We start from the raw sequence: 55,125 nt of genomic DNA on the forward strand, positions 1-55,125 counted from the left end.
TACCGATTACACCTTCGCGGTATGGAATCAGGCCGGTGAACTGGTGCCGGTGGCCAAAGCCTACTCGGGCCTGGATGACCAGCAGATTCTGGCACTGGACCGCTGGATCCGCAGCCACACCGTGGCCCGTTTCGGCCCGGTACGCCAGGTCGAGCCGCTGCAGGTGTTCGAGCTGGCCTTTGAAGGCGTGAACCGCTCGGGCCGGCACAAGGCCGGGGTGGCGGTGCGCTTTCCACGCATCCTGCGCTGGCGCAGCGACAAGCCGGCCGCCGAGGCTGACCGGCTGGAAGCGCTGCAGGCGCTGGCGCCATGAGCCGCAGCCCGCGCAGCACCCGCGATGCGCCACTGCGCGACTGGTTCGCCCGCCGTGGCTGGACGCCGGCACCGTTCCAGCGCGAGGCCTGGGCGCGCTGGCTGCGCGGCGAATCCGGCTTGATCGTCACCCCCACCGGCAGCGGCAAGACCCTGGCCGCGATCGGTGGGCCATTGATCGCCGGGCTGGCTGCAGCGCCGGCACCGAAGCCGCGCCGGGGGCAGGCGAAAAAGCCGCGCCTGCGGGTGCTGTGGATTACCCCGCTGCGCGCGCTGGCCACCGATACGGCCGCCTCGCTGCAGCAGACCCTGGAGGAACTGGGCCTGGCCTGGACGGTGGCCCTGCGCACAGGTGATGCCGGCAGCCGCGACCGTCGCCTGGCCCGCCATGGTCTGGCTGAAGTGCTGGTCACCACGCCCGAATCGCTGGCCCTGCAGTTGACCTATGCCGACAGCCAGGCCGTGTTCGCCGGGCTGGAAGCGGTGATCGTGGATGAGTGGCACGAGCTGCTGGGCAACAAGCGTGGCGTGCTGCTGCAGCTGGGGTTGGCTCGCCTGCGCCGCTGGCATCCGGGCCTGCGTATCTGGGGCCTGTCGGCCACCCTGGGCAACCTGGAGCAGGCGCTGGCGGTATTGCTGCCGCATGGCCCGCCAGCGGCCATCGTACGCAATGCGCCGCCGCGGCCGATGACCCTGGAAACCCTGCTGCCCGATGGCGCGCGACGCTTCCCCTGGGCCGGCAACCTGGGCCTGGGCCAGCTGCCGCAGGTGGCCCAGCGCATTGCCGCGGCCGGCACCAGCCTGCTGTTCACCAACACCCGTGCCCAGGCCGAGCTCTGGCACCGTGCGCTGGCGGCGGTGTGGCTGGATGACCCGGCCACCCTGGCACTGCACCACGGCTCGCTCGATAGCGGGCTGCGCGCGCGGGTGGAGCAGGGTCTGCGCGAGGGCAGCGTGCGCTGTGTGGTCACCACTTCCTCGCTGGACCTGGGGGTGGACTTTCCGGCGGTGGACCAGGTGCTGCAGCTGGGCAGCCCGAAGGGCCTGGCCCGCCTGCTGCAGCGCTCCGGTCGTGCCCGGCATCGCCCGGGCCAGCCCGGGCATGTGGTCGGGGTGCCCACCCACGGCCTGGAAGTGCTCGAATACGCGGCGGCCCGGCGCGCCCTGGCGGCAGGGCAGATCGAAGCGCGCACGCCACCGGTCAATTGCCTGGATGTGCTGGCCCAGCATCTGGTCAGCATGGCCCTGGCCGGTGGTTTCGAGCCTGCGGCGATGCTGGCCGAAGTGCGGGGCACCCATGCCTTTGCCGGGCTGGCCGACGCCGATTGGCACGCGGTGCTGGATTACATCGTGCAGGGCGGGGCGGCCTTGTCGCACTACCCGGATTTTCACCGCGTGGTCGTGACTGACGGCCGGTATCGCGTCACTGACCGCCGCGTGGCCCTGCGCCAGCGCCTGAGCGTGGGCACCATCAGCAGCGATGGCGCGGTGCTGGTCAAGGTGCTGCGCGGTGGCAGCCTGGGTTCGGTGGAGGAAGCCTTTGCCGGCCGCCTCAAGCCGGGCGATCTGTTCCAGTTTGCCGGCCGCACCCTGGAGCTGGTGCGCCTGCACGAGATGACCGCTTGGGTGCGCGCGGCCAAACCGGGCAAGGGCGTGGTACCGCGCTGGCAGGGCGGGCAGCTGTCGTTGTCCACCGCGCTGGGCGCGCAGATGCAGGCCCTGGTTGCCGGCGTGGCCGACCGCTCGCCCGAGGCCATCGCATCGCAACCGTTGCTCGATACACAAGCCCGGCTGTCGGCACGCCCGCCTGCCGATGCGTTGCTGGTGGAACAGCACCGGACCCGCGATGGTCATCACCTGTGCCTGTTCCCATTTGCCGGGCGCGCCGCCCACGAGGGCCTGGCCAGCCTGCTGGCCTGGCGCATGGCCAGCAGGCAGCCATTGACCGTGTCCTTCAGCGTGAATGATTACGGCCTGATGTTGAGCACACCCAGCGCGCTTGCCATCGAAGCGCGGCAACTGCGCGACTGGCTTTGCCCGCGGTCCTTGCGCGAAGACTTGCTGGCGGCGGTCAACCTGGGCGAGCTGGCCCGGCGTCAGTTCCGCTCCATCGCGCGCATCGCCGGCCTGCTGCCACCCAACCTGCCAGGCCGGCAACCGCGCGGCCTGCGCCAGTTGCAGGCCTCCGCCGGGCTGCTGCACGACGTGCTGCGCGAGCATGATCCCGGCCACGTGCTGCTGCGCCAGGCCGATGCCGAGGTGCTGCAGGCGCTGCAGGCCGATGCACTGGAGTCGTTGTTGCAGCGCCTGAGCGTGGCCACGTTGACCTGGCAGGCACCGCGCAAACTCACCCCGCTGGCGTTCGCGTTGTGGGCCGAACGCCTGCGTGGCCAGCTCAGCAGTGAAAGCTGGAAGACCCGGGTCGGGCGGGCAGCCAGGCAGCTGGAGGCGGGCACATGATCGAGCAGATGGACTTCACGCTGGGCCCTGCACGGTTGCAGCTGCTGGCCGACCGTGCGCTGTACTGGCCACAGCAGCAGATGCTGTTGCTGGCCGACCTGCATCTGGGCAAGGGGGATGTGTTCCGCCGCCATGGCATTGCCGTGCCCCGCGGCGGCACCGGCCAGGATTTGCTGCGCGTGGATGCCCTGCTGGCGCAGACCGGTGCACGCCGGCTGATGCTGCTGGGGGATGTGGTGCACGGGCCGATCCACGCCGCGCACTGGCTGGAGCAATGGCAGCAATGGCGCCAGCGCCATCGCGCGCTGTGTGTGCAGGCGGTGCGTGGCAACCATGACCGCGCACTGGACCGCGCCGGTCTGGGGGTCGAGCTGCTTGGTGAGGGCATCGACGAAGCAGGCCTGTGGCTGTGCCATGAGCCGGTGGGCGATGGCCGGGCTGCCATCTGTGGGCATGTGCATCCGGTGGTGCGGCTGCCCGGCCTGGCCCGCCAGCTGCCGGCCTTCCACTACCAGCACGGGCAGTTGATCGTGCCGGCCTTCGGTGCGTTCACCGGCGGCTGGCGGGTGCGTCCGCATGCCGCGGCAGTGCTGGTGGTGTGCAACGGCGAGCACCTGCTGCGCCTGTGAGCGGTGCCGGCGTTATCCTATGCGCCCCCCGTCCTGCCCGGATCGATGTGATCCGCGTCATGCCATGACCACCGTCTTGTTGAGCCTGGGCAGCAATGTCCAGCCGGCCGTCCATCTGGCTGCCGCCATTGCCGCCCTGCGTGGGCAGTTCACCGTCACGGCCGTGTCGCCGGCTTACCGCACCCCGGCGGTGGGTTTTGACGGGCCGGCCTTCCTCAACAACGCACTGGCCATGCAAAGCGATTGGTCGCTGGCCCGTATCGAGGACTGGCTGCATGCGCTGGAAGACGCGCACGGGCGTGACCGCAGCGGGCCGAAGTTTTCCGACCGCACCCTGGATGTGGATGTGGTGTTTCTCGGCGATACCGTGATCGAGGAAAACGGCAAGTTGCGCATCCCGCGCCCGGAGCTCAAGCACGCCTTCGTGCTGCAGCCGCTGGCCGACATCGCTGCCGATTTCATCGACCCGGTCAGCGGCAAGACCCTGGCGGCCCTGTGGCAGGCCCATCCGCAGTACGGGCAGGACGTGGAGATCGTCGAGCTGCCGCTGGCCTGATCAGGTCAGCCTGCGCCCACCGTCCAGGCCCAGGGTCTGGCCGGTGAGGTAGCTGGCGTCCTCGATCAGCCAGCGCACCGCCTCGGCCACTTCCTCCACCGTGCCCAGGCGGGCCAGCGGGGTGCGTTGCATCAGGGCGATACGCGCGGCTTCGGGCTTGCCTTCTTCCGGCCACAGGATGGCGCCGGGAGCCACCGCATTGACCCGCACCCGGGGTGCCAGCTCCAGTGCCAGCGAGGCGGTGATCATCGCCAGTGCCGCCTTGGCCGCGCAGTAGGCGGCGTGCTCGCGCTTGGGTGTGGCCGCATGCAGGTCGGTCAGGTTGACGATGGCGCCGCCGGCGCGCTGCAGTGCCGGCGCCGCGGCCTGGGCCAGCAGCAGGGGGGCCCGCGCATTGACCGCCATCAACTGGTCGAACGCGCTCGCATCGATCTGCCCCAGCGGGGTGGGGAAGAAGTTGGAGGCGTTGTTGACCAGCGCATCGAGCCGGCCGAAATGGGCCAGGGTGTCCTCCACCAGCTGTGCCGGCGCCTGTGGGTCGGCCAGGTCGGCCTGCAGGCTGAGCACACTGCCCGGGCGTGCCATCTCCATGGCAAAGGCGGCGGTGTGCAGGGCATCGGCGGACTGGTGCGCATGCACCGCCACCGACCAGCCGGCCGCATGCAGGGTCTGGGCGATCTGCGCGCCAATCCGGCGGGCAGCACCGGTGATCAACACCACGCGGGCGGATTCGGTCATCGGAGGGTGTTCCTGGCTCGGCTATCCTGTAGGCCATTGTCCCTGTAATTGCCTTCGCCATGCACGCCTCCCTGCCGTTCCCGCCCGATGATGCCCTGCGCCACAGCCAGCAGCTGACCCAGCTGCTCACCCAGGAAATCACCGCCCAGGGCGGGGCGATTCCGTTCTCGCGCTTCATGGAGCTGGTGCTCTACGCCCCGGGTTGGGGTTACTACAGCGCCGGCTCGAGCAAGATCGGCGCGGCCGGTGACTTCACCACCGCCCCGGAAATGGGCAGCCTGTTTGCCGCCACCGTGGCCCGTGCCATCGCCCCGGTGATCGGCCAGATCGGCGCGCATGCGCAGGTGATGGAGCTGGGCGGTGGCACCGGTTCGTTCGCGGTGGAGGCGCTGCGCGCGCTGGCCGCGCTGGATGCATTGCCGGCGCGCTACGCCATCCTGGAACCCAGTGCCGACCTGCGCCAGCGCCAGGCGCAGCGGGTGGCCGCCCAGCTGCCGGCCGAGGTCGCCGCACTGGTGGAGTGGATCGATGGCCCGATCAACGAGGACTGGGACGGCATCGTGTTCGCCAACGAGGTGATCGATGCGCTGCCGACCCCGCGCTTTGTCATCGCCGATGGCCTGGTCTGGGAAGAAACCGTGCGCGTGGGCGCCGATGGCCGTTTCATCGCCGACAAGGCCCCGGCCGATGTGCTGCTGGAACGCGCCGTGCGACATATCGAACGTGACCTTGGTCAGGAGTTGCCCGAGGGATTCCGCTCCGAGGCACTGATGCAGCTGCCGTACTGGGTGCAGGCGGTGGCCGGTGGCCTCAAGCGCGGGGCCATGCTGTTTGTCGATTACGGCTATGTGCGCCGCGAGTACTACCTGGATGACCGCGACCAGGGCACGATCCGCGCCTTCTACCGCCACCAGGTCCACAACGATGTGTTCGCCTGGCCGGGCCTGCAGGACATCACCGCCTCGGTGGACTTCACCGCGATGGCCGAGGCCGGCACCGGCGCCGGTTTCGAACTGGCCGGTTACACCAACCAGGCCAGCTTCCTGCTCGGCAACGGCATCGACCAGGTGCTGGGCGCGGCCGAGAGCCGCACCGACGAGGTCGGCCAGGTGGCCCTGCGCGAGCAGCTCAAGCGCCTGACCCTGCCCAGCGAAATGGGCGAGCGTTTCGGCGTGATCGGTTTCCAGCGTGATGTCGATTTCGAGCCGGCCTTTGCCCTGGGCGACCTGACGTGGCGCCTGTAAGCGCGCGCAAACCGGTTGCCGCGTTCAACGCCTGGCTGGGCCTGTGGCTGCTGGCACTGCTGGTGGTCTGGGTCGGTTGCCTGATCCCGCCACCGCCGCTGCCGTCACTGCCCTCCGGCGTGGACAAGTGGCAGCACGCGCTGGCCTATTTCCTGCTCGCCGGCAGCGCGGTGCAGCTGTGGCAGGGCCGGCGTGCACTGCTCACGCTGGGTATCGGCCTGCTGCTGATGGGCATCGCCATTGAGCTGGCCCAAGCGGCCATGAGTGCCCAGCGCCAGGCCGATGCGGCCGACGTGCTGGCCAATCTGGCCGGGCTGCTGGCAGGCCTGGCCTTGGCCGCCACGCGTCTGGGCAATGTGCTGGTGCGCCACTTTCCTGCCCGCCGCTGACGGCGGCGCGCACTGCGTCAGCCCAGCGCCAGTGCCGCGCCGCTCAAGGCCAGCTGGCCGTGTTCGATCACCCGCACCGGGCGCTGCGCCAGCCACGGGGCCAGCACGCCGCGCTGGACAAAGGCCTGGTTGAAGCCGTGTGCGTCCAGCCCGGCGGCCAGTTGCGGCACGATGCCGCCGGCCAGCCACACGCTGTCGGCATTGACGGCCATGGCCATATCCGCGGCAAACCCGCCCAGCCATTGGCAGAACAGACGCAGTGCTTCGCCGGCCAGAGGGTCGCTGCCGGGCAGGGCCGCGGCACTGACGGCCTCGGGCCCGTCATGTGCCGGTGGGTGGCCTTCCAGGGTGCACAGGGCACGGTAGACCGCCAGCAGGCCGGGGCCGGAGACGGCCTGTTCCACACTGACATGGCCATCGCGTGCGACTGCACGCAGCTGCTCGATCACCGCGGCCTGGCGTGCATTGCCGGCGGCCAGGGCGATCTGCCCGGCTTCCCCGGCAAGCACCCGGACACGGTTGCCGGCCAGCACCGTGGCACAGCCCAGCCCGGTGCCCGGGCCGATCACCAGACGGACATCACCTGCCGCTGCCTGCGCCGGCCCGTGCACCAGCGTGCCGGCGTCCGCGCCCAGCGGGCTGCAACCCAGGGCCAGGGCCTGGAAATCATTGATCACCGTGGTTGGCACGCCCAGCTGCTGCTGCAGGGCCGGCGCGCTCACCGCCCAGCGCAGGTTGGCGCTGCGGGCGTTGCCCTGGGCATCGATCTGGCCGGCCACGCCCAGGCACAAGGCGCTGGCCTGGCCGGCGTCGGGCACGCACTGGGCCAGGGCGGTGCGCAGGTCCGGGTGGCTGGCCACGGCGGTGCGGCAGTGGCTGGCCAGCTGGCCGTGGCGGTCGGCCCAGGCAAAACGGGCATGGGTGCCGCCGATATCGGCAACCAGCAGGCGGTGGGACGGGGCAGGAGGGGGCAGCGCAGCAGACACGGACAACACCGGCAGTACAGTGGCGCCACCTTAGCAAAGCGCAGGCTGTGCAGGGCAGCACGGGCAGGCGCACAATGGCCTTCCCTTGCCTGTGTGATGCCGTTGTTGCCGTGACCACCACCGTTTTGCGCCATGGCCGCGTGCTGGCCGGCGCACAGTTCCGTGATGACCTGACCGTGGTCATCGAACAAGGCCGCATTGTTGCGCTGGAGCGCGACCCGGATCCGGAAGCGCCGGTGCGTGCCGGCCAGGTTGACCTGGCCGGTGGCTGGCTGCTGCCCGGCTTCATCGATGCCCAGGTCAACGGCGGTGGCGGTGTGTTGTTCAACAACGCACCGACCGTGGAAGGCATTGCCGCCATCGCCGCTGCCCATCGCCGCTTCGGTACCACCGGCCTGCTGCCGACCCTGATCAGTGACCAGCCGGCAGTGATGGCGCGTGCCATTGATGCGGTGCGCCGCGCCATCGAGCAGGGTGTGCCGGGGGTGCTGGGCATCCATCTGGAAGGCCCCTACATCGCCCCGGCGCGCAAGGGCACCCATGATGCGGCCACCTTCCGCGTGCCCGGCGCCGACGAGCTGGCCCTGGCCAGTTCGCTGGACAACGGGGTGACCCTGCTCACCCTGGCCCCGGAGCGGGTGCCGCTGGAGAGCATCCGCACCCTGGCCGACCGTGGCGTGGTGGTGGCAGCCGGGCATACGGCGGCTACCTATGAAGAGATCCGTGCCGGGCTGGATGCCGGGGTGCGTGCCTTCACCCATCTGTACAACGCGATGTCGCCGCTGACCGGGCGCGAGCCGGGCACGGTCGGTGCGGCACTGGATGATGCGCACAGCTGGGTCGGCATCATTGCCGACGGCGTGCATGTACACCCGGCCAGCCTGCGCCTTGCGCTGGCGGCCAAGCCGGCCGGCAAGGTGTTCCTGGTCACTGATGCGATGCCGCCGGTCGGCGCGCAAGACCCCAGCTATGTGCTGTACGGGGAAACCATCACCGCCGTGGACGGGGTGGTGCGCAATGCCGCCGGTGCCCTGGCCGGCTCGGCGCTGGACATGGCCAGCGCCGTGCGCAACGCGGTGTCCTGGCTGGGCGTGGACCTGGCCGAGGCCGCGCGCATGGCCTCCACCTACCCGGCGCAGCTGCTGGGCCTGGATGAGTTCCGTGGCCATATCGCGGAAGGCTGCATTGCCGACCTGGTGCTGCTCGATACCCATCTGCAGGTGCAGCGCACCTGGATTGCCGGGCTCTGATCCACAGGCCCGGCCCGCACTTGGAGCAAACAACGTGAGCAATGAACGCGTGAACATCGGCAAGGCGGCCCCGGCGTTGTACCAGGCCGTGGTCGAGCTGGACCGTCTGGCCGGCCAGGCCCTGGCCGCCGCCGGTATCGCCGAGGGCTTTTCCCATCTGCTGCGCCTGCGTGCCTCGCAGATCAACGGCTGCGCCTTCTGCATCCGCCTGCATGCGCGCGATGCGCTTGGAAGCGGTGAGGCGGCCGACCGTCTGGCGGTGCTGCCGGCCTGGCGTGAGACGGTGTATTTCACTGCGCAGGAGCGGGCCGCGCTGGCCCTGGTCGAGGCGGTGACCATGGTTGCCGAGGGCCAGGTCGAGGAAGCGGTGTACGCCGAGGCGGCCGCGCAACTGTCGGCCGCGCAGATTGCGGCAGTGGAATGGCTGGCCGTGGTGATCAACAGCTGGAACCGTATCGCCATCTGCAGCCGGTATCCGGTAGGCCCCTGAGCCCGTGCCTGGGCTACGGCCCGCGAAGGCCGGATGCCAGCCAACAAGGCCACGCCGATCGGGGCGTGGCCTTGTTGTTTTTACCCGGTTAGCGGGTCGCCGCTGCGCGTGCGGCCGCAATGGCGGCGATGCGTGCGTTTTCCAGCGCCTGGCCGATGGCAGGACCCTTCAGCCCCTCCGTGGCGATGTCGCGTGCATTGATCGCCAGCGCCGCCTGGTGCAGGGCCACCAGCAGCGGCCCCTGCGGGTAATCGCTGTCGGCCATGCCGCCCCGGCCGCGTTTGTCGGCCTCGCAAGCCAGGGCGATCTGGGCAATGCGCTCGGGCCGGCGGAAACCATCGCAGCGCTGCAGCAGGGTCAGCACGGTGGCATCGCGCAGTTCGGCCAGGCGGTGCACGTTGAGGTGCTCGCGGCACACCGCCTCGGCCAGCTGGCGGTAGTCGGCCGGCACCTTCAGCCGTTCGCACAGCGCGGCCAGCGGCTTGAGGCCACGTTGTTCGTGCTGGATATGGCGTGGCAGTTCACCGGCCGGGGTCAGTGCCTTGCCCAGGTCATGGGTGAGGGCGGCAAAGCCGATCAGGCTGTCGCCCGGGGCCAGCTGCGCGGCCATGTCGCTGACCAGTTCCTGATGCAGGCCGGTATCGATTTCCGGGTGGTACTCGGCCCGCTGCGGCACGCCGTACAGCGCATCCACCTCGGGCAGGAAAGTGCGCAGCGCAGCGGCATCGCGCAGGGTGCGCAGGAAGGCCGATGGCTGCTGGCTGGCCAGCACCTTGCGCAGCTCCTGCCAGACCCGTTCCGGCACCAGCGCATCCAGCTCGCCGGAATCGGCGATCTGGCGCATCAGGGCCAGGGTTTCCGGCGCCACGGTAAAGCCCAGCGGGGCGAAGCGGGCCATGAAGCGCGCTGCGCGCAGCACCCGCAGCGGATCTTCGACAAAGGCCGGGCCGACATGGCGCAGCACCCGCTTGGCGATGTCGTCCGCGCCGCCATACGGGTCAACCAGTTCGCCGCTGGCCGGGTCACGGGCAATCGCGTTGATGGTGAAATCGCGCCGGACCAGGTCTTCTTCCAGGGTCACCGAGGGGTCGGCATCGACCACAAAGCCACGGTAGCCGCGCCCGCTCTTGCGCTCGGTACGCGCCAGCGCATGTTCCTCACCGGTTTGCGGGTGCAGGAACACCGGGAAATCCTTGCCCACCGCGCGAAAGCCCTGGGCTTCCATCTGCGCCTGGGTGGCGCCGACCACCACCCAGTCATTGTCACCGGGCGCCAGGCCCAGCAGTGCATCGCGGACCGCGCCGCCCACCAGATAGATTTTCATGCCGGCCATGATGCCAGAGCCTGCGCCACCGGCCCCGGCATCATGGCGGCGGGTTTACAGGTCGATACCGAAACCGGCGCCGACGTTCTTTTCGCCACCGCCAAAGGCACCGCCGAGGGAGAACGTGGCCCGGCCGATGCGCTTGCCATAGCCGATGGACATGGCGCTCTCACCTTCCTGGCTGCCCACACCCACGGCCAGACGGCCACGGCCAGCGGCCGTGGGCAGGCTGTGGATGCTCATCTGGCTCATGGCTGTGGCCATTGCGCCGATCTGGCTGATGCGGCGGTCGGTGGCCTGCTGGCGGCGGTCCATTTGCTGCCTGAACTGCTGGAAGTCATCGTTCAGCACCTGGATCTGCTGATCGGTATAGGCATTGGCCTGCTGCAAGGTCTGGGCGGCCAGTTCGCTGCCCTGCCGGGTCATGTTCTGCTCGACCTGTTCGATTTGCGCGCGGGTGAGCTGGTCGCCGGCATCGGCATGGGCGATGGCCTGTTGCAGGTCCACACCGGAAGCGCCGGCATTGCCATCAGGACCCTTGTCACCGACCGGGCCTTGATCACCGATCGTTCCTTTGTCTCCTGCCGGGCCCTTGTCACCATCCGGGCCCTTGTCACCATCCGGGCCCTTGTCACCATCCGGGCCCTTGGCCCCTGCCAGCGGCGCACTGGCGCAGCCGAATACGCCGTTGGCATCGGTGATCAGCCCGTTGCTGCAGCTGGCCAGGTTGCTGACCTGGACATTGCCTATCACATGCAGCGCCGAGGCGGGATCCCAGGTGCCGATGCCGACCGAATTGTTCTTCAGGGTCAGGGTATTGCTGGCATTGCCCGGCGCGATGCGGAATGGCAGGCGCTCGCTGCCACTCTGGTCACGGATGAAGAAATTGGTTTCATTGCCCCCCATGTCCCAGGTGTAGGGCACATAACCGCCGCCAGTGACCTGCTCGAAGCGGATGGTCGGGGTGTTGTTGGTGACCATGTGCAGGGTCTTCTGGGGGGTGTCGGTGCCGATGCCGGCATTGCCGGAAGGCGGGAAGAGGTTGTCTCCCAGCGCCAGCGGCTGCACACCGCTGATCAACGTCACCGGCGCAGCTGCCGCCGCTGTGCTGCCGGCCTGCTCGCTGCAGGCTGCCGGTGGCAGGCCTTGGTCAGCGGCCGCCGCGTCCTGGCAGCTTTCCGTGCCGGCAGGGGAGGTGGTCGTGACCGGTTCGTTGCTGGCCTGGCTGTTGCCGGCCAGTGCCAGCAGCAGGGCCAAGGTGAGACGGCTGTGCAATGGCAGCATGGGTATGGCCCTTCATCAAGTGCCGTTGCCCGCTGCAACGGCTTTGGTGGCGATCCTACACAGCCAACGTAAGAGCGTCAGCCACTCGTGGGGCAGGCAAACCGGCGGCTGGCCTGGCCCAGCCGGCCGGCGATGCGGTCGCCCAGCGAGACCGCCTTGCCGTTCAAGCGCCAGTCGTAGATCACGCTGAAGGCCAGCACCCGGGCCACGTAGTCGCGGGTTTCCTTGTAGCTGATGGTCTCGATCCAGATGTCCGGGTCGAACTCGCCGCGCTGGGCCAGCCAGCGCCCGGTCGGGGTCGGGCCGGCGTTGTAGGCGGCCAGCACCACGTAGGGCTTGTTGCCGTACTTTTCCTTGAGCTCGCGCAGGTAGGCGGTGCCGATGGTGATGTTGATGGACGGGTCGTACAGGCTGTTGGCCCCGCTGTAGCCGGCCAGGCCCAGACGGTTGGCCACGGCCTGGCCGGTGGAGGGGATCACCTGCATCAGGCCCAGCGCATTGGCCGGGGAGCGGGCGTTGGAATTGAAGGTGCTCTCGGCACGGATCTCGGCGGCCACCCAGGCCGGGTCCAGGCCGTTGGCGGCGGCATGGCGGCGGATGTCGGCATCGTGGTGCAGCGGGAAGCGCAGCGAGTAAAGACGCATTTCCTGCTCGCCCTTCAGGGCGAACACGGCGCGGTCATACCAGCCCGCCGCACTGGCCAGGGCCACTGCGTGCTGGCGCTGCTCGTCATTGAAGCCGGACAGGGCATGGGCCCATTCGCGTGCGGCCCAGCCGGGGCGGTCCAGCTGCTGCAGCATCAAGGCGCGTTGCAGGGCCGGGTTGCCGGCCACCTGGGTGCGCTGCGGGCTGCGCGCATCCAGCTCCAGCGGGCACAGGGCATAGGGCTTGCCGAGGCGGTCGGCAGCCAGATAACCGTGGAAGGTGGGCGAAACCGCAGCGCGTTGCAGCCACACCTGGGCGGCGCTTTGCTGGCCGGTCTTTTCCAGCATGCGGGCGGTGAACCATTGCCAGCGTGCATCGTTGCGCTGGGTCTCGGGCATGCGCTGCAGCGCGGCCAGGGCGGCAGCCCAATCGCTGCGGGCCATGGCCTCGCGTACCTGCCACTCGTGCAGGCGCTCATCCCACGCAGCGGCCGGCACCGCGGCCAGGCGCTGGGCGCTGCCCGGCAGGTAGGAGGCCACCGTCCACAGCGCGATCTGGTACTTGACCTGGCCAAGCTGCCCGGCGCTGAGCTGCAGGGCATTGTGGATGGCCGGCAGCAACTGCTCGGCACTGTCCGGGTTCTTCTTGGCCAGCGCGGCGAGGCCGGCGGCGGCGGCGGCGCGGCTGCGTTCGTTGCGCGGCCACTGGCTGGCGCTGCCATCGGCGCCGTCCACATAGGCCGCATAGGCCGTGGCCTGGGCCAGCTGGTCGGCCGGCAGGCCACGTGCGGCGCGGCGCATGATCGCGCTCTGGCCGGCGGCCAGGGCCGCATCGAAACGCTGCCAGCGCAGGGCGTCGCTCATGGCCAGCTGGTCGATCACTGCATCGCAGCGGTCAGGCAGTGATTTGCCGGCCTCGGCCCAGAGCTGGCTGACCTGCTGCTGCCATTGCCCGTCCTTGCGCCCGCTGGCCGCCTGCGCCTGCAGGTGGGCGCAGCGCAGGGCGGTGTCCTGGCGCGGCTGCCAGGCCTGCAGGAAGCTGGGCCAGTCCGCCCGCTTGGCCAGCTGTGCCAGCCAGGCATCACGGAAGGTTTCGCCGGCCGGGGTGCCGTTGTTGCGGGCCAGAAAGCCTTGTGCGGTGGCCACCGGCAGGCTGTCGATGCGTTGGCGCAGGGCGGCCATTTCCACCCAGGCAAACAGCGGGTGGCCGGCCGGCAGGGCCGGGCTGACCTGGCCGCGCTCGGCAGCGTCCAGTGCAGCGCGGGCGGCCGCATCAGCGGTGGGGAGGGACTGGGCACTGGCCAACGGGGGCAGGGCGGCGAACAGGAGCAGGGCGAGGGCGCGTTTCATGGCCGCCAGCATACCCAGCGCAGATGAACATGACGCGTACTGGGGCTGCACATATTGTTGTTGCATTGGGCCGGTACGGCTTGGTGGTCGCCGGCCTGTCGCGGCAAGCCGCGGGCAACAAAAAAGGGCCCCTTGCGGGGCCCTTTGCGTGCAGCGGTGGTTGTGCGGGGCAGGCCCGGTCAATCCAGGATGCTGCGCGGCACTTCCAGTTCCATGGCCACGGCCAGGTGGTCTGAATAGGCCGCGGCCACCGCTTCGGTCTGCACCACGGCCAGGCTGTCACTGACCAGGATGTGGTCGATCTGCTTGGTCGGCCCCCAGCTGGGAAAGCTGGGCACCAGGCAGCCGGGCGGCTGCAGCCGGGTCTTGCGGTACAGGCTCTGCATCTCCGGGCGGTCGGCATCGCAGTTGAAATCGCCCATCAGCACCGCATTGGGGTGGTCGGAGAGCACCTCGGCGATGAAGTCCAGCTGGGCCATGCGCGAACCGGCCCCCAACGACAGATGGGCCACGGCCACGGTCAGGCCGGCATCGCCATTGCCGAAGCGGGCCAGCAGCAGGCCGCGGCCACCGAGGCGGCCGGGCAGCACGTGGTCCTGCACTTCCACCGGTTGCAGGCGGCTGAGCAGGCCATTGGCGCTGGAGGCCACGCCGGCCACCTTGCGGTTGGGCTGGTGGCTCCAGTAGTTGAAGCCGGCGCGCTGGGCCAGGTAATGGGTCTGGTTGGTGAAGCCCGACCGCAGTGAACCCGGATCGGCCTCGTTGAGGCCGACGATGTCATGCCCGGCCACCATCTGCGCGATGGTGTCCAGGCTCTGGCGCTTGCCTCCCACCGGCAGGGCGTGGGACCAGCTGCGGGTGACGTAGTCGCTGTAGCTGCGCGTGCTCGAGCCGGCCTGGATGTTGGCGGTGAGCACGCGCAGGCGGCGCGTGGTGCTGGAAGCGGTCATGCGCGTTGCCGGCTGTGGATCAGCCACCCAGGGCGGCGCGTTCGTGCGCGATCAGGTGGTCGGCAATGCGCAGCATGTCCTCAAAGCTCTTGCCCTTGACCAGGTACTTGCCATGCACGACCAGCGACGGGGTGCCGGTGATCTGGCTGCGCTGGGCGAACTGGCGGGCACGGGCGACCTGGGCGTTGACGCCGAAGCTGGTCATTGCGGTCTTGAACTGGGCCGCATCCAGGCCCAGCTCGCCGTACACGGCGGCGATGTCATCGGCGCTCTGGCCGCGCAGCTTGCGCTCGACCTGGACGGCGGCATACATCGGCTCGTGCACCTTGTCGAAGGCACCCAGGGTCTGCGAGGCATAGAAGCCGCGGGCAAATTCATCACCCGGGCCACCGAAGGCGGCCGGCATGTAGATGAAGTTCACGTCGGCCGGCAGGCGGGCCTTCCACGGGGCCAGGATGGACTGGAAGCGGAAGCAGGCCGGGCAGGTGTAGGCAAAGATCTCCACCACCTCGACCTTGCCGGCGACCGGCGAGAACGGCACGCCGCCGCTGATGGTCAGGAAGTCCTCGCCTTCCACCGGGGCCGGGCCCTGCGGGGCCACCGGCGCCGGGGCCGGGGTGGTGGTGGCAGCGGCATCGGCGGCCGGGGCGGCGTCGGTGGCCGGGGCGGCACCTTCGGCCTGGGCAGCGTCTTGGGCCGCGGCCGGAGCATCGGCGGCCGGGGCAGCTTCGGTGGTGGTGGCCGGGGTCACGTCGGCGGTACCGTCTTGGGCCTTGCAGGCCACCATCAGCGGCAGCAGGGCGGCCAGGATCAGGGCGTAGCGCATCTTCATCGAACAACTCTCCAGCTTGCGTATTGGAAATCGGGGCCGGGGTCCGGCACGGCTGCATTATGCGTCGGCCGGCCCCGCTGCTGCACTTACTTGCTGGCGCCGGCGCGGCGTTCGCGTGCGATCAGTGCATCGGCATTGCGCAGCATCTGCTCGAAGCTGTTGCCCAGCACCTTGTACTTGCCGTTGATGATCAAGGTCGGCGTGCCTGCGACCTCGGCATCCATGGCGAACTGGCGCGCACGGGCCATTTCCTGCTGGTTCTTCTCGCTGCGCAGGGCCGCCTCGAAGGCCGCCGGGGTCACCCCGTAGGCCTGGTAGAACGCGCCCAGGGCGGCCGGGGTGATGCCCGAGGCCGGCAGGCTGCGCTTGACGTGGATGGCATCAAACACCGCCTGGTGGCTGGCCGCACTCACCCCCAGCTGGCGGGCAGCGAAATAGGCCCGGGCCCACGGATCCCAGAAACCGCCGAAGGCGGCCGGCACCGGGGTGAACACCACGTCGGCCGGCAGCTGCCGGGCCCACGGGTGCAGGGTGGTCTCGAAACGGGCGCAGTGGCCGCAGGTGTAGCCGAACACCTCCACCACCTCGATCTTGCCCGGCTGCGGGGCATAGGGGCCGACAGCGGTGCGCTCATAGTGCACGCCTTCCTGCAGGGCCGGGGTGGCCGGGGCGGCGAAGGCGGCAGCACAGGCCAGGGTGAGACAGGCCAGCAACAGACGGGCGAGGGCTTTCATTGTTTCTCCGGGCGGTAAATGGCGACGCCGGCCCAGTGGCCGGCGTCGGTGGGAACGCAAACGCTAACCCCATCAGGGCGCGGCTGCCACCTTGGCATCATCACGGGCCGGGTGCAGGCCCTGCAGATAGCTGGACAGTGACTGGATTTCGGCATCGCTGAGCTGCCTGGCCACCTGGTGCATGATCTGGAACTGGCTGTCATCGGCCAGGGTGTGCTCACCACTGCGGTACTGCTGCAGGCGCTGGGCGATGTAGCTGGCGTGCTGACCGGCCACATGCGGCCAGCCCGGGCCCGGGTTGCCGGCGCCGGTGCCGCCGTGGCAGGCAATGCAGGCCGGGATGCCGCGCTGCGCATCACCGCCACGGTACAGCTGCTGGCCGGTGGCATAGAACGGCTGCCCGGCCAGCGGGCCTTCGCTGATCGGGGTGTCATCGGCCAGGCCGGCGCTGGCCTTCTGGCTGGCATACCAGGCGCCGATGTCGCGCATGTCCTGGGCGCTGAGGTCGGTGACGAAGGGCAGCATGGCCACGGCCATGCCGCCACGCTGGCCGCTGGCGATCAGGCCCATCTGCTCGGCGATGTAGCGCTCGTTCTGGCCGGCAATGGACGGGTACATGTCCATGCCCGAGTTGCCGTCGATGCCGTGGCAGGCCACGCAGGCGGCGGCCTTGGCCTGGCCGGCCTGGGGATCACCCCAGGTGGTGTTGGCCATGCTGGGGGCATCCAGCGAGGCCACTTCGACCTGTTCGTGGTCGGGCAGGGCCGAGACGCTGGTCTGGGCAATGGCCACGGCCAGCAGGGCAGGTACGGCAAGAACAGCGGTTACGGCAAGTACACGAGCGTGGCGCATGCTATTGGCTCCGTGTGGACCGGGCAGTCTGGATGTCCACCGCCCCCGGTGGGTGGATTGGCCGATTATCGGCACGGCTGGCGGCGGGGGTCAACGCAGCAGTGCAGCATGGATGCCTGGCGGGCTTGTCATGGTTCGCAGCAGGCTCAGGCGCAACGTGCGATCCTATGCCCATGTCACAGCTTCTTGAAAGGGCCAGCTACGCGCTGTCGGCCCACAATGCCCGCCAGTTGCCGGCCGATATCGGCAGCGAAGTCGCCTTCGCTGGCCGTTCCAACGCCGGCAAGTCCTCTGCGCTCAATGCGCTGACCCGCCGCAATGCGCTGGCCCGTGTCTCCAAGACCCCGGGCCGCACCCAGCAGCTGGTGTTCTTCCAGGTCACCCCGGAAGCCCACCTGGTCGACCTGCCCGGCTATGGCTATGCCAAGGTGCCGCAGGACCTGCAGGCGCACTGGCAGGCCTTCATCGACAGCTACTTCCGCACCCGCGATGCGCTCAAGGGCCTGGTGGTGGTGATGGACATCCGTCACCCGCTCAAGGAGTACGACCGCCAGATGCTCTCCTATGCGGTGCAGCGCGGGCTGCCGGCCCATGCGCTGTTGACCAAGGCCGACAAGCTGGGCCGTGGCCAGCAGATGCAGACCCTGGCCAAGGTCAAGAAGGAGCTGGCCAGTGCTTTCGGTGACTCGGTCAGCGTGCAGTGCTTCTCCGGCGAGTCCAAGCAGGGTGTGGACGAGGCCCGCCTGGTGATCGGTGGCTGGCTGGGTCTGAACCCGCCGGCCGAAGAAACGGCCGGCTGAGCGCGTTGCTGCGGGTATCGCTGCGCTGTTGAATACGCCCCGGCCCTGGCCGGGGCGTTGTACTTTCAGGCTGCGCCGGCCAGCGGAAACAGCCGGCCGATCGCGCTGCTGGCCACCAGGGCCAGTGCGCCCCAGAAGCTGACCCGCAGTGCGCCGCGCCAGACCGAGGCACCGCCCATGTGCGCAGCCCAGCCGCCGGTCAGGGCCAGGCCGGCGATGGTGACCGCACTGGTCACGCTGCTGACCTGGTGGATCGGCAGCAGCACCACCGCCAGCAACGGAATCACCGCTCCCACCGCGAAGGCGCCGGCCGAGGCCAGTGCCGCCTGCAGCGGACGGGCGCGCAGCGAATCGGTGATGCCCAGCTCGTCACGGGCGTGGCTGCCCAGCGCATCGTGCGCGGTCAGCTGGCGTGCCACCTGCATCGCCAGTGCCGGGTCCAGCCCGCGCTGCTGGTAGATCCCGGCCAGCTCGCTCAGTTCCGCTTCCGGGGTGCGTTCCAGTGCGCGCCGTTCCATCGCCAGGTCGGCCTGTTCGGTATCGGCCTGGGACTGCACCGAGACATATTCGCCGGCGGCCATCGACATCGCGCCGGCTACCGTGCCGGCCAGGCCGCTGGCCAGCAGGGCGCTGGAGCTGGCCCCGGCTGCGGCCACACCGACCACCAACCCGGCGATGGAAACGATGCCGTCATTGGCGCCCAGTACCGCGGCGCGCAGCCAGCCGGCGCGGTGGCTGCGGTGGTGTTCATCAGTATGGTCGAGCATCGTGTTTGTCCGCGCTGGGTGTTGATCAATGGGATACAGAAAATCACCGGCATCATCATAGTGATTGATGCCGCAGGGTATAGTGCGCTCCGCCATCATCCGTGTCCTGCGAGTTTCCCTTGTCCAGCCCTGTCTCCACCGCCGATACGCCGATTACCGACCGCCGCCAGTTGATTGAAAGCCTGTCGGCCGGTGAAAAGCCGGTATCGGCCTGGCGCATCGGCACCGAGCACGAGAAATTCGGTTTCCGCCATGATGACCTGCGCCCGCCCACCTACGAGGGCGAGCGCGGTATCGGTGCGCTGCTGCAGGGCTTGACCCGTTTTGGCTGGAGCGAGGTGCGCGAGCACGGCACCCTGATCGCGCTGACCCGCGACAACGCCTCGGTGTCGCTGGAGCCGGCCGGCCAGCTGGAGCTGTCCGGTGCGCCGCTGGAAGACATCCACGCCACCGCGCGCGAGATCGACGTCCATCTGGCCGAGGTGGCCCAGGTCGCCGGGCCGATGCAGCTGGGTTTTGTCGGCACCGGTTTCCAGCCGCTGTGGACGCGCGAGCAGATGCCGTGGATGCCCAAGGGCCGCTACAAGATCATGCGTCGTTACATGCCCCTGGTCGGCAACCTAGGCCTGGACATGATGACCCGCACCTGCACGGTGCAGGTCAACCTGGATTTCAGCGACGAGGCTGACATGGTGCGCAAGTTCCGTGTCGCCCTGGCGCTGCAGCCGGTGGCCACCGCGCTGTTTGCCGATTCGCCGTTCACCGAAGGTGCGCCGAACGGCTTTGAGAGCTGGCGCTCCAACATCTGGACCGATACCGACGCCGATCGCACCGGCATGCTCGACTTCGTCTTCGAGGACGGTTTCGGTTACGAGCGTTACGTGGATTACCTGCTCGATGTGCCGATGTACTTTGTCTACCGCAACGGTGAGTACATCGATGTGGCGGGCAAGAGCTTCCGTGATTTCATCGACGGCAAGCTGGAGGCACTGCCGGGCGAGCGCGCCACCGTGGGCGACTGGAACGACCACATGACCACCGCATTCCCGGAAGTGCGTTTGAAGAAGTACCTGGAAATGCGCGGGGCCGACAGTGGTGACGTGCCGCGCCTGCGCGCGCTGCCGGCATTGTGGGTGGGCCTGCTGTATGACCAGCAGGCGCTGCAGGAAGCCTGGGACCTGGTCAAGGATTTCAGCCGCGCCGAGCGCCATGCCCTGCGCGATGGCGTGCCGCGCCATGGCCTGGCCCTGCCGTTCCGCGAGGGCAGCGTGGCCAGCCTGGCCCGGCAGGTGCTGGCCATTGCCCGTGGCGGCCTGCAGCGCCGTGCCCGTATCGATATCGATGGCAACGACGAGAGCGCCTACCTGGATGTGCTGGACGTGATCGCCCGCAGTGGCCGCAGCGCCGCGGCCGAGAAGCTGGCCCGTTTCCATGGGCAGTGGAACGGCTCGGTCAAGCCGCTGTTCGAGCAGTACGCCTACTGAGCAGGCGGCATGGCTACGCCTGGGATGATGGCAGACGGGCGATGACCTTGATTTCGAATATGAAACCGGACAGCCATGTGACCCCAACGGCGGTCAGGCTTGGATATGGGGCCTGACCCCAATATGACGGCAGCACCTTCCACACCTTCTCCAGCAGGTTGGGAGGGTCAACCAGATAAAGGTTCACGTCGATGACGTCCAAGAAGCTGCAGCCAGCGGCATCCAGTACCTGCAGGAGGTTGTCGAAGGCCAGTCTTATCTGCGCCTCCGGATCCGGCTCCGGGCTGCCATCCGGGTGCGATCCAACCTGCCCGGACACGAAAAGGAGTTCTCCGTGGCGGATTGCCGCTGAGTAACAGTTGGCTTCGTACAAAGCCTGCCGATGGGCAGGGAAAATCGCATCGCGTTGCATCATCATGGTGGGCGTTAGTAGCGCCTTGCAGGCCGGTCTGCACACTGTAGGCATCCGGGTTGCCGGGATAAACGCAGCTGCAGCAACATCTGATGTCAGTCCGGCTGGACAATCCGCAGGAGGTGGGCATGGATCGTTTTGAGGCAATGCGTGCCTTGTTGTGCGTGATCGATACAGGAAGCTTCACCAAGGCAGCCGATCATCTGGGGATGTCACGCGCCAATGTCAGCGCCTTGATACAGCAATTGGAATCCCATCTTCGGGTACGTCTATTGCACCGCACCACCCGCCGGTTGAGCTTGACAGTGGAGGGGCAGGCCTACTGCTTGCAGGCGCGAGGGGTGTTGCATGCGCTGGAGATGGCTGAGTCCAGCGTCAACATGGCCATAGGCAGCGAACGTGGCCGTCTGCGCGTGGATGTCCCCAGCCCATTTGCCACTGCACTGTTGTTGCCCGCCCTGGCCGACTTCCAACTGAAGCATCCGCAGATCGAAATCGCTCTGGGAGTCAGCGACCGCGCCGTCGATCTGGCTCTCGCCCAAGTGGATTGTGTTGTGCGCAGTGATGCTTGTCTTTCTCCTGATCTGGTGGCCAGGATACTGGCTGTCCTGCCGATGGGCCTGTATGCCGCGCCGGCCTATCTTGATCGTTGTGGCCAGCCTGGCGATCCGCAATCGCTTGCCAAGCCGCCGCATTGGCAGGTGTGTTTTGGTTTCGGAGCAGATGCCGTGCCATGGCAACTGACACGTGGCCGGGAGGCCGTCACGGTCAATGTGCGCTCCCGCTTGAGCGTGGATGATGGCAATGCATGTCTGGAGGCTGCACGGGCGGGCTTGGGCATTGCGTTGATGCCTTGTTACATGACGGCCGATTCGGTAGCCGCCGGTACCTTGGTGCCGGTGTTGGTCGATTGGCAGCCGACACCGATGCAACTGTATCTGGCTTGGTCCGGGCAGCGCCCGGTCAATGCGCGCCTGCGTGCATTCATTGATTGGATGATGAGCTGCCCGGGACTTGGCACTGCTGCCGGAGGCAATGCTGCGTTGACTGGTGCTCTGCGATAACCTTGGTTGGTTCCCAACAGTGAGCGCTCGTTATGCAGGCAGATGGTCAGGATATGGTGCTGTACACCAACCCGATGTCGCGCGGGCGCATCGTGCGCTGGATGCTGGAGGAAACCGGCCAGCCCTACCGGGTCGAGCTGATGGACTACGGGCAGGCGATGAAGAGCGAGCAGTACCTGGCCATCAACCCGATGGGCAAGGTGCCGGCCCTGCGCCACCGGGGCGTGGTGGTGACCGAGACGGCGGCCATCTGCGCCTATCTGGCTGATGCCTTTGCTGGCCAGGGTTTGGCCCCGGCCCTGGATGACCCGCGTCGCGGCAGCTATCTGCGCTTGATGTTCCTGGCCGCCGGCCCGCTGGAATCGGCGATCACGATCAAGGCGCTGGGGGTGGATGTGCCGGCCGAAAAATCCGGTTTTGTCGGTTACGGCAGCCATGCCACGGTGATGTCGGTGATCGCCCAGGAGGCGGCACAGGCTGCGCCGTGGCTGCTCGGTGAGCAGTTCAGCGCGGCCGATGTGTACTTGGGCAGCCAGATCCTGTTCGGGCTGAAGTTCAAGAGCGTGGAGCCGCATCCTGCCTTTGTGGCCTATGCCCAGCGCCTGATGGCACGCCCGGCCTGGCAGCGTGCCGCCGCGGCCGATGATGCCTTGATTGCCGGCAACGGCTGAGGCCTCCGGACAGGTTTGCCGCGTGCTGTTGCTGGACGGTGTACGCGAGTGCTTGCCGGCTCCGGCGCCCGGGCGCTCAGTTGCGGGTGTAGTGCAGCAGGCGGCCACGGAACGGGGCGGTGTCCTCATCGCTCATCGCACAACGGGTGGTTTCCAGGTCAAAACCCTGTTCGGCCATGATCCGGCTCAAACGCGCGCTGTTGCCGCGTCCCGGGTCGGTGAACACCACTTCGGCGCGCGGGTTGGCATGACGGGCGATCACCTCGCCCATCAGTGCCGCGTGGGTCTGCTCGTAGAGCACGTCGCTGGCAATGATCAGGTCAAAGCGCCCCAGCGTGGGCAGGGGCTGGTCCCAGCGCAGCTGGCGGTAATGCACCGCCGGCAGCGCGTTCAAGGCTGCGTTGTAGGCCAGGAACGGTTCGGCCAGTGGGTGGATGTCCGAAGCGATGATGTCGCCGCCGCGTTGCATCAGCACCAGGCTGGCCAGGCCAATGCCACACCCCAGCTCGAGAATGCGTTTGCCCTGGATGTCGAAGCTGGACATGGATTGGGCCAGCAGGCGACCGGCAGGCCAGAGCTGGCCGAACAGGCTCCATTGCGCCGAGGAAATGCCCAGGCGCGCGCTGTGGCCGTCCGGATCAAAGAATTGTTGTTTGTCACTGAGGATGCGCAACTGATAGGGGTGACCACCGACAGTGATCGTTTCGTTGCGTGTGGAATAGCCGGGCATGCTGCACTCCCGTCGGGCGACCGCCGCTGCAACAGGCGGGTAACGCATGGAGGGTGCGAAGTGGGCAACTGCCGTGGCAGCGACGCAGGGCGCGCGAAACAGGCAGTGCCTGTGGCCTGCATCATAGCACCCCGGCCTTGCCGGCACTTGGCCGCGGCCGGGGCAGTAGCAGCCTGAGTTGCGTGAACGCGGCTTTCATTCCGTGCCGGCTGTGCCCTTCACAAGGCGCTGCACTTGCCGTGGCGCTGGCTTTGAATATACTCCCCCCCAGTACATAGAACGGGTGGGCGCGATGCCACATTCGCCACAGGAAAAGAAGAAGGTGTTGGCCCGGGTCAAGCGCATCCGCGGCCAGTGCGATGCGCTGGAGCGGGCGCTGGAGGCCGGGGCCGACTGCGGCCCGGTGCTGCAGCAGATCGCCGCCATCCGTGGCGCGGTCAACGGCCTGATGAGCGAAGTGATGGAAGCCCATCTGCGCGAGGAATTCGGCCAGCCGGCCGCTTCTGAGGCACAACGCGCCGCGCGCGTGGCCGAGATGTCCGGGCTGATCCGTTCGTATTTGAAATAACCCTGTCCCTGCCATCGCGTCGTGCGCGGTGGCTGTTGTCCTTTTTGAGGAGAGTTGCCATGAAATCACGTGCCGCCGTTGCCTTTGCCGCCGGCGAACCGCTGCAGATCGTCGAGATCGACGTCGCCCCGCCCAAGGCCGGCGAGGTGCTGGTCAAGATCACCCACACCGGTGTCTGCCATACCGATGCCTTCACCCTGAGCGGTGAGGACCCGGAAGGCCTGTTCCCGGTGGTGCTGGGTCACGAGGGCGCCGGCATCGTGGTGGAGGTGGGCGAGGGTGTGACCAGCGTCAAGCCGGGCGACCACGTGATTCCGCTGTACACCGCCGAGTGCGGCAAGTGCGAGTTCTGCACCAGTGGCAAGACCAACCTGTGCGTGGCCGTGCGCGCCACCCAGGGCAAGGGCGTGATGCCCGACGGCACCAGCCGTTTCAGCTACAACGGCCAGCCGATCTACCACTACATGGGCTGCTCGACCTTCTCCGAATACACCGTGGTGGCCGATGTGTCGCTGGCCGTGGTCAACCCGGACGCCAACCCGGAACACGTGTGCCTGCTGGGCTGTGGCGTGACCACCGGCATCGGCGCGGTGCACAACACCGCCAAGGTGGCCGAAGGGGACTCGGTGGCCGTGTTCGGCCTGGGCGGTATCGGCCTGGCCGTGATCCAGGGTGCCCGCCAGGCCAAGGCCGGGCGCATCATCGCCATCGACACCAACCCGTCCAAGTTCGATCTGGCCAAGGAATTTGGTGCCACCGACTGCATCAACCCGAAGGACTTCGACAAGCCGATCCAGCAGGTGGTGGTGGAGATGACCGGCTGGGGCGTGGACCACAGCTTTGAATGCATCGGCAATACCGAGGTGATGCGTGCGGCGCTGGAATGCGCCCACCGCGGCTGGGGCCAGAGCGTGATCATCGGCGTGGCCGGCGCTGGCAAGGAAATCTCCACCCGTCCGTTCCAGCTGGTCACCGGGCGCAAGTGGATGGGCACCGCCTTTGGCGGGGTGAAGGGCCGCAGCCAGCTGCCGGGCATGGTCGAGGACGCGATGGCCGGCAAGATCGAGCTGGCCCCGTTTGTGACCCACACCATGGGCCTGGACGCGATCAACGAGGCCTTCGAGCTGATGCACGAAGGCAAGTCGATCCGCAGCGTTGTGCATTACTGAGGAATGACCATGAGCAACAAATCCGCATTGCAGGCCGCGCTGGAAAGCGTGGAAATGGGCCCGGAAGCGCAGGAGGCCATCGCCAACCTGCAGCCGCAGGACCTGGAGCAGATCGACAGCCTGCTGCTGGGCGCGCTGGATGGCAGCTGGAAGCAGGCCGGCCTGATCGCCGCCGGGATCATGCTCTCGGCACCGGACGAATTTGAGGAGCTGCCCGAAGCGTTCTATGTGCAGCGCATGGGCGTGCTGGCCCAGTCCGGGCGGGTCGAGCTGAAGGGCGAGCTGGCATCGCTGAAGACCTGCCAGATCCGCCTGCCGGCCTGAGGGAGGCCTTTGATGCGCATTGAACGGATCGAACGCCGTGCCTGCTTCGGCGGCTGGCAGGATGTTTACCGGCATGACTCGGCGGTGCTTGGCTGCAGCATGAAGGTGGCCGTGTACCTGCCGCCACAGGCACAGGCCGAAGGCGCGCGCCTGCCGGTGCTGTACTGGCTGTCCGGGCTGACCTGCAGCGAGCAGAACTTCATCACCAAGGCCGGCGCCCAGCGCTATGCCGCCGAGCACGGGGTGATCATCGTGGCCCCGGATACCAGCCCGCGCGGTGAGGGCGTGGCCGATGCCGAAGGCTACGACCTGGGCCAGGGCGCGGGCTTTTATGTCAACGCCACCGAGCAGCCGTGGGCGGCGCAGTACCGCATGTACGACTACATCGTCGACGAGCTGCCGGCGCTGATCCAGGCCCACTTCCCGGCCAGCGACAAGCGCGGTATCTGCGGTCATTCAATGGGCGGCCACGGTGCGCTGAGCATCGCTCTGCGCAACCCGGGCCGCTATGCCAGTGTGTCGGCGTTCTCGCCGATCGTGGCGCCGTCGCAGGTGCCGTGGGGGCAGAAGGCCTTCACTGCCTACCTGGGCCAGGACCGTGCCGCCTGGCGCGCGTATGACAGCGTGGAGCTGGTGCTGGCCGGTGCGGGCAAGGGCCTGCACCTGCTGGTGGACCAGGGCCAGGAGGATGAGTTCCTGGCGGGCCAGCTCAAGCCGGAACTGCTGCAGGCCGCCTGCGGCGCAGCCGGCCATGCGCTGACCCTGCGTCTGCAACCCGGGTATGACCACAGCTACTACTTCATCGCCAGTTTCATCGGTGAGCATGTGGCCTGGCATGCCGCCGCGTTGCAGGCCTGATCCAGGCATGGCGCAGGCATGAAAAAGCCGGCCTTGGGGCCGGCTTTTTTCATGTGTGCAATGCCCGGCTCAGCTCAGACGCACGTCACGCAGTTCCCAGTGCGAGCCGGCCAGCAGGTGCAGGCGGTGCTTGATCACCGTGCTGGGCAGGGCGGTGGTGATGCGCAGCAGGATGCGCAGGTCGTTCTGCTCGCCAGCGACCTGGGCCTGGCTGTCGGTGGCGCCGAGCAACGGGTCCACGTCATCCGGTTCGTCCTGCAGGTTGCACCAGGCCTGGAACAGGGTTTCGTTGCGCAGGGCCTGTTCCAGCTGGCTGGCGAACTCGGCCGCGCCATGGGCACTGAAGGACAGGGCCGGGTCGCTGCCGCGGGCCTGGGCGGGATCGGGGAGGGCGATGGTGTAGGTAACGGCCATGCGTGTCTCGTGGTGGATGGCTGGCAGCGATGATGCGCCAGCGGTGTGTGGTTGTCAGTGAAAGACCGGGGCCTTGTCATCGGCAAAGGCCAGGGTCAGCGCGCCCTTGCCGACATTGATCATCCCGGTCAGGCTCATCACCGATTCGAGCAGCTCCACGCCGTGCGTCTGGCAGTCGGCCTGCAGGGCGGCATAGCCGGGCAGGCGCCGCAGTTCGTCCAGTTCACCGCCATAGCTCACGCACAGGATGGGGCTGAGCAGGCCGGCGCTGACCCGGCTGCGGGCAAAGGCAAACAGGCGTTCACAGGCCGGCTCGAAGCCCTTGATCTTGGCCGACGGCGCGGTATCGCCGGCGCGCGAGTGGATCACCGGCTTGATGTCCAGCGCGCTGCCCAGGGCAGCAGAGAACAGGCTGACACTGCGATCGCCCTTGTGCCGGGCGCGCGCGCGCATGTAGTACAGGTCGCGCGGCACCATGTAGCCATGCACGTGGGGGATCAGCTGCTCCAGGCGTTCGCGGATCTGCTGCAGGCCCAGGCCCTGGTCGCGCAGGCGTACGGCTTCGGCCGCACTGACCGCCTGGGCCGAGAACAGGTTCTGCGAATCGAGAACGCGCAGGGCAAAGGGTGAATTGTGACCGGCAGCATTACGCGCCGGTTTGTAATCGTTGAGAATGGCGAAGCTGGCCTGCATGGCATTGGCATGGACCATGCTGCGGGTGCTGGAGATGGTCAGGCAGAACACATGGTCATAGTCGATGACCAGTTTCTCCAGAAACAGATCACGGATCTGCTGGACGCTGAAGGGGATGGTTTCCGCCTCGGCAGCGCGCTCGGCCACATGCGAGTTGAGGAAGGCCAGGGTGGCCTGCTCGTCGCGATGGTCGGCCAGGACCGCATCCCCGATGCGTGCTGTGATCGGCAGCAGGGTGATGCGATGGCGCTGGATGTAATCGGCGGGCAGATCGCAGCCCGAGTCCACGACGATGCCGATGCGCATGAAGTTCCCCCTCTGCTCAGCTATTTCAGTGTGACGTGAATATCACAAAACCGTGAGCGGGGTTGTTGCGGCGCGCCATCGGGCGTGCCTGAAAAGGCCGCCAACCGCAGCGGTTGACGGCCTTGTCGATCAGCGGCTGCTGGCCGGGCGCGGCTGATAGGCGCGCGGCAGGCTGCCGGCCGGTGCGAGGTAGCGGTCACGCAGTTCGGTCTGGCGCGAGCGCAGTGCATGCTCCACCCCGCCCAGCCACAGGCGCTCGGCCACCTGGGCCACGTCCAGCGGGTCACCATCCCACAGCACCAGGTCGGCGCGCTGGCCCACCGCGATGCTGCCCAGCTGGCCGTCCACGCCCAGCGCCCGTGCCGGCACGCTGGTCAGCCCGGCCAGTGCGGTTTCCCACGGCAGGCCATGGGCCACGGCATTGCCGGCGCTCTGGCGCAGCTTGCGCGCATTGTGGGCGCCATCGCCGGCCTGCATGAAGGACACCGCGACCCCGTCACGGGCCAGGATCGCCGCGTTGTCGGCGCGTGCGCCGAGCTGGTCGAAGCTGGAGGGCAGGTTGACCAGGGTGTCCACGAATACCGGCACCTTCGCTTCGGCCAGGCGGCTGGACAGCTTCCACGCTTCGCTGCCGCCGACAATGCCGATGCTCAGCTTCTCGCGCCCGGCCCAGTCCAGGGCCTGGGCGATGTCGGCGGCGCGGTTGGCGCGGATCATGATCCGGCCGTGGCCGGCGAGGAAGCCGGACAGGGCCTTGCGCCCGGCCGGGGTGAGCAGGGCATGCGGCGAGGTGGGCGGGATGTTGCCGCGGGCCTCGTCGATCATCTGCGCCAGCAGCATCCATTGCGCCGCCCGCGACTGCCCGGACTGGCCGGCGACATTGCCGCCGATGCTGACGTACAGCTGGCGCCCGGCCAGCGGGGTGCTGTAGCCATCCAGGTTGATCACCCCGCCCTGGCCGGCCACGAAGCTGGCGCCCGGGTTGGGGGCCAGGGCCGAAAAGCCGATGCCTTCGGCGCGGGCCACCGGCAGCAGGATCGAATCGGGGTTGTAGGCCAGGGTCACATCGAATTCGGGGCGGGTGGGCTGCGGACCCAGCTGCAGGCGGGTATCGGCGGTGTCATCCACGCCGGAAACCTCCTCGGCACCCAGTTCGCTGATGCCGCCGAACAGGGTCGGGGTGAGCGGCTTGCCCGCGGCATCGACCACCACCACGCCGGCGGGGGCGGACAGGTTGCTGCCGATGGCGGTAATGCGCCCGGCCTGGACCAGCACGTCGGTGTTGTGCAGGGTGCCCTGGGCGCCGGCGGTGTGCACGGTGGCGCCACGCACCAGCAGGTTCTGGGCAGCGGCCGGCAGGGCGGCAAGCAGGCTCAGGGCCAGCAGCGCAGGGGTGAGGGTGTGCTTGCTCATCGGCTGGCCTCCTGGCCCAGGCTGAAGTCGGAGACCGGTTGCAGGCGGCGGTCGGCGCGGTCATAGACCCGGGCACCGTCGATGAACACCTGTTCGGCCAGGGCATAGGAAGAGAACGGGGTGCCGTTCCAGATCACCACGTCGGCCATCTTGCCTTCGGCCAGGGTGCCGGTCTGTTCGGCGATGCCCAGCGAGCGTGCGGCATTGCCGCTGAGCCAGGTCATGGCCCGTTCCGGTGCGATCTCGATGCCGGCGCGGCGCGCATTGGCGATCACCTTGGCCGCTTCCTGGTTCAAGCGCTGGATGCCTTCATCCGAATCGGAGTGGACGATGGCGCAGCTGTTTTCCGGGCGGTCGACCAGGGCGATGTTCTCCTGGATGCCGTCATAGGCCTCCATCTTGAAGCCCCACCAGTCGGCCCACAGCGCGGCGCACACGTTTTCCTCGGCCAGACGGTCAGCCAGCTTGTAGGCCTCCACGCCGTGGTGGAAGGTGCCGATGCGGAAGCCGAATTCCTCGGCCAGGTCGAGCATGTTGTTCATTTCATCGGCGCGGTAACAGTGGATGTGGGCGATGATCTCGCCTTCCAGCACCCCGCCCAGGGTTTCCAGCTTGAGGTCGCGCTTGGGCGCGTTGGCTTCACCGCGCTTGCCGTCAGCGCTGTTCTTGCGCACGTATTCGGCCGCATCGATGAAGGCGGCGCGGTGGCCGGCCATGTTGCCCATGCGGGTGGCCGGGCCGCCCTTGCCGCCGTACACGCGCTTGGGGTTTTCGCCGCAGGCCATCTTGACCCCGTACGGTGCACCGGGGAACTTCATCGCCTGCATGGTGGTGGCCGGGACGTTCTTCAGGGTGACCGAGCGGCCGCCGACCAGGTTGGCCGAACCGGGCAGGATCTGCAGGCTGGTCACGCCACCGGCCAGGGCCGCGGCAAAGCCCGGGTCCTGCGGCCAGACCGAGTGCTCGGCCCAGACGTGGGCGGTGACCGGGTTGGTCATCTCGTTGCCGTCGCTGTGTGCCTGCACACCGGGGCTGGGATACACGCCCAGGTGCGAGTGCACATCGATGATGCCCGGGGTGACCCATTTGCCGCTGCCGTCGATGCGCTGGGCATCGGCCGGGGCCTGCAGGCCCACGCCGACGCCGGCAATGCGGCCATCGACCATCAGCACGTCGGCGTTGTCCAGGCGTGCTCCGGCCCCATCAAGCACGGTGGCACCGGTGATCAGGACCGGCTGCGAGGGCAGGGGCTGGTAGGTACTGGGAAAGGCAACGGCCTGATCGCGTGCGGCATGCACACTCAAGGGCATCAGTGCCATGGTCAAGGCTGCAGTGAGTGCTGCAGTGCGTGCGGTTTTTTGCATCAGTTCGGTCCCCGGTTGGCGCAATCTCCTGCACGCTAGCGGCCGGGGCAGGGTTTGGCCATGGCGGAAAGTCATGCCGGCTGTGACCTGCGGCGCGCGCTTGCGCTGCCAAGGCATACTGGCAGCGGGGTGGTCCGGGCGCCGGGATGGGCCAGCGGGCTGGGTAAATCACAGTAAACGAAGGTCAAACAGCGGGTGGAATCACCAACCGGGCGCCAGCATCAGTAGGCGGCTGCTGTGTGATCGGCTACGCTGGGATATCGGTACTGGGTCACAGCACCGGTGCGGACACAGGCAAGATGCCCTGTCCGGATCAGGATCGGGCGAGGACGGGGAATGATGGAGCAGGCCAGGGCAGTGGTGGAATTCTGGAAGCAGGCCGGGCCGGAGCGCTGGTTTGCCCGCGACCCTGTCTTCGATGCCCGCTTCGGCGAGCTGTTCCTGGACCAGCACCTGGCGGCCTCGCGGCGCGAGTACGAAGAATGGCTGTGCAGTGCCGACGGCGTGCTGGGCCTGATGCTGTTGCTGGACCAGTTCCCGCGCAATGTGTTCCGTGGCAGTGCCCACAGCTATGCCACCGATGCCCTGGCCCGGCATTACGCCATGCGCGCGATCGAGGAAGGCATGGACCTGCGCCTGGAGGCGCAGTTGCGGCCGTTTGTCTATCTGCCGTTCGAGCATTCCGAAGACCCGGTGGACCAGGAGCGGTCGGTGGCCATGTTCCAGGCCCTGGGCGATCCGTCCTCGCTGGAATACGCGCTGATCCACCGCGATGTGATCCAGCGCTTCGGCCGCTTCCCGCACCGCAATGCCGCGCTGGGCCGCATTCCCACCGTGGCCGAGCTGGAATATCTGGCCAACGGCGGCTTTTCGGCCTGAGCACGCGCCCGGATCCAACAAAAAACGCCGGCCAGTGGCCGGCGTTTTTTCATGCCTTGCAGCGTTGATCAGTACTTGTTGATCGAGCTGTCGACCTGGTCGGCCCAGGCATTGATGCCACCGGCCACATTGGCCACCTTGGCAAAGCCCAGGGTGCGGAAATGCTCGGCCGCCTGGTGGCTGCGGCCGCCGCTGCGGCACAGGAAGGCGATCGGGGTGTCCTTGGGCAGGGCTTCCAGACGGGCGCGGTTTTCTTCATCGAAGGTGTCGAACGGGACCTTGACCGAAGCCACGGCGCGCTCGTCTGCCGGGCGCACGTCGATCAGCAGGGTGCCGTTGGCCACACGCTGGGCCGCTTCGCGCGGTTCGATCTGCTCCACCGGACGCGGTGCGTTGGGGTTGTCGATGGCCAGGCCGCGGCCGCGCATGTCGTCCACCCAGTCAATGGTGATGCCTTCGGCGCGACGGGCGCTGGCAGCGTCGAACTGCACGCGCAGGCCGTTGGATTCGGCGGCAATGGCAGCGGCATCGAACGGCACCAGCTGGAAGTCCGGCTGGAAGTTGGCATCGATGGACAGCTGCAGGGCGGCGCCTTCGTTTTCTTCCAGCGCACCCTTGAGCATTTCCACCGCAGCCGGGGTCACGGTGATGGCCGGCGGGGTGCGGTCCGGGGCGGCCAGGCCGAGCAGCTGGCTCAGCTCGCCGCTGGCGGCCATCTGCTGGATGATGTCGTTGCCGCCGATCAGCTCGCCGTCCACATACAGCTGCGGAATGGTCGGCCAGTCGCCGTAGAGCTTGATGCCTTCGCGGATTTCGTTGTCGGCCAGCACGTTGACGTGGGCAAATTCCACGCCCAGGTCGCTCAGGGTGCCGACGGACTTGGCCGAGAAACCGCACTGCGGCATGGTCGGCTGGCCCTTCATGAACAGCACGACGCGGTTGGCCTGGAGGATGGATTCAATGCGCGCACGCAGGGCGGGATCGAGAGACATCGTTGTGGGTTCAAGCGTATGAGGAGAGGCCCATTCTACGCGGCATGCGATCATGGGGCATGAGCATGGATGAAACCCTGTATTGCCCTGCTGCGCCGCGCTGGCTCCCGTGGGCCGCGCTGTTGCTGGCCGCCGCCGTGGTGGCCCTGGTCTGGTGGCAGCTGGGCACTGGCTGGGGGCTGGCGGCGCTGCTGCTGGTCCCGGGCCTGTTCGTGCTGCCGGTGTTTTTGCCCAACAGCGGGTTTTATGCCCCGGTGCTGTCGCGCTGGGCAGGCGCCGGGCAGCGCATCTGGCTGACCATCGATGACGGCCCCTCGGCCGATACCCCGGCCCTGCTGGCCCTGCTGGGCCGGCACCAGGCCCGTGCCACGTTCTTCCTGGTCGGTGAGCGGGCCGCAGCCCGGCCGGAGCTGGTGCGGGCGATCGTGGCCGCCGGGCATTCGATCGGCAACCACAGCCATTCCCATCCGCAGGCCTGGTGGTGGGCACTGGGGCCGGCGGCGCTGTCCTCGCAGATCGGCCAGTGCCAGCAGCAGCTGGCCGCGATTACCGGGAGTGCGCCGCGCTGGTACCGCTCGGTGGTCGGGCATACCAATCCGTTCGTGGCTGCGGTGCTGCGCCGGCACGGCCTGCGCCGGGTGGGCTGGAGTGCGCGCGGCTATGACGGGGTGGCTGCCGAGGTGCCGACGGTGCTGGCCAGGATCACCCCGCAACTGGCTCCCGGCGCGATCGTGCTGCTGCACGAAGGTGGCCGGCCAGGGCAGGCCGAAGCCGTGCTGGACGGGGTGCTGCAGGCGGCAGCGCAGCGCGGGCTGCGCGCCGATATCCCGGGCTGATCAGCGCCGGGCCACGACCAGCCAGTTGTTGAACGGGGTATTGCCGTACAGCGGCTGCAACTGCACCTGCAGGCCGGCGGCCTGCAGGGTCTGGCGCAGGCCATCGGCGGTGGGGTAGTGCAGCGGCCGCTCCTGCATCCAGCCGATGCGGTGGGCCCAGCTGTCCGCACGCAGGCTGGTCCGCCCACGGCCACTGTCCTCGGCCAGGGTGGAACGGATCACCAGCACCCCATCGTCGCCCAGCATGCCGGCGGCATCGTTGAGCAGGGCCTGCTGGGTGGGCGCATCCAGATACTGCAGCACGTCCAGGATGGTCACGCTGCCCCGGTGCTGCGGCCAGCCCAGGGCCAGGTCGTGCACATCCAGCGTTACATCATTCAAGCCGCTGCGGGCGGCAATCTGCCGGCCACGGCCGATCTTGGCCGCATCGATGTCCAGCCCGCGATAGGGTTGCTCCAGCCCGGCCGCACGCAGGGCATGGGCGAACAGGCCCAGGCCGCAGCCCAGGTCCAACACCGGCGCATGGCTGCCACGCAGGGCCGCAATCACCCCGGGGTACAGCGGGTCGCTGCCCAGCTTGATCCGGGTGTACCAGTAATCCCACCAGTTGCCCCACGGCTGGCGCGGAGCAAAGGCGCCGGCGATGCGGCGGGCCTGGTGGGCAGGAAACGGGGCGTGGTCGTTACGGTGTTCGGGTGCAGGCATCAGGCAACGGCATTGCGCTTGGTCAGGGGGACGACCTTGCCGGCCTGCTCGGCGCGGCGCGCCAGCAGGCGGTCGATACGGGCGAAGACATCGGTGATGGTGGCCGCGTCGGGCAGCAGGGTGACCCGGAAATGGTTGTGATAGGGCACGTTGAAGCTGGAGCCGGGCACCACCAGCACGCCTTCCTCTTCCATCAGCTGCAGGGCGAAGTGGTGGTCATCAAAGCCCAGGGCCGCATCGCCGATCACGGCCGGGAAGGCATACAGGGCCCCGGCCGGGGCCACCAACTGCAGGTGCTCGGAGGCATTGCAGGCAGCGATCACCGCCTTGCGGGTCTCGTACAGGCGGCCACCGGGCGCGCACAGCGGGCTGATCGTGTCCGGGCCGTTGACCGCCGCGTCGATGGCCAGCTGGCCGGGCACATTGGCGCACAGGCGCAGCGCGCTGAGCAGGTCCATGGCCGCGCGCAGCTCGGCCACGCGGGCGCCGTCACCGGAGAGCAGGCCCCAGCCCACGCGCCAGCCGCAGGCGCGGTGCACCTTGCTCAGGCCGGAGAAGGTCAGGCAGGGGTGGTCGCCGGCCAGCGGCGCGACCGGCTCGAACACCGCCCCGTCATACAGGATCTGGTCATAGATCTCGTCCACCAGCAGCAACAGGTTGTGCTTGCGGGCGATGGCCACGATGCGCTCGAGCAGCTCGCGCGGGTAGCTGGCGCCGGAAGGATTGTTCGGGTTGATCAGGACAATGGCACGGGTACGGCTGGAGATCAGGGTCTCCATCTCGTTGGGATCCGGGGCAAAGCCATCTTCCGGGCGGCAGCGGTAGTACACCGGGCGGCCGTCGTTGAGGATGGTGGCTGCCGACCACAGCGGGTAGTCCGGCGAGGGCACCAGCACTTCGTCGCCCGGGTTGAGCAGGGCACGCAGGGCCATGTCGATCAGCTCGGAAACGCCATTGCCCACGAACACCCGGTCGGCATGCGCATCGGGCATGCCGCGGCGCGCATAGGCCGCAGCGATGGCCTCGCGTGCGGCCGGCAGGCCCTGCTGGTGGGTGTAGGGGTCGGTGCGGTCCATGTCATCGGCGATGGCATGCTGCAGATGGGCCGGGGCACGGAAACCGAAACTGCCCGGGTTGCCGATGTTGAGCTTGATCAGCTTGCGTCCCTGGGCCTCGAGCTCACCCGCTCGACGCGCCAGTTCACCACGGATCTCGTAACGCACTTCGGACAGGCGCTGGCGGGTGGGCAGGCTGGGCGGGACAGGGACGCTCATTGCAGGCTCGGGGCCGAAAGGGTGGGGATTTCGATGGTAGCCCAGTTCCCGCCCATGCGGCGTTGCCGCAACGGTTGGCAGGTCTGGCGCGGCCCGGCCGGCAAGCGGCCACGGGCGCGCGCTGGCGGGGCCCGGCTACAATGACGGCGATGACTGACCGTACCGACCTCACCGCGCTGCGCCATATCGGCTGGCCGTATGCCGACCTCACCGCCAGCGGCGCGTGGGCCACCCTGATTGCCCGGCATGCCGGCGCGCACCCGGCCCGGGTGGTCGAACAGCACCGCACCGGCTATGGCGTGGCCACCGAGCCCGGTGAGATCCGCCGGGTGGAATCGCTGCCGGAATGGCAGCGTCCGCGTTTCCCCAGCCACGAGCGCCCGGCGGTCGGGGACTGGGTGCTGGTGGAGGGCGAGAAGATTGTTGCCCTGCTGCCGCGACGCACCTCGATCAAGCGCGGTGCGGCCGGCGAGCATTACCACCAGCAGGTGATCGCGGCCAACGTGGATACCGTGTTCGTGGTCTGCGGCCTGGACGCGGACTTCAACCCGCGCCGGATCGAGCGTTACCTGCTGCTGGTGGGCAGCGGTGGTGCGCAGCCGGTGGTGGTGCTGACCAAGGCCGATACCACCGAATTTGCCGACCAGGCGCTGGAAGTACTGGAAGAACTGGCGGCCCAGCAGGTCCCGCTGTTCAAGGTCAATGCCCTGGATGCCGACAGCGTGGCCCAGCTGCATCCCTGGCTGCAGGCCGGGCATACCGCGGTGCTGGTGGGTTCGTCCGGGGTCGGCAAGTCGACCCTGACCAATACCCTGCTCGGCCATGAGCGCATGCGTACCGGGGCGGTGCGTGCCAGCGATTCGCGCGGCCGCCACACCACCACCCACCGTGCCCTGCTGGCCCTGCCGTCCGGAGCCTGCCTGATCGACACCCCGGGCATGCGCGAACTCAAGCCCACCGGCGAGGAAGTGCTGGATACCGCCGGCTTTGCCGATGTCGAGGAGCTGACCACCCAGTGCCGCTTCCGTGACTGTGCCCATGCCGGTGAACCAGGCTGCGCGGTGGGGGCGGCGTTGGAGGCCGGTTCGCTGGATCCGGAACGCCTGCGCAACTACCTCAAGCTGTCGGCCGAAGTGGCCGAGGCCGCGGCCAAGCTGGCCCAGCGCCAGGCCGAGAATGCCGAGCAGGCTCGTCGCGGTGGCCGTGGTGGCAAGCCCGGCGGCAAGGGCAAACCCGCTGGCGGACGCCCGGGCAGCCGGCGCTAGGCGGCCGGGCCGGCGTCGTGCTGGCGCAGCGCTGCAACGGCCTGGCTGAAACAGGCCAGAAAACGCTGCGCTGCCGCTGACAGCGGGCGGTCTTCCAGATGCACGCAGCACACCGCAAAGCTCAGCGCGGGCTGCAGCGGATGGGCCTGCAGCTGGGCGCTGCGGTGGCCGCGCGCGGTGAATTCATCCACCACGCAGGGCCCGGCGCCGTGGGCGGTCAGGGCCGCGCCAATGGCATAGGTCTGGCTGGTCACTGCGGTGTCCAGGCTCAGGCCTTCGCGTTCCAGTGCGGCATCAAACAATTCCCCCAGCGGGCCGGAACTGGTCAGGCCGACCATGGGCCGGCCGGGCAGGTCGGCCAGGGACAGTGCGTGGCGGCCGGCAAATTCGTCGCGGCGTGCCAGCACCATCAATTCGGCCTGCACCAGCGGTTCGATGCGCAGGCGTGGCTGGGCGGCCGGGGCATAGACCAGGGCCAGTTCGCAGTCGTGCTCGAGCAGGCGGCGCAGCACCTGGTCGTGATGCACGGTCTGCACTTCCACGCTCAGCTGCGGGTGCTGACGGCGCAACGCGGTGACCGCGGCCGGCAGCACATGCTGGCCCAGCGAGGGTACGCAGGCCACCCGCAGCAGGCCGCCGGCCAGCTGGCGCAGGTTGCCCACCGCCTTGTCCAGGGCGGCCAGACGTTCGTGGATCTCGCCGACCTCGCGGTACAGCGCATGGGCCTGTTCGGTGGCCACCAGACGCCCGCGCACCAGCTCGAACAGGGTCAGGCCGAGCTGGGCCTGGGTGTGGTGCAGCACCTTGCTCACCGCAGGCTGGGTCACGTGCAGCTTGCGTGCAGCCGCACTGATCGAGCCGGTGGTGTAGATGGCGTGGAAGACTTCGATCTGGCGCAGGCGCATGGCGGGGGCCTTGCCGGCGGCGTTGCCGCCGCCGGGGAGAGGGCGGTCAGTACGGCCAGAAGTTGACGAAGCCGGTGATGATCAACGCGTTGGCAAAGTCGATGAAGAAGGCGCCCACCAGTGGCGCGATCAGGAACGCGCGCGGGGCCAGGCCGTAGCGGGCGGCCAGCTTGCGCATCACCGCCATCGCATTGGCCGTGGTGCCGAGCATGAAGCCGATGAAGCCGCCGCCCATCACCGCCGCATCGTAGTCACGGCCCATGGCGCCGAAGATCACCCAGGCAAACGCGGCCACGGCCAGCATCTGCAGCACCAGGTTGACCAGCAAGGGCGCGCCCATGCCGGCCAGCTCCCACAGCTTGAGGTTCATCAGGGCCACGGCCAGGAACAGGGCCAGGCAGACATTGCCGATCATCTCCAGGGTGTGGATGGAGAGCTTGAACCAGCCGGTCAGGTCATCGATGTTGCGCAGGATCGCACCGGCCAGCATGGCGCCGATGTAGGCCGGCAGGGTCAGGCCGATGGCGGTGAAGCCCTGGCTGATGAAGCCGCCCACCCACAGCAGCAGCAACAGGATGATGATCGACTTGAGCGCATTGAATTCGCGGTCGCCATCATTTTCGATGTGCACCCGTTCCGGGTTCGGCCCGGGCAGGTCGGTGCTCTTGTCGCTGGCCTTGGCCCCCGGGGTGAGGACCTTCTGTTGCTGGATCAGCTTGGTGATCACCGGCCCGCCGATGACCCCGCCCAGCACGATGCCGGCCATGGCCGAGGTCACCGCGATCGATTCGGCGCCGACCAGGCCGGCGGCCTCGAACATTGGCGCGAAGGCAAGGCCGGTGGCCGGGCCGCCGGTCAGGGTGGCAGAGCCGGCCAGCACCCCGAACAGCGGATGGATGTCGAACATGCCGGCCACGGCGATGCCGATCAGGTTCTGGGCAAAGGCAAAACCGATGGACAGGGCCAGGAAGATCAGTACCGGGCGCAGGCTCACCTTGAGCAGGGCCAGGCTGGCATTGAGACCGATGGTGGTGAAGAAGGCGATCATCAGCGGCTGCTGCAGGCTGGTGTCCAGCGTGTACAGCGCACTGCCCTGGCTGTAGGCCCACCACGAGGCCAGGGCGACCACCAGGCCGCCGATCACCGGCTCGGGCAGGTTGTACTTGGCCAGCACCGGGATGTAACGGCACAGGGCGTAGCCCAGCAACAGCACCAGGCCACCGAAGGCCACGGTCTGGATCGCATCAAGTTGGAACATGCACAGCTCCCACGGTTGTTCCGACGCGGTCGCCGGGCAAACAGGTCAGTTGCCGGGGCCGGTGACAGGCACCTGGCCGGCAGCATTGAATGATCGGCAGCCGGTGGGTCTCCCGTTGGCCGGGGCACCGTGCTGCCGATCTGAACCGTACCTGTGCAGGGGTGGTATGTGCAATGCGCCTGAAGTACCGGTCAGGCGCCGAAGTCGGCCAACAGGCGGTCGATGATGCGCTCGCAACCCATCCGCACCGGGTCCTGGCAGGGCAGACCGAAACGTGCTTCCAGCGCGGCACAGGCAGCCTCGGCGGCGGCATCATCCAGGGCCTGGGTGTTCAGGGCGATGCCGACAAAACGAACGTCCGGGTTGGTCAGGCGGGCGGCGGCCAGGTTGGCCTGGATGCAGGCTTCCAGGTCCGGCTGCGGGTAATGCGGCAGGCCGCGCATGTGGGTGCGGGTGGGCTCGTGGCACAGCACCAGGGCATCGGCCTGGGCACCGTGCAGCAGGCCCAGCGAGACACCGGCAAAGGACGGATGGAACAGCGAGCCCTGGCCTTCGATCAGGTCCCAGCCGCCATCCTCGCGTGCCGGCGAGAGGTGTTCGATGCCGCCGGAAATGAAGTCGGCGATCACCGCATCGATCGGCATGCCGCCACCGGCGATGAAGATGCCGGTCTGCCCGGTGGCACGGAAGTCGGCCTTCAGGCCGCGGGCCTGCATGGCCTTTTCCATGGCCAGGGTGGTGTACATCTTGCCCACCGAGCAGTCACTGCCCACGGCCAGCAGACGCTTGCCGGCGCGCTTGCGGCCATTGCCGACCGGGGTTTCCGGGGCCACGCGGGCATCGAACAGGCTGCGCCCCAGGCGCGCGGCGGTGGCGGCAATCTCCGGCTGGTCGGCCAGGTGGGCGTGCAGGCCGGAGGCCACATCCAGCCCGGCTTCCAGCGCGGTGATCACCGTGGCCACGGTTTCGGCATCCATGATCCCGCCGGCATTGGCCACGCCGACAATCAGGGTGCGCGCACCAGCGGCGGCGGCACTGGCGATATCCATCTCCGGCAGGCCGATGCTGGTCTTGCAGGCGCTGCCGGAAAGCTGGCCGATGCAGTGCTGCGGACGCCAGTGGGCGATGCCGCGGGCGGTCTTGGCGGCCAGGTCATCGGCGGCGTTGCCCAGGTAGAGCAGGTAGGGCGGATCCCAGCGGGCAGGTGCGGACATGGGCGTTTTCGGCAGGGTAGGTGAGGAAACCGGACTATCGCCGGATCGGGCGGCGATGGGGAGTCACTTTTGCAGCACCATCCATCACCACCGGTTATGGCTGATGTTGCGTTGCAGCGTCGAAAAGCCTTCCACAACAAGGCGGAAAGCCCGTTGATGCGGGGTAGAATCAAAACCCCTGTAGCCGTATCGATGCGCCAAGCGATGTCCAACGAAGATTTCAAGCAGGCCGCCCTCGACTATCACCGCATGTCCCCGCCGGGCAAGATCAAGGTGGTGGCGACCAAGCCGATGCTGACCCAGCGTGATCTGTCCCTGGCCTATTCCCCCGGTGTGGCCCATGCCTGCGAGGCGATCGTTGCCGATCCGTCCACGGCCAGCGAGCTGACCGCGCGCGGCAACCTGGTGGCGGTGATCTCCAACGGCACCGCGGTGCTGGGCCTGGGCAACATCGGCCCGCTGGCCGGCAAGCCGGTGATGGAAGGCAAGGGCGTGCTGTTCCAGAAGTTCGCCGGTATCGACGTGTTCGATATCGAGGTCGATGAAAACGACCCGGACAAGCTGGTGGACATCATCGCCTCGCTGGAGCCGACCTTCGGCGGCATCAACCTGGAAGACATCAAGGCGCCGGAGTGCTTCATCGTCGAGCGCAAGCTGCGCGAGCGCATGAACATCCCGGTGTTCCACGACGACCAGCACGGCACCGCGATCATCGTCGGCGCCGCCGTGCTCAATGCGATGGAAATCACCGGCAAGAAGATCGACCAGGTCAAGCTGGCCACCACCGGCATGGGCGCGGCGGGTATTTCCTGCGTCAACATGCTGGTCCAGCTGGGCCTGAAGCCGGAAAACATCCTGGCCTATGACCGCGAGGGTGTGCTGCATACCGGGCGTGCCGATCTGGACAGCGAGAAGGCACGCTACGCCCGCGATACCGACAAGCGCACCCTGGCCGAAATCGTTGACGGCGCGGACATCTTCCTGGGCCTGTCGGCCGGCGGCATCCTGACCCCGGAAATGGTGGCCACCATGGCCCCGGATCCGGTGATCTTCGCCCTGGCCAATCCGTATCCGGAGATCCTGCCCGAGGCCGCCCGTGCGGTGCGTCCGGACGCGATCCTGGGTACCGGCCGTTCGGACTATCCCAACCAGGTCAACAACGCGCTGTGCTTCCCGTACCTGTTCCGCGGCGCGCTGGACGTGGGTGCGACCACCATCAACGAGGAAATGAAGGTGGCCTGTGTGCGCGCGATTGCCGCGCTGGCGCACATGGAAGCCTCGGACCTGGGCGCTGCCTACGGTGGCGAGGCACCCAGTTTCGGCCGTGATTACCTGATCCCGCGCCCGTTCGACCGTCGCCTGCTGGTGGAGCTGTCCGCCGCGGTGGCGCAGGCAGCGATGGACTCGGGCGTGGCCACCCGGCCGATCGCCGACATGGCGGTGTACCGGCAGAAGCTGGGCCAGTTCGTCTACCGCACCAGCCTGATGATGAAGCCGGTCTACGACCATGCCCGCCGCAGCCTGCAGCGCGTGGTGTATGCCGAGGGCGAGGAAGAGACCGTGCTGCGCGCGGTGCAGAACGTGATCGACGAGAAGCTGGCCTTCCCGATCCTGATCGGCCGTCCGGACGTGATCGAGACCCGCATCAGCCGCCTCGGCCTGCGCATGCGTGCCGGCGTGGATTTCGAGATCACCAACATCAACGACGATCCGCGCTTCAACGATTACTGGCAGTTCTACCACGCCAAGACTTGCCGCAAGGGCGTGACCGAGGCGGCGGCCAAGAACCTGATGCGTTCGCGTCCGACCCTGATTGCAGCGGTGATGGTGGCCCGTGGCGAGGCCGATGCGATGATCGCCGGCCTGGTCGGCCGCTTCCACAAGAAGCTGGGCTACATCCGCAGCGTGATCGACCTGGACCCGAAGGTCAGCTCGACCTCGGCCATGACCGGGGTGATCAACCAGCAGGGCGTGTTCTTCTTCCTGGACACCCACGTCAAGGAAAACCCCAGCGCCGAGCAGATCGCCGAGGCCACCGTACAGGCGGCCTACCGCCTGAAGCTGTTCGGCATCGAGCCGAAGATCGCGCTGCTGTCGCACTCCAACTTCGGCGGCCATGATTCGGAGGACGCCAGCAAGATGCGTCAGGTGCGCGAGCTGCTGCTCAAGCGCGATCCGCAGATGAACGTGGATGGCGAGATGCAGGGCGATACCGCCTGGGACGAGGCCCTGCGTGCGCGCCTGATGCCGGGCAGCACCCTGAAGGGGCGGGCCAACCTGTTCGTGCTGCCCAACCTGGAGGCGGCCAACATCTCCTACAACCTGGTGCGCGTGTTCACCGACGGTGTGGCCATCGGCCCGGTGATGATGGGCCTGTCCAAGCCGGTGCACCTGCTCACCAACAGCGCCACCCCGCGCCGGATCATGAACATGACCGCCATTGCCGCGGCCGATGCGCAGATCCGCAAGCAGCGCGAAGCCGAGCGCAACGGCGGCTGAGTGCAGCGTGCCGGCATCGGCTCACCGATGCCGGCGCCGAGGCGGGCAAGGCGCTGCTAGAATGGGCGCCTTACCGTTTTTTGCTGATGTTCAAACGCCATGAGCCAGACCACCGCGTCCGCCAATGCCGAAAAGCGTTACACCGTTTCCCGTGCCGACCTGCCGCTGAGCTGCCCGACGCCGGAAATGGCGCTGTGGAACTCGCACCCGCGGGTCTATCTGCCGATCGACAAGGAAGCCAACGGGCAATGTGCCTGCCCGTACTGCGGTGCCGTGTTCGTGCTGGCTGACTGAGTACCCCCATGCGCAAGCTGACCGTGGTGCAGTTGCTGCCGGCGCTGCACGCCGGTGGGGTGGAGCGCTCGACGCTGGAAATCGCTGGCGCGCTGGCCCGCAAGGGACACCGCGCCATTGTCGTGTCTGCTGGTGGTCGCCTGGTGCAGCCGCTGCTGGATGCCGGTGGTGAGCACCTGACCCTGGACATCGGCCGCAAGTCGCTGCTGACCCTGCGTCACATGCCGACCCTGCGCCGGCTGTTTGCCGAGGTGGGCGCCGATATCGTGCATGCCCGTTCGCGCCTGCCGGCCTGGCTCGGTTACAAGGCCCTGCAGGCCTTGCCGGCCGCGCAGCGTCCGGCCTGGGTGACCACCGTGCACGGGCTCAATTCGCCCGGGCGCTACAGCCAGATCATGACCAGTGGACAGCAGGTGATCTGCGTGTCCGACACAGTGCGCCGCTACGTGCGCCAGCATTACCCGCAGGTACCCGAAGCACGCCTGCAGGTGATCGAGCGCGGGGTGGACCTGACGGCCTTCGCGCGCCGGGCCCGCCCGGACCGGGCAGCGCGGCGCGCCCTGGTCCAGGCCCACCCGGTGTTGGCTGGCGAAGGGCCGTTGTTGTTGTTGCCCGGTCGTGGCACCCGCCTGAAGGGCCATGCCCAGGCCATCGAGCTGCTGGCCGGCCTGCACCAGGCTGGGCAGACCGGCGCGCGGCTGTGGATGCCGGGCCTGGTCGAGGCCGGGCGCGAGGATTACCTGGCCGGGCTGATGGCCCAGGCCGACCAGCTGCAGGTGGCCGATGCGGTGGTGGCCAGTGCCACCACCGATCAGATTGCCCAGGCCTATGCCGGGGCCGATCTGGTCCTGCAGCTGTCCAGCAAGCCGGAAGCCTTCGGCCGCACCGTGGTCGAGGCGCTGGCGGTGGGCTGCCCGGTACTGGGCTGGGACCATGGCGGGGTGGGCGAACTGCTGGCCCGACTGCAGCCACCGGGCCGGGTGGCTGTGGGGGACATGCCGGGCCTGCTGGCCCGGGCCCAGGCCCTGCTGGCCGATCCGCCAAGGGCACCGGCGCTGATTCCCTATACCCTGACGGCGATGCAGGACCGCACCCTGGAACTCTATGAACAGCTCGCCGGCTCACGCTGATTGCCTGACCACATCCCGGCTGCCCGGTGACAGCGCGGTGTGGTGGGTGCTGGCCTATGTGGCCTTGTTGCCGTTGCCCGGTCCGGCCGAGGTGGTGCTGGCCGCCGGGGCACTCTTTGCCGGTGTGCGCCTGCTCCAGCTGCGCGGCAACGGCGGTATCGGCCCCTTGCTGCGGGCCGAAGCCTGGGGCATGACCTGCCTGTTGTTTTTGGCCTACTGGCTGCCGCAGCTGCTGGCTGCGGTGGATGCGATCGACCCGGGCAAGGCGGTGGGCAAGACGCTCAGTGCGCTGCGCTATCTGCCCTTCATGTGGTTGGTGGCCATTGCCGTGGCCACGGCGGCACGACGCCAACGTTTGTTCACCGGCCTGGCCGTGCTGGCCGGGCTGTGGTCGGCCGATGCACTGGTGCAGGCGGTGCTGGGCAGCAGCCCCTTGTTCTGGTCGCTGGACCAACTGCGCATGGCCCTGACCGGCAGCCCCTTGTGCCCGGCCAGCGAGGTGCAGGCCATTGGCCGCTTCAATGGCGTGTTCAGTGAATGCAATCCCAAGCTCGGCCAGGTCCTGGCGGTGTTCTCCCCGTTCGTGCTGCTGCTGGCCGGCAAGCGACGCCTGCTGTGGGCGGGGCTGGCGGTGCTCTGCGGCCTGGCCATTGTGCTGGCCGGTGCGCGTGCGGCCTGGCTCAGCTATGGCCTGGTGTTGCTGCTCAGCGGGCGCGCGGTGCTTGGCCGTCGCGGCCTGCTGGGCCTGGTGCTGGTGGCCGGGCTGGGCCTGGTCGCCACCGCCGCGCTGGTGCCGGCGGTCGGGCAGCGCGTGCAGGCCAGCGCCGGCCTGCTCGGTGGCCAGGGGCAATCGGCGGATACGGCACTGGCCGGGCGCGGGCGGATCTGGTCCGGGGCGCTGTGCATGGTGGCCGAACACCCGATCAACGGGGTCGGCGTGCGCGGCTTCCGCCATGCCTGGGCCGACTGCGATCCGCTGCCGCAACAGCCCGCGGCCTGGGGCCAGGGCCCGGCCCTGCACGCACACCAGCTGGTGCTGGAAATCCTCGCCGAGACCGGCCTGATCGGCCTGCTGTGCTGGCTGGCCGGGGCGGCGCTGGCGCTGCGTGCCTGGTTGTTTGCCAGTGTGGCCGCGCGTGAGCGCGCCTTGCCGGCGGCCATCGCCATCGCGGTGGCGGTGTTCCCGTTCAACACCCACCTGGCGGTGTATTCGGCCTTCTGGGGAGGGATCACCCTGCTGCTGGCCGCGCTTTATGTGGGGGCGCTGCAGGCGCGCGATTGAGCCGTCCTGCAGCGCAGCGCCGGCTCAGCGCACGACCTCGGTGTTGCCTTTGTCGTAGAAGCGGCTGCGGCCGCCGGGCTGGCGCTTGAAGCGGCGGTGGATCCACAGGTACTGGGCCGGCGCCTGGCGCACCATGTCCTCGATGGCCTGGTTGACCAGGGTGGTGTCGGCGATCACATCATCGGTGGGGAACGGATCCAGCGGCTGGCCGATGGTGAGCACGTAATCGCCGCCTTCGCGGCGATGGAAGAACGGCACCACCGCGCAACCGGTCATCCGCGCGAACTGGTGGGTGGCGGTGATGGTGGAGGCCGGCTGGCTGAAGAACGGCACGAACACCGACTCCTTGCCGCGCATGTCCTGGTCCGGGGCATACCAGAGCAGGCCGCCCTTCTTCAGGTGGCGCACGGTGGCGCGGATGTCCTCGTTGGCGAACATCGCCGTGGCATAGCCCAGACGGCCGCGCTTGACCGCCCATTCGAACACCGGGTTGCGGTGCTTGCGGTACATGCCGGCCAGCGGCACCTGCTGGCAGAGCAGGCGGCCGCACATTTCCAGGGTCATGAAGTGGCCGGATACCAGCAGCACACCGCGGCCCTGCGCCTGCAGCTGCTGCAGCACTTCCAGGCCGTCGATGCGGCTGCGCGGGGTGATCGGCGCAGCGCTGCCCCACCAGGCACGGGCAAACTCGAACAGGCCCACGCCGAAGGCATCAAAGCTGTCGCGGGCCAGGCGCGCACGCCAGGCCGGGTCCTTGTCCGGGAAGCACAGGCCCAGGTTGACCTCGGCTGCGCGCCGGCGCGAACCGGCCAGGTGCCAGGCCAGGGCGCCAATGACATGGCCCAGGGCGCGCTGCAGCCCCCAGGGAATGCGCGCGATCAGAAAGGCCACGCCCATGGCGGCGAACATCGGCCAGTGGCGCGGGTTGGTCAGCGGCGGCCGGGTGGCCGTGGTCGGTGAATCGGACATGCGCTGATTTTACCCGCAGCGGCGTGACCGTGCCTTGCCATGGGCGTGGCGGGCAGGCTCCCGTATCCTTGGCAACATGCGTAAAAGTCCTGCCGAAGTCCTGTTGCGTGGCCTGTACTCCGGGCTGCTGTATCTGTTGTTGCCGGTCACCGTCTACCACCTGATGTGGCGTGGCCTGCGCGTGCGTGAGTACTTCCAGCGCTGGGGCGAACGCTATGCGCTGTATCCGCAGGCATCGCGGCAGCCGCACGTATGGCTGCACGCGGTGTCGGTGGGCGAGGTCAATGCCGCCGCACCGGTGGTCAATGCCCTGCGTGCACAGAGGCCGGACCTGCGCTGGGTGATCACCACCATCACCCCGACCGGCTCGGCGCGGGTGCGTGCGCTGTGGGGCGATGCGGTGGACCATGTCTACCTGCCCTATGACGTGCCCGGTTGCGTGGATCGCTTCCTGCGCCAGTTCCAGCCGCAGATCGCCCTGATCCTGGAAACCGAGCTGTGGCCCAACCTGCTGTTCGGTTGCCGCCAACGGCAGATCCCGGTCTACATCCTCAATGCACGGCTGTCGGCACGTTCGCTGCGTGGCTACCGCCTGCTGGGCCCGTTGATCCGCCGCGCGCTGCGCACGGTCACCTTCGTGGCGGCGCAGTCCGAGGATGATGCCCAGCGCTTCGTGCGTCTGGGCGCCGCGCCGGAACAGGTGGCGGCGCTGGGCAACCTGAAGTTCGACATCAAGGCACCGGACCGCCAGGACATGGTCGATGCCTTCAGCGCCCACGTGGCAGGGCACCGCACGGTGTGGATTGCCGCCAGCACCCACGAGGGCGAAGAGGCCGCGGTGCTGGAGATCCACCGCCAGCTGCGCGCCCGTCATCCGGAGCTGCTGCTGCTGTGGGTGCCGCGCCATCCGGAGCGCTTTGACAAGGTGGCCAACCTGGTCCGCGAGCAGGGCTGGGCGGTGGCCACGCGTACCGCCCAGCGCTGGCCGCAGGCCGATACCGAGGTGTTCGTGGTCGACACCCTGGGCGAGCTGATGGGCTTTTTTGCCTGCGCCTCGGTGGCCTTTGTCGGCGGCAGCCTGCAGCCGATCGGCGGCCACAACCTGCTCGAGCCGGCAGCCATGGCCACGGCCACGGTGACCGGCCCGCACCTGCACAACTTCAGCGAGATTTCCCGGCGCATGCGCGAGGCCGGGGCCTTGTTGATCGGCCAGGACCGCGACGAGGTGGCCGGCCTGCTGGATGCCTTGCTGCAGGACGAGCCGCGCCGTCAGGCCATGGTCAAGGCCGGATTGGACCTGGTGGCCAATGGGCGTGGCGCGGTGGGCCGGATCCTGGCCCTGATCGCCTCGCGGTTGCCGCCCACGCAAGCCTGAGCAGGGTCGTGCGGGCAACAAAAAAGCGGGCAATGCCCGCTTTTTTGTGCTGCTGCCAAGCCGGTGTCAGCCGGCGTCGCCGCTGGCCTGCAGGCGGGCTTCGGCCGGTGCGGTGAGCAGGCGGTTGATGTCGGCCAGTTCGGCCATGTCCAGGTCACCGACGGCCTGGCTGAGCAGCAGGCGGTTGAGCAGGAAGTTGTAGCGGGCCTGGGCGTAGGCGACCTGGGCGGTGAACAGGGTGCGCTGGTTCTGCACCAGGTCCAGCACGGTGCGGGTGCCCACTTCCAGACCGACCTGGGAGGCGTCATAGGCGGCCTGGGCCGAGACCACGGCCAGACGCCGGGCTTCGACCTCGCTGATGCCGGCCACCACGCTCTGCCAGGCATTGCGGGTGTTGCGGTCCAGGGCGCGCTTGCGCTGTTCCATGCCGTCCTGGGCGATGTCGCGCTGGGCCAGGGCCTGGCGCACACCGGACTGCACTGCGCCGCCGGAGAAGATCGGCACGCTCAGGGTCAGGCCAATGGCATTGCTGGTGTTGTCCGGGGTGCGGCTGCTGCCGCCCACGCTGTCACCCCAGCTGGCGTTCTTGCCCCAGCTGGCACCCAGGCTCAGGGTCGGGTAGTGGCCGCCGCGGGCAGCAGAAACGCTCTGCTCGGCCGCATCGACCTGGGCGGCGCTGGCCTGCAGCGACGGGTTGCCGGTACCGGCAGCGTTGACCAGGCTTTCCACATCGGCACGGTTGGCCGGCAGCACCGGGGTGAAGTCATCGGGCAGGCCGCGCAGGTCGCGCACCGGGCTGCCGGTGATCTCGGTCAGGGCCTGGTAGGCATCTTCCAGTGCATTGCGGGCCAGGATGGTGTCGGCACGGGCCTGGTCGTACTGGGCGCGGGCTTCGTGCACGTCGGTGATCGGGGCCAGGCCCACTTCCAGACGCTTGTCGGCGTAATCGAACTGCTTGCGCGCGGCCGCTTCGTTGGTCTGCGCGGCGCTGTAGGACTCAATGGCCACCAGGGCGTTGAAGTAGGCCGCCGAGGTGCGCACGATCAGCTCGTCATTGGCCGCTTCCAGCTGGAAATCGGCCGCACGGCTGATGTGGCGCTGGGCGCGCAGGTTGGCAAAGCGGCTCCAGTCAAACAGCACCTGGCCGGCACTGACGCGGTAATCGCGGCTGGTGCTGGTGGTGCTGCCGCTGATGCCGTCCAGCTCGGTGCGGGCGCGGTTGATCGAGGCTTCGCCGTTGATCTGCGGCAGCAGGGCGGCCCGGGCCTGGACCGCGCCTTCGCGGGTGTACAGACGGTCCGCCTCTGCTGCCGACAGCTGCGGGTCCCCGCTGCGGGCCAGGTCATAGACCTGGAGCAGGTCGGTGGCCTGGGCCGTCAGAGGGGTCAGGGCAGCAGCCAAGGCGATGGCAAGGCAGTGGCGGATCATCGGGGCATCCTGTTCGATGGTGGGGTGCGGTTAGAGGGTGAACTGCGCAACCGGCTCGGCACCGCGCAGGTAGTCGATCTCGGTTTCAAACTGCGAGCTGATCTTGCCGTCGGCGCTGACCAGGGCTGCTTCCATGGCCGGTGCGTGGCCGTGGATCACGTACAGGCGGCCCTGCGGGTTGAGCCACTTCAAGAAGGCGGTCGGCACGGCCGGCATGGCGGCGGTGACCACGATCGCGTCGAAGCGGCGCTCGCTGTCCCAGTTCAGGGCGTCGGCGGTTTCAATGCGCACGTTGTCGCCCAGGTGGGCGGCATCGAGGTTGGCACGGGCGATGGCGGCCTGCTCAGCGTCGATTTCCAGGCTCAGCACTTCGCGGCCGAGCTGGCCCAGGCAGGCAGCCAGATAGCCCGAGCCGGTGCCGATTTCCAGGACCGATTCACCGTCCTGGATGTTCAGGGCCTGCAGGGTGCGGCCTTCGATCACCGGCTTCATCATCCTGCAGCCGTTGGCCAGCGGCAGTTCGACGTCGCTGTAGGCCAGGGTCTTGTGGGCATCGGCCACGAAGGCTTCGCGCGGCAGGGTGGCCAGCACGTCGAGCACGCGCAGTTCGAGCACGTCCCAGGGACGGATCTGCTGCTCGACCATCAATTCGCGGGCGTGGTTGTAATCGATCGTCATTTCAAATGTTCCAAGGCGCAGGGGCCGGTCATTTTACCGGCAAGGCGGGCGCGGCGGATGGGTGACAGCTTGGCCGGGCGTCAAAGCCGCCCGCAGTGCCGGAAGTCACCGTGTCCGTCGTCGGTTCAGGGTCTCACGGGGCGGGCGTAGGCACGGATGAACATGTCCACCGAGCTGGCCACATGGCGCTCGGCGACCTCGGCGCAGACCGGGCTGGTCAGGCCGCACATCATGCTGCTGTGCAGCTCCCCTTTGATCAGGCAGAAGAATTGTCCGGCAGCCAGCTCCAGATCGTCGATCTGCAGCTCGCCGCTGGCCACGCGCGGGGCCAGGGCGCTGCCCAGGGCGGCGGTCATGCGCGCCGGGCCGGCCTGCCAGAACAGGCGGCGGATATGGTCCTCGGTACTGGCCGAGAGCATGATCCGCTGGGTGGCCAGCGCCGCATCGGAGCTGACCAGGGCAAAGAAGGCACGGCCGATGCCCAGCAGCTGCTCGCGCAGCGGGGCACTGGTGTCAGCCACGAACAGGGTTTCGGGCACCAGCTGGTTGCAGGTGGCCTGGACGGCGGCGTTGAACAACGCCTCCTTGTCACCGAAGTGGCTGTATACCGTCAGCTTGGATACCCCGGCCGCAGCGGCGATGCCGTCCATGCTGGTGCCGTTGTAGCCCTGTTCCAGGAACAGCAGCCGGGCGGCGGTCAGGATCGCTTCGCGCTTGCCCAGGTCCTTGGGGCGGCCGGGGCCGGCTCCCTGGCGGGCAGCAGGCGGTGCAGAAGGAGAGCGGGCGGCAGACATGCAATCAATACTAGACCAACAGGTTCGGTATTTATACGATACCGCCAAGTACAGTAATGCCGCCGTACCCCGTCCTCCCTCCTTCTTTGCGGAACATGCCGTGAAAAACCTCCTGCGCCGGTCCCCGTTGCTCCTGCTGCCCCTGTTTGCCGGATGTGGTTCCCCCGAACAGCCGCCGGCCAGTGCGCCCACGGTGCTGGTGGAGGTGGTCGGCCAGGGCCAGGGCGAGCAGGCCTTTGCCGGCGAGGTGCGCGCCCATCAGGAAAGCGCGCTGTCCTTCCAGGTGCCCGGGCGCCTGGTCAAGCGCCATGTCGATGCCGGGCAGCAGGTCAAGGCCGGACAGTTGCTGGCCGAGCTGGATGCGTCGGACTACGCCCTGCAGGCCCAGGCCGCCCAGGCCCAGCTCAGTGCCGCCCAGGCCGAGCTGGCCCGCACCCGCGATGACCTGGCCCGCTACCAGAAACTGGCCGACCAGCAGCTGGTCAGCCGCAGCACATTGCAGGCCCAGCAGGCGGCCCACACGGCCGCCCGCGCCCAGGTCGATGCGGCCCGCGCCAATTTCGACGTGACCCGCAACCAGGCCGGCTATGCGCGCCTGCTGGCCCCCACCGACGGGGTCATTGCCAGCCGCCAGATCGAGGCCGGGCAGGTGGTGGCCGCCGGGCAGACGGTGATGGTGCTGGCTGCCGCGGCCGGGCGCGAGGTGCTGATTGCCCTGCCGGAAAATGACATCGCCGGCTTTGCCCTGGGCCAGCCGGTGCAGGTGGAGCTGTGGAGTGCACCGGGCAAGCGCCTGCGCGGCAGCATCAGCGAGATTGCCGCCGAGGCGGACCGCCAGACCCGCAGCTTCGCCGCGCGCGTGGCCCTGGACACGGACGACGCCGCGCAGGTGGCGCTGGGCCAGAGCGCACGGGTCTACGTGGCGCGCGCCGGCAGCCGCCTGAGCGTGCCGTTGGCCGCGGTGCAGGGTGAGCCGGGCAAGGCCGACGGCCAGGTGCTGCTGGTGGATCCGGCCAGCGGCGTGCTGTCACCGGCACCGGTGCAGGTGGCCGCCTGGGGCGCCGAGCGCGCCGAGCTGGCCGCCGGGGTCCAGGCCGGGCAGTGGGTGGTCGCCGCCGGTGGCCATCTGTTGCAGGCCGGCCAGCAGGTGCGTCCGGTGGATCGGGACAACCGTCCGTTGCAGGCCGCTGCGCCGGCCGCCGCCAAGACCGACGGGAACTGAGCCGTGAGCCGCTTCAATCTATCCGAATGGGCGCTGTCCAACCGCCCGCTGGTGCTGTTTGCGATGCTGCTGGTGGCCATTGTCGGCATCGGTTCGTACCGCCAGCTCAGCCAGAGCGAGGACCCGCCGTTCACCTTCAAGGCGATGGTGGTGCAGACCCAGTGGCCGGGCGCCACGGCCGAGCAGGTGGCCGAGCTGGTCACCGAGCCGATCGAAAAGGCGATGATGAACACCGGCCAGTACGAGATGATCCGCGCCTATTCGCGCCCGGGTGTCTCGCAGGTGATCTTCATGGCCAAGGATTCGATGCGCTCCTCCGAGGTGCCCGAGCTGTTCTACCAGGTGCGCAAGCGGGTCGGTGACATCCGTGCCCAGCTGCCGGCCGAGGTGGTCGGGCCGTTCTTCAATGACGAGTTCGGCGACACCTTCGGCAACATCTACGCGCTCAGCGGCAAGGGCTTTGACTACGCCCTGAAGCGCGACACCGCCGACCGCATCCAGCTGGAGCTGCAGCGCATCGCCGATGTGGGCAAGGTCGATCTGGTCGGCCTGCAGGAAGAGCGGGTCTGGGTGGAGCTGTCCAACACCCGCCTGGCCACCCTGGGCATCGATGCGGCCAGCGTGCAGCAGGCCCTGGCCCAGCAGAACGCGGTGAGCAACACCTCGTTCTTTGAAACCGCCTCGGACCGGGTCCAGCTGCGGGTCAGCGGCCAGTTCCAGGGCGTGGATGACATCGTCAATTTCCCGATCCGCGCCGGCGAGCGCACCTTCAAGCTGGGTGACATCGCCAACGTGGTGCGGGGCTATGCCGACCCGGCCGCACCGCGCATGCGTTTCATGGGCGAGGACGCCATCGGCATTGCGGTGGCGATGAAGCCCGGCGGCGACATCCTGCGCCTGGGCCAGACCCTGGATGCGGAGTTCGCGCGTCTGCAGGGCACCCTGCCGGTGGGCATGGAGCTGCACAAGGTCTCCGACCAGCCGGCGGCGGTGAAGCAGTCGGTGGGCGAATTCGTCAAGGTGCTGGCCGAGGCGGTGATCATCGTGCTGTTGGTCAGCTTCTTCTCGCTGGGCGTGCGCACCGGCCTGGTGGTGGCGGTGTCCATCCCGCTGGTGCTGGCGATGACCTTCTTTGTGATGCAGCAGTTCGGCATCGGCCTGCACAAGATTTCCCTGGGCGCCCTGGTGCTGGCCCTGGGCCTGCTGGTGGACGATGCGATCATCGCCGTGGAGATGATGGCCACCAAGATGGAGCAGGGCTATGACCGCGTGCGCGCGGCCAGCTTTGCCTGGACCTCCACCGCCTTCCCGATGCTCACCGGCACCCTGATCACCGCGGCCGGCTTCCTGCCCATCGCCACTGCGGCCTCGAGCACCGGCGAATACACCCGCTCGCTGTTCCAGGTGGTGACCATCGCCCTGGTGGTGTCGTGGATTGCCGCGGTGCTGTTCATCCCGTACCTGGGCGACAAGATGCTGCCGGACATCCACGGGCCCAAGGCCACGCCGCGTCCGGGCTCGCTGGCCGCGCGCTGGGCCGCACGCAAGGCGGCCTGGGCCGACCGCTATCCGGCCCTGGCCTTCTGGCTGGCCCCCAAGGACCCGCATGGCCACGAGCATGACCCCTACCAGGGCGCGTTCTACCAGCGCTTCCGCGGTTTTCTGGATGCCTGCCTGAAGCGTCGCTGGTGGGTGATTGCCGCCACCGCGGCGCTGTTTGCCGGTGCCCTGTTCCTGTTCCGCTTCGTGCCGCAGCAGTTCTTCCCCGATTCGCCGCGGCCGGAACTGATGGTGGACATCGAGCTGGCCGAAGGGGCCTCGCTGGCCGCCACCGAAGCCAAGGCAAAGCAGCTGGAAGCGCTGCTGGCCGAACACGAGGAGGTCATCAACTACGTGGCCTATGTCGGTACCGGTTCGCCGCGTTTCTACCTGCCGCTGGACCAGCAGCTGCCGGCCAACAACTTCAGCCAGTTCGTGGTGCTCACCAGCGACACCAAGGCACGTGAGCGGGTGCGCCACTGGCTGCTGCACGAGGTGGTGCCGCAGTTTGCCGATGTGCAGCTGCGCGTGACCCGGCTGGAGAACGGCCCGCCGGTGGGCTATCCGATCCAGTTCCGCGTTTCCGGCGAGCATGCCGACCAGGTCCAGGCCATTGCCGCCCAGGTCGCCGCCCAGGTGCGGCAGAACCCGCACACCATGAACGTCAACCTGGACTGGAGCGAGCCGAGCAAGGTGGTTCGCCTGGTCATCGACCAGGAACGTGCGCGGGTGCTGGGGGTCAGCAGCGAGCAGGTCTCGCAGTTGCTGTCCGGTTCGCTGGCCGGGCAGAACATCTCGGTGCTGCGTGACGGCAACCGCCAGGTCGCCATCGCCATGCGCGGCCCGGCCGACGAGCGGGCCCAGCTGGACATGATCCAGTCACTGTCCGTGCCCACGCCCTCGGGCCAGCCGGTGGCACTGAGCCAGCTGGCGCGCATCGAGCATGGGTTCGAGGACGGCATCATCTGGCACCGCAACCGCCTGCCCACGGTGACCGTGCGTGCGGACATCAGCGATGGGGTGCTGCCGGTGCAGGTGACCGCGCAGATCCTGCCGACCCTGGAGCAGATCCGCAGCGAGCTGCCGTCCGGCTACCTGCTGCAGGTGGGCGGCACGGTGGAGGACTCGGCCAAGGGCCAGAACTCGATCAAGGCCGGCATGCCGCTGTTCCTGCTGGTGGTGATCAGCCTGCTGATGCTGCAGCTGCGCAGCTTCTCGCGCATGGCCATGGTGCTGGTCACCGCACCGCTGGGCATCATCGGTGCGGTGCTGTTCCTGCTCCTGTTCCAGATGCCGTTCGGTTTTGTGGCCATGCTCGGCACCATCGCCCTGGCCGGCATGATCATGCGCAACTCGGTGATCCTGATCGACCAGATCCAGCAGGACATCGATGCCGGGCATGACCGCTGGCACGCGATCATCGATGCCACCGTGCGTCGCTTCCGCCCCATCGTGCTGACCGCACTGGCGGCGATCCTGGCCATGATTCCGCTCTCGCGCAGTGATTTCTACGGCTCGATGGCGATCTCGATCATGGGCGGCCTGCTGGTGGGCACGGTGCTGACCCTGGTGTTCCTGCCGGCCCTGTACGCGGCCTGGTTCAGCGTGCGCGCCGATGAGGGTGGCGCGCGCTGAGGCCCATGCACGCGTGAGGCGATCCGGTCTGTCAGGTCTGGCCTGACAGACCGGGTGGCAGCAGCTCGGGTAAAGTGGCCGGGCCGAAGTGTGATGTGTGTCACACACAAGGCGGTCGCCCGCCGCAATCTCACCCCGCCGTACTGATGTTTCCTGCTCTTTTGATCCTGGCCCTGTCGGCAGCCTTCCGCGCATCGCGGACCGGGCGGGGGCGGCTGTTGCCTGCGGTGTGGCTGCTGGTGCTGCTGGCCGTGTCGTGGCCGGGGGCGGGGCTGGCCAAGGGCCTGCATTACGGCGTCACCCGCTGGGACATGCGTGATGGCCTGCCGCACAACATGGTCCATGACATTGCCCAGGACCGTCAGGGCTTCATCTGGGTGGCCACCTGGGAAGGCGTGGCCCGCTTCAATGGCCGCAGCTTCACCGTGTATGACAACGAAAACACCGAGCAGGCACGACTTTCCGGGGTGTTTTCGCTGCTGGCCGAGGCCGATGGCTCGATCCTGGTCGGTACCGCGGTGGATGGCATCTACCGCCACCACCAGGGGCAATGGCGCGCCTATGGCGATGCCGCCCTGCGCCAGCTGCGGGTGGAGGACATGCTGCGCACCGCCGATGGCACCCTGTGGCTGAGTTCGCGCCACCAGCTGTACCGGCTCGATGCACAGGGCCGGCCGCAGCAGGTGGATTTTCCGTCCGGCATCGAGCCGGGCCAGATCCATGCCCTGCGTGCCGATGGCGATGACCTGCTGGTGGCCAGCCTCAACGGTGCCTGGCAGGTGCACAACGGGCGTGCCCGGCCCTGGGGGCAGGCGCAGGGCTTTGCCGGCAAGCAGGTACGGCAGATCGACCGCGATGGCGCTGGCGGCTGGGTGCTTGCCTGCGATGACG

The 55,125-nt window shown here is 68.3% G+C and carries 53 protein-coding genes (2 of these 53 running past the window's edge); 27 read left to right on the top strand and 26 right to left on the bottom strand.

What is annotated here, in order from left to right:
- The 4 genes from ABB30_RS04545 to folK all read left to right on the top strand — a co-directional run.
- On the top strand, positions 1-313 hold the end of the coding sequence (locus tag ABB30_RS04545) for an ATP-dependent DNA ligase (protein ID WP_057637124.1). 1,295 nt of this gene lie to the left of the window's left edge; only the last 313 of its 1,608 coding nucleotides appear in the window; its start codon lies off the left edge, out of view; its stop codon occupies positions 311-313.
- The gene (locus ABB30_RS04550; RefSeq protein ID WP_057637125.1) at positions 310-2,772 is read left to right on the top strand and encodes a ligase-associated DNA damage response DEXH box helicase; all 2,463 of its coding nucleotides are present in this window, start codon (positions 310-312) and stop codon (positions 2,770-2,772) included. The genes ABB30_RS04545 and ABB30_RS04550 overlap by 4 nt, the downstream gene beginning before the upstream one ends.
- Positions 2,769-3,401 carry a ligase-associated DNA damage response endonuclease PdeM gene (gene pdeM, locus ABB30_RS04555; protein ID WP_057637126.1) on the top strand — a complete coding sequence of 211 codons (633 nt, stop codon included), beginning with the start codon at positions 2,769-2,771 and terminating at the stop codon, positions 3,399-3,401. The genes ABB30_RS04550 and pdeM overlap by 4 nt, the downstream gene beginning before the upstream one ends.
- A 64-nt stretch (positions 3,402-3,465) precedes the next feature.
- A complete protein-coding gene (folK, locus tag ABB30_RS04560; protein ID WP_057637127.1) occupies positions 3,466-3,957 on the top strand; it encodes a 2-amino-4-hydroxy-6-hydroxymethyldihydropteridine diphosphokinase in 492 nt (163 codons plus the stop codon).
- Here folK and ABB30_RS04565 read toward each other — a convergent pair whose 3' ends face one another.
- Entirely contained in the window at positions 3,958-4,695 is a 738-nt protein-coding gene (locus ABB30_RS04565) for a pteridine reductase (RefSeq protein ID WP_057637128.1), read from the bottom strand.
- A 59-nt stretch (positions 4,696-4,754) separates the two neighbouring features.
- On the opposite strand from ABB30_RS04565, the gene ABB30_RS04570 reads away from it, so the two are divergent.
- Positions 4,755-5,939: a class I SAM-dependent methyltransferase gene (locus tag ABB30_RS04570; protein WP_057637129.1), complete on the top strand. Its 1,185-nt coding sequence runs from the start codon at positions 4,755-4,757 to the stop codon at positions 5,937-5,939.
- Positions 5,927-6,328: a VanZ family protein gene (locus tag ABB30_RS04575; RefSeq protein ID WP_057637130.1), complete on the top strand. Its 402-nt coding sequence runs from the start codon at positions 5,927-5,929 to the stop codon at positions 6,326-6,328. Before ABB30_RS04570 ends, ABB30_RS04575 begins: the two co-directional genes overlap by 13 nt.
- Before the next feature lie 17 nt (positions 6,329-6,345).
- Here ABB30_RS04575 and ABB30_RS04580 read toward each other — a convergent pair whose 3' ends face one another.
- Positions 6,346-7,314, bottom strand: coding sequence for a glucokinase (locus ABB30_RS04580; RefSeq protein ID WP_161808832.1), 969 nt, complete (start codon positions 7,312-7,314; stop codon positions 6,346-6,348).
- A 110-nt stretch (positions 7,315-7,424) separates the two neighbouring features.
- On the opposite strand from ABB30_RS04580, the gene nagA reads away from it, so the two are divergent.
- Both nagA and ABB30_RS04590 read left to right on the top strand, forming a co-directional pair.
- Entirely contained in the window at positions 7,425-8,564 is a 1,140-nt protein-coding gene (gene nagA / locus ABB30_RS04585; RefSeq protein WP_057637132.1) for an N-acetylglucosamine-6-phosphate deacetylase, read from the top strand.
- 34 nt (positions 8,565-8,598) lie between these two features.
- A complete protein-coding gene (locus tag ABB30_RS04590; RefSeq protein WP_057637133.1) occupies positions 8,599-9,054 on the top strand; it encodes a carboxymuconolactone decarboxylase family protein in 456 nt (151 codons plus the stop codon).
- 88 nt (positions 9,055-9,142) lie between these two features.
- Here the strand turns inward: ABB30_RS04590 and ABB30_RS04595 are convergent, their stop codons facing one another.
- The 7 genes from ABB30_RS04595 to ABB30_RS04625 form a co-directional block, all read right to left on the bottom strand.
- Entirely contained in the window at positions 9,143-10,378 is a 1,236-nt protein-coding gene (locus ABB30_RS04595; protein ID WP_057637185.1) for a multifunctional CCA addition/repair protein, read from the bottom strand.
- 54 nt (positions 10,379-10,432) lie between these two features.
- On the bottom strand, positions 10,433-11,662 hold the full coding sequence (locus ABB30_RS04600) for a YadA-like family protein (RefSeq protein WP_057637134.1): 1,230 nt from the start codon (positions 11,660-11,662) through the stop codon (positions 10,433-10,435).
- Positions 11,663-11,739: 77 nt separating this feature from the next.
- Positions 11,740-13,668 carry a lytic transglycosylase domain-containing protein gene (locus ABB30_RS04605; protein ID WP_057637135.1) on the bottom strand — a complete coding sequence of 643 codons (1,929 nt, stop codon included), beginning with the start codon at positions 13,666-13,668 and terminating at the stop codon, positions 11,740-11,742.
- A 167-nt stretch (positions 13,669-13,835) separates the two neighbouring features.
- Positions 13,836-14,606 carry an endonuclease/exonuclease/phosphatase family protein gene (locus tag ABB30_RS04610; protein WP_057637136.1) on the bottom strand — a complete coding sequence of 257 codons (771 nt, stop codon included), beginning with the start codon at positions 14,604-14,606 and terminating at the stop codon, positions 13,836-13,838.
- A 19-nt stretch (positions 14,607-14,625) separates the two neighbouring features.
- The gene (locus ABB30_RS04615) at positions 14,626-15,438 is read right to left on the bottom strand and encodes a thiol:disulfide interchange protein DsbA/DsbL (RefSeq protein ID WP_057637137.1); all 813 of its coding nucleotides are present in this window, start codon (positions 15,436-15,438) and stop codon (positions 14,626-14,628) included.
- Between the two features lie 86 nt (positions 15,439-15,524).
- The gene (locus ABB30_RS04620; RefSeq protein ID WP_057637138.1) at positions 15,525-16,172 is read right to left on the bottom strand and encodes a thiol:disulfide interchange protein DsbA/DsbL; all 648 of its coding nucleotides are present in this window, start codon (positions 16,170-16,172) and stop codon (positions 15,525-15,527) included.
- Positions 16,173-16,244: 72 nt separating this feature from the next.
- Positions 16,245-17,024, bottom strand: a complete 780-nt coding sequence (locus tag ABB30_RS04625; RefSeq protein ID WP_057637139.1) for a c-type cytochrome — start codon at positions 17,022-17,024, stop codon at positions 16,245-16,247.
- 173 nt (positions 17,025-17,197) lie between these two features.
- Here ABB30_RS04625 and yihA point away from each other — a divergent pair, with 173 nt between their 5' ends.
- Positions 17,198-17,824: a ribosome biogenesis GTP-binding protein YihA/YsxC gene (gene yihA / locus ABB30_RS04630; RefSeq protein ID WP_057637140.1), complete on the top strand. Its 627-nt coding sequence runs from the start codon at positions 17,198-17,200 to the stop codon at positions 17,822-17,824.
- Between the two features lie 65 nt (positions 17,825-17,889).
- On the opposite strand, the gene ABB30_RS04635 is transcribed toward yihA, so the two are convergent.
- Entirely contained in the window at positions 17,890-18,591 is a 702-nt protein-coding gene (locus ABB30_RS04635) for a VIT1/CCC1 transporter family protein (RefSeq protein ID WP_057637141.1), read from the bottom strand.
- A gap of 119 nt (positions 18,592-18,710) precedes the next feature.
- Between ABB30_RS04635 and ABB30_RS04640 the strand changes: the two genes are divergently transcribed.
- Positions 18,711-20,075: a glutamate--cysteine ligase gene (locus ABB30_RS04640; protein WP_057637142.1), complete on the top strand. Its 1,365-nt coding sequence runs from the start codon at positions 18,711-18,713 to the stop codon at positions 20,073-20,075.
- 13 nt (positions 20,076-20,088) lie between these two features.
- Here ABB30_RS04640 and ABB30_RS04645 read toward each other — a convergent pair whose 3' ends face one another.
- Entirely contained in the window at positions 20,089-20,490 is a 402-nt protein-coding gene (locus tag ABB30_RS04645) for a RidA family protein (RefSeq protein WP_057637186.1), read from the bottom strand.
- A gap of 125 nt (positions 20,491-20,615) precedes the next feature.
- On the opposite strand from ABB30_RS04645, the gene ABB30_RS04650 reads away from it, so the two are divergent.
- Together ABB30_RS04650 and ABB30_RS04655 are read left to right on the top strand one after the other, a co-directional pair.
- Positions 20,616-21,551 (top strand): LysR family transcriptional regulator, encoded by a 936-nt coding sequence (locus tag ABB30_RS04650; protein WP_083489695.1) that lies wholly within the window; start codon positions 20,616-20,618, stop codon positions 21,549-21,551.
- Between the two features lie 53 nt (positions 21,552-21,604).
- Positions 21,605-22,222 carry a glutathione S-transferase family protein gene (locus ABB30_RS04655; protein WP_245626418.1) on the top strand — a complete coding sequence of 206 codons (618 nt, stop codon included), beginning with the start codon at positions 21,605-21,607 and terminating at the stop codon, positions 22,220-22,222.
- Between the two features lie 76 nt (positions 22,223-22,298).
- Here the strand turns inward: ABB30_RS04655 and ABB30_RS04660 are convergent, their stop codons facing one another.
- Complete coding sequence (locus ABB30_RS04660; protein ID WP_057637144.1) at positions 22,299-22,952, bottom strand: class I SAM-dependent methyltransferase; 654 nt, start codon at positions 22,950-22,952, stop codon at positions 22,299-22,301.
- Between the two features lie 292 nt (positions 22,953-23,244).
- Here ABB30_RS04660 and ABB30_RS04665 point away from each other — a divergent pair, with 292 nt between their 5' ends.
- The 4 genes from ABB30_RS04665 to fghA are packed head-to-tail and all read left to right on the top strand — an operon-like array spanning position 23,245 to position 25,871.
- Positions 23,245-23,520: a metal/formaldehyde-sensitive transcriptional repressor gene (locus ABB30_RS04665; protein ID WP_057637187.1), complete on the top strand. Its 276-nt coding sequence runs from the start codon at positions 23,245-23,247 to the stop codon at positions 23,518-23,520.
- Between the two features lie 59 nt (positions 23,521-23,579).
- Positions 23,580-24,689, top strand: a complete 1,110-nt coding sequence (locus tag ABB30_RS04670) for an S-(hydroxymethyl)glutathione dehydrogenase/class III alcohol dehydrogenase (RefSeq protein ID WP_057637145.1) — start codon at positions 23,580-23,582, stop codon at positions 24,687-24,689.
- Between the two features lie 9 nt (positions 24,690-24,698).
- Complete coding sequence (locus tag ABB30_RS04675) at positions 24,699-25,013, top strand: DUF3658 domain-containing protein (protein WP_161808833.1); 315 nt, start codon at positions 24,699-24,701, stop codon at positions 25,011-25,013.
- 18 nt (positions 25,014-25,031) lie between these two features.
- Positions 25,032-25,871, top strand: coding sequence for an S-formylglutathione hydrolase (gene fghA, locus ABB30_RS04680; RefSeq protein WP_057637188.1), 840 nt, complete (start codon positions 25,032-25,034; stop codon positions 25,869-25,871).
- A gap of 69 nt (positions 25,872-25,940) precedes the next feature.
- Here fghA and ABB30_RS04685 read toward each other — a convergent pair whose 3' ends face one another.
- The 4 genes from ABB30_RS04685 to ABB30_RS04700 all read right to left on the bottom strand — a co-directional run bounded on the left by ABB30_RS04685 (position 25,941) and on the right by ABB30_RS04700 (position 30,061).
- A complete protein-coding gene (locus ABB30_RS04685) occupies positions 25,941-26,285 on the bottom strand; it encodes a hypothetical protein (RefSeq protein ID WP_057637147.1) in 345 nt (114 codons plus the stop codon).
- A 54-nt stretch (positions 26,286-26,339) separates the two neighbouring features.
- Positions 26,340-27,284, bottom strand: a complete 945-nt coding sequence (locus tag ABB30_RS04690) for a DegV family protein (protein ID WP_057637148.1) — start codon at positions 27,282-27,284, stop codon at positions 26,340-26,342.
- A gap of 129 nt (positions 27,285-27,413) precedes the next feature.
- A complete protein-coding gene (locus ABB30_RS04695) occupies positions 27,414-28,697 on the bottom strand; it encodes an amidohydrolase family protein (protein ID WP_057637149.1) in 1,284 nt (427 codons plus the stop codon).
- Positions 28,694-30,061 carry an amidohydrolase gene (locus ABB30_RS04700; RefSeq protein ID WP_057637189.1) on the bottom strand — a complete coding sequence of 456 codons (1,368 nt, stop codon included), beginning with the start codon at positions 30,059-30,061 and terminating at the stop codon, positions 28,694-28,696. Before ABB30_RS04700 ends, ABB30_RS04695 begins: the two co-directional genes overlap by 4 nt.
- Positions 30,062-30,400: 339 nt before the next feature.
- Here ABB30_RS04700 and ABB30_RS04705 point away from each other — a divergent pair, with 339 nt between their 5' ends.
- Positions 30,401-30,940, top strand: a complete 540-nt coding sequence (locus tag ABB30_RS04705; protein ID WP_057637190.1) for a DUF924 family protein — start codon at positions 30,401-30,403, stop codon at positions 30,938-30,940.
- A 68-nt stretch (positions 30,941-31,008) separates the two neighbouring features.
- On the opposite strand, the gene grxD is transcribed toward ABB30_RS04705, so the two are convergent.
- Positions 31,009-31,932 (bottom strand): Grx4 family monothiol glutaredoxin, encoded by a 924-nt coding sequence (grxD, locus tag ABB30_RS04710; RefSeq protein WP_057637150.1) that lies wholly within the window; start codon positions 31,930-31,932, stop codon positions 31,009-31,011.
- Positions 31,933-31,976: 44 nt separating this feature from the next.
- Between grxD and ABB30_RS04715 the strand changes: the two genes are divergently transcribed.
- The gene (locus ABB30_RS04715; RefSeq protein WP_211263447.1) at positions 31,977-32,768 is read left to right on the top strand and encodes a polysaccharide deacetylase family protein; all 792 of its coding nucleotides are present in this window, start codon (positions 31,977-31,979) and stop codon (positions 32,766-32,768) included.
- Here the strand turns inward: ABB30_RS04715 and ABB30_RS04720 are convergent, their stop codons facing one another.
- Positions 32,769-33,473: a class I SAM-dependent methyltransferase gene (locus tag ABB30_RS04720; RefSeq protein ID WP_057637152.1), complete on the bottom strand. Its 705-nt coding sequence runs from the start codon at positions 33,471-33,473 to the stop codon at positions 32,769-32,771.
- Entirely contained in the window at positions 33,473-34,747 is a 1,275-nt protein-coding gene (locus ABB30_RS04725) for an aminotransferase class I/II-fold pyridoxal phosphate-dependent enzyme (RefSeq protein WP_057637153.1), read from the bottom strand. The genes ABB30_RS04720 and ABB30_RS04725 overlap by 1 nt, the downstream gene beginning before the upstream one ends.
- Positions 34,748-34,887: 140 nt before the next feature.
- Between ABB30_RS04725 and rsgA the strand changes: the two genes are divergently transcribed.
- Entirely contained in the window at positions 34,888-36,012 is a 1,125-nt protein-coding gene (gene rsgA, locus ABB30_RS04730; protein ID WP_057637154.1) for a ribosome small subunit-dependent GTPase A, read from the top strand.
- On the opposite strand, the gene ABB30_RS04735 is transcribed toward rsgA, so the two are convergent.
- From ABB30_RS04735 to dgcN, 3 genes are all read right to left on the bottom strand, one after another.
- Positions 36,009-36,917, bottom strand: coding sequence for a LysR family transcriptional regulator (locus tag ABB30_RS04735; protein ID WP_057637155.1), 909 nt, complete (start codon positions 36,915-36,917; stop codon positions 36,009-36,011). The genes rsgA and ABB30_RS04735 overlap by 4 nt on opposite strands.
- Positions 36,918-36,963: 46 nt before the next feature.
- Positions 36,964-38,175 carry a sodium/glutamate symporter gene (gene gltS, locus ABB30_RS04740; protein WP_057637156.1) on the bottom strand — a complete coding sequence of 404 codons (1,212 nt, stop codon included), beginning with the start codon at positions 38,173-38,175 and terminating at the stop codon, positions 36,964-36,966.
- A 191-nt stretch (positions 38,176-38,366) separates the two neighbouring features.
- The gene (gene dgcN / locus ABB30_RS04745) at positions 38,367-39,389 is read right to left on the bottom strand and encodes an N-acetyltransferase DgcN (protein ID WP_057637157.1); all 1,023 of its coding nucleotides are present in this window, start codon (positions 39,387-39,389) and stop codon (positions 38,367-38,369) included.
- A gap of 204 nt (positions 39,390-39,593) precedes the next feature.
- Here dgcN and ABB30_RS04750 point away from each other — a divergent pair, with 204 nt between their 5' ends.
- The 4 genes from ABB30_RS04750 to ABB30_RS04765 all read left to right on the top strand — a co-directional run bounded on the left by ABB30_RS04750 (position 39,594) and on the right by ABB30_RS04765 (position 44,594).
- Positions 39,594-41,888 (top strand): NADP-dependent malic enzyme, encoded by a 2,295-nt coding sequence (locus tag ABB30_RS04750; protein ID WP_057637158.1) that lies wholly within the window; start codon positions 39,594-39,596, stop codon positions 41,886-41,888.
- Positions 41,889-41,987: 99 nt separating this feature from the next.
- A complete protein-coding gene (locus ABB30_RS04755) occupies positions 41,988-42,182 on the top strand; it encodes a zinc-finger domain-containing protein (RefSeq protein WP_057637159.1) in 195 nt (64 codons plus the stop codon).
- Positions 42,183-42,190: 8 nt separating this feature from the next.
- The gene (locus ABB30_RS04760) at positions 42,191-43,312 is read left to right on the top strand and encodes a glycosyltransferase (protein WP_057637160.1); all 1,122 of its coding nucleotides are present in this window, start codon (positions 42,191-42,193) and stop codon (positions 43,310-43,312) included.
- The gene (locus ABB30_RS04765; protein WP_057637161.1) at positions 43,287-44,594 is read left to right on the top strand and encodes an O-antigen ligase family protein; all 1,308 of its coding nucleotides are present in this window, start codon (positions 43,287-43,289) and stop codon (positions 44,592-44,594) included. The genes ABB30_RS04760 and ABB30_RS04765 overlap by 26 nt, the downstream gene beginning before the upstream one ends.
- Before the next feature lie 24 nt (positions 44,595-44,618).
- Here ABB30_RS04765 and ABB30_RS04770 read toward each other — a convergent pair whose 3' ends face one another.
- On the bottom strand, positions 44,619-45,563 hold the full coding sequence (locus ABB30_RS04770) for an LpxL/LpxP family Kdo(2)-lipid IV(A) lauroyl/palmitoleoyl acyltransferase (protein ID WP_057637162.1): 945 nt from the start codon (positions 45,561-45,563) through the stop codon (positions 44,619-44,621).
- 76 nt (positions 45,564-45,639) lie between these two features.
- Here ABB30_RS04770 and waaA point away from each other — a divergent pair, with 76 nt between their 5' ends.
- On the top strand, positions 45,640-46,938 hold the full coding sequence (waaA, locus tag ABB30_RS04775; protein WP_057637163.1) for a lipid IV(A) 3-deoxy-D-manno-octulosonic acid transferase: 1,299 nt from the start codon (positions 45,640-45,642) through the stop codon (positions 46,936-46,938).
- Between the two features lie 66 nt (positions 46,939-47,004).
- On the opposite strand, the gene ABB30_RS04780 is transcribed toward waaA, so the two are convergent.
- The 3 genes from ABB30_RS04780 to ABB30_RS04790 all read right to left on the bottom strand — a co-directional run bounded on the left by ABB30_RS04780 (position 47,005) and on the right by ABB30_RS04790 (position 49,838).
- Positions 47,005-48,366, bottom strand: a complete 1,362-nt coding sequence (locus ABB30_RS04780) for a TolC family outer membrane protein (protein ID WP_057637164.1) — start codon at positions 48,364-48,366, stop codon at positions 47,005-47,007.
- A 30-nt stretch (positions 48,367-48,396) separates the two neighbouring features.
- On the bottom strand, positions 48,397-49,044 hold the full coding sequence (locus ABB30_RS04785; protein WP_057637165.1) for a protein-L-isoaspartate O-methyltransferase family protein: 648 nt from the start codon (positions 49,042-49,044) through the stop codon (positions 48,397-48,399).
- A gap of 125 nt (positions 49,045-49,169) precedes the next feature.
- Positions 49,170-49,838, bottom strand: a complete 669-nt coding sequence (locus ABB30_RS04790) for a TetR/AcrR family transcriptional regulator (protein WP_057637166.1) — start codon at positions 49,836-49,838, stop codon at positions 49,170-49,172.
- A gap of 100 nt (positions 49,839-49,938) precedes the next feature.
- On the opposite strand from ABB30_RS04790, the gene ABB30_RS04795 reads away from it, so the two are divergent.
- The 3 genes from ABB30_RS04795 to ABB30_RS04805 form a co-directional block, all read left to right on the top strand.
- Positions 49,939-51,060, top strand: a complete 1,122-nt coding sequence (locus ABB30_RS04795) for an efflux RND transporter periplasmic adaptor subunit (RefSeq protein WP_245626419.1) — start codon at positions 49,939-49,941, stop codon at positions 51,058-51,060.
- A 3-nt stretch (positions 51,061-51,063) separates the two neighbouring features.
- On the top strand, positions 51,064-54,234 hold the full coding sequence (locus ABB30_RS04800; protein ID WP_057637167.1) for an efflux RND transporter permease subunit: 3,171 nt from the start codon (positions 51,064-51,066) through the stop codon (positions 54,232-54,234).
- 146 nt (positions 54,235-54,380) lie between these two features.
- A protein-coding gene (locus tag ABB30_RS04805) for a ligand-binding sensor domain-containing diguanylate cyclase (protein ID WP_083489690.1) crosses the window boundary here: on the top strand, positions 54,381-55,125 show its 5' portion. Its footprint extends 2,231 nt past the window's final position; the window shows 745 of its 2,976 coding nt (coding positions 1-745); the start codon lies at positions 54,381-54,383; its stop codon lies beyond the right edge, outside the window.

Origin of the sequence: Stenotrophomonas ginsengisoli (assembly GCF_001431485.1) — a bacterium.
Taxonomy (GTDB): Bacteria; Pseudomonadota; Gammaproteobacteria; order Xanthomonadales; family Xanthomonadaceae; genus Stenotrophomonas; species Stenotrophomonas ginsengisoli.

What these genes read in the sequence shown, in the direction of transcription:
- ABB30_RS04550 (WP_057637125.1), top strand. Translation starts at nt 310, where the DNA reads ATGAGCCGCAGCCCGCGCAGCACCCGCGATGCGCCACTGCGCGACTGG.
- pdeM (WP_057637126.1), top strand. Translation starts at nt 2,769, where the DNA reads ATGATCGAGCAGATGGACTTCACGCTGGGCCCTGCACGGTTGCAGCTG.
- folK (WP_057637127.1), top strand. Translation starts at nt 3,466, where the DNA reads ATGACCACCGTCTTGTTGAGCCTGGGCAGCAATGTCCAGCCGGCCGTC.
- ABB30_RS04565 (WP_057637128.1), bottom strand. Translation starts at nt 4,695, where the DNA reads ATGACCGAATCCGCCCGCGTGGTGTTGATCACCGGTGCTGCCCGCCGG.
- ABB30_RS04570 (WP_057637129.1), top strand. Translation starts at nt 4,755, where the DNA reads ATGCACGCCTCCCTGCCGTTCCCGCCCGATGATGCCCTGCGCCACAGC.
- ABB30_RS04595 (WP_057637185.1), bottom strand. Translation starts at nt 10,378, where the DNA reads ATGAAAATCTATCTGGTGGGCGGCGCGGTCCGCGATGCACTGCTGGGC.
- ABB30_RS04600 (WP_057637134.1), bottom strand. Translation starts at nt 11,662, where the DNA reads ATGCTGCCATTGCACAGCCGTCTCACCTTGGCCCTGCTGCTGGCACTG.
- ABB30_RS04605 (WP_057637135.1), bottom strand. Translation starts at nt 13,668, where the DNA reads ATGCTGGCGGCCATGAAACGCGCCCTCGCCCTGCTCCTGTTCGCCGCC.
- ABB30_RS04610 (WP_057637136.1), bottom strand. Translation starts at nt 14,606, where the DNA reads ATGACCGCTTCCAGCACCACGCGCCGCCTGCGCGTGCTCACCGCCAAC.
- ABB30_RS04615 (WP_057637137.1), bottom strand. Translation starts at nt 15,438, where the DNA reads ATGAAGATGCGCTACGCCCTGATCCTGGCCGCCCTGCTGCCGCTGATG.
- ABB30_RS04620 (WP_057637138.1), bottom strand. Translation starts at nt 16,172, where the DNA reads ATGAAAGCCCTCGCCCGTCTGTTGCTGGCCTGTCTCACCCTGGCCTGT.
- ABB30_RS04625 (WP_057637139.1), bottom strand. Translation starts at nt 17,024, where the DNA reads ATGCGCCACGCTCGTGTACTTGCCGTAACCGCTGTTCTTGCCGTACCT.
- yihA (WP_057637140.1), top strand. Translation starts at nt 17,198, where the DNA reads ATGTCACAGCTTCTTGAAAGGGCCAGCTACGCGCTGTCGGCCCACAAT.
- ABB30_RS04635 (WP_057637141.1), bottom strand. Translation starts at nt 18,591, where the DNA reads ATGCTCGACCATACTGATGAACACCACCGCAGCCACCGCGCCGGCTGG.
- ABB30_RS04645 (WP_057637186.1), bottom strand. Translation starts at nt 20,490, where the DNA reads ATGATGCAACGCGATGCGATTTTCCCTGCCCATCGGCAGGCTTTGTAC.
- ABB30_RS04650 (WP_083489695.1), top strand. Translation starts at nt 20,616, where the DNA reads ATGGATCGTTTTGAGGCAATGCGTGCCTTGTTGTGCGTGATCGATACA.
- ABB30_RS04655 (WP_245626418.1), top strand. Translation starts at nt 21,605, where the DNA reads ATGGTGCTGTACACCAACCCGATGTCGCGCGGGCGCATCGTGCGCTGG.
- ABB30_RS04660 (WP_057637144.1), bottom strand. Translation starts at nt 22,952, where the DNA reads ATGCCCGGCTATTCCACACGCAACGAAACGATCACTGTCGGTGGTCAC.
- ABB30_RS04665 (WP_057637187.1), top strand. Translation starts at nt 23,245, where the DNA reads ATGCCACATTCGCCACAGGAAAAGAAGAAGGTGTTGGCCCGGGTCAAG.
- ABB30_RS04670 (WP_057637145.1), top strand. Translation starts at nt 23,580, where the DNA reads ATGAAATCACGTGCCGCCGTTGCCTTTGCCGCCGGCGAACCGCTGCAG.
- ABB30_RS04675 (WP_161808833.1), top strand. Translation starts at nt 24,699, where the DNA reads ATGAGCAACAAATCCGCATTGCAGGCCGCGCTGGAAAGCGTGGAAATG.
- ABB30_RS04685 (WP_057637147.1), bottom strand. Translation starts at nt 26,285, where the DNA reads ATGGCCGTTACCTACACCATCGCCCTCCCCGATCCCGCCCAGGCCCGC.
- ABB30_RS04690 (WP_057637148.1), bottom strand. Translation starts at nt 27,284, where the DNA reads ATGCGCATCGGCATCGTCGTGGACTCGGGCTGCGATCTGCCCGCCGAT.
- ABB30_RS04695 (WP_057637149.1), bottom strand. Translation starts at nt 28,697, where the DNA reads ATGAGCAAGCACACCCTCACCCCTGCGCTGCTGGCCCTGAGCCTGCTT.
- ABB30_RS04700 (WP_057637189.1), bottom strand. Translation starts at nt 30,061, where the DNA reads ATGCAAAAAACCGCACGCACTGCAGCACTCACTGCAGCCTTGACCATG.
- ABB30_RS04705 (WP_057637190.1), top strand. Translation starts at nt 30,401, where the DNA reads ATGGAGCAGGCCAGGGCAGTGGTGGAATTCTGGAAGCAGGCCGGGCCG.
- grxD (WP_057637150.1), bottom strand. Translation starts at nt 31,932, where the DNA reads ATGTCTCTCGATCCCGCCCTGCGTGCGCGCATTGAATCCATCCTCCAG.
- ABB30_RS04715 (WP_211263447.1), top strand. Translation starts at nt 31,977, where the DNA reads ATGCGATCATGGGGCATGAGCATGGATGAAACCCTGTATTGCCCTGCT.
- ABB30_RS04720 (WP_057637152.1), bottom strand. Translation starts at nt 33,473, where the DNA reads ATGCCTGCACCCGAACACCGTAACGACCACGCCCCGTTTCCTGCCCAC.
- ABB30_RS04725 (WP_057637153.1), bottom strand. Translation starts at nt 34,747, where the DNA reads ATGAGCGTCCCTGTCCCGCCCAGCCTGCCCACCCGCCAGCGCCTGTCC.
- rsgA (WP_057637154.1), top strand. Translation starts at nt 34,888, where the DNA reads ATGACGGCGATGACTGACCGTACCGACCTCACCGCGCTGCGCCATATC.
- ABB30_RS04735 (WP_057637155.1), bottom strand. Translation starts at nt 36,917, where the DNA reads ATGCGCCTGCGCCAGATCGAAGTCTTCCACGCCATCTACACCACCGGC.
- gltS (WP_057637156.1), bottom strand. Translation starts at nt 38,175, where the DNA reads ATGTTCCAACTTGATGCGATCCAGACCGTGGCCTTCGGTGGCCTGGTG.
- dgcN (WP_057637157.1), bottom strand. Translation starts at nt 39,389, where the DNA reads ATGTCCGCACCTGCCCGCTGGGATCCGCCCTACCTGCTCTACCTGGGC.
- ABB30_RS04750 (WP_057637158.1), top strand. Translation starts at nt 39,594, where the DNA reads ATGTCCAACGAAGATTTCAAGCAGGCCGCCCTCGACTATCACCGCATG.
- ABB30_RS04755 (WP_057637159.1), top strand. Translation starts at nt 41,988, where the DNA reads ATGAGCCAGACCACCGCGTCCGCCAATGCCGAAAAGCGTTACACCGTT.
- ABB30_RS04760 (WP_057637160.1), top strand. Translation starts at nt 42,191, where the DNA reads ATGCGCAAGCTGACCGTGGTGCAGTTGCTGCCGGCGCTGCACGCCGGT.
- ABB30_RS04765 (WP_057637161.1), top strand. Translation starts at nt 43,287, where the DNA reads ATGAACAGCTCGCCGGCTCACGCTGATTGCCTGACCACATCCCGGCTG.
- ABB30_RS04770 (WP_057637162.1), bottom strand. Translation starts at nt 45,563, where the DNA reads ATGTCCGATTCACCGACCACGGCCACCCGGCCGCCGCTGACCAACCCG.
- waaA (WP_057637163.1), top strand. Translation starts at nt 45,640, where the DNA reads ATGCGTAAAAGTCCTGCCGAAGTCCTGTTGCGTGGCCTGTACTCCGGG.
- ABB30_RS04780 (WP_057637164.1), bottom strand. Translation starts at nt 48,366, where the DNA reads ATGATCCGCCACTGCCTTGCCATCGCCTTGGCTGCTGCCCTGACCCCT.
- ABB30_RS04785 (WP_057637165.1), bottom strand. Translation starts at nt 49,044, where the DNA reads ATGACGATCGATTACAACCACGCCCGCGAATTGATGGTCGAGCAGCAG.
- ABB30_RS04790 (WP_057637166.1), bottom strand. Translation starts at nt 49,838, where the DNA reads ATGTCTGCCGCCCGCTCTCCTTCTGCACCGCCTGCTGCCCGCCAGGGA.